The 57671-nt window shown below is 57.5% G+C and carries 55 protein-coding genes (1 of these 55 only partly in view); 23 read left to right on the forward strand and 32 right to left on the reverse strand.

What is annotated here, in order from left to right; all coding sequences use genetic code 11:
- The 3 genes in view from ABFT80_RS20435 to ABFT80_RS20445 are tightly spaced (at most 38 nt apart) and all read right to left on the reverse strand, a layout consistent with a single transcriptional unit that may run on beyond the window.
- Positions 1–587 carry the 5' portion of a cyclase family protein gene (locus ABFT80_RS20435; protein ID WP_347973792.1) on the reverse strand. Its footprint begins 85 nt before the window's first position, so only the first 587 of its 672 coding nucleotides appear in the window; it begins with the start codon at positions 585–587; the stop codon falls past the left edge of the window.
- 16 nt (positions 588–603) lie between these two features.
- Positions 604–1608, reverse strand: a complete 1005-nt coding sequence (locus tag ABFT80_RS20440) for a TRAP transporter substrate-binding protein (RefSeq protein ID WP_347973793.1) — start codon at positions 1606–1608, stop codon at positions 604–606.
- Between the two features lie 38 nt (positions 1609–1646).
- The gene (locus ABFT80_RS20445; protein ID WP_347973794.1) at positions 1647–3038 is read right to left on the reverse strand and encodes an NAD(P)H-dependent oxidoreductase; all 1392 of its coding nucleotides are present in this window, start codon (positions 3036–3038) and stop codon (positions 1647–1649) included.
- A 277-nt stretch (positions 3039–3315) separates the two neighbouring features.
- Between ABFT80_RS20445 and ABFT80_RS20450 the strand changes: the two genes are divergently transcribed.
- Positions 3316–4026, forward strand: a complete 711-nt coding sequence (locus ABFT80_RS20450) for a GntR family transcriptional regulator (RefSeq protein WP_347973795.1) — start codon at positions 3316–3318, stop codon at positions 4024–4026.
- Positions 4027–4232: 206 nt separating this feature from the next.
- Here ABFT80_RS20450 and ABFT80_RS20455 read toward each other — a convergent pair whose 3' ends face one another.
- The 5 genes from ABFT80_RS20455 to ABFT80_RS20475 form a co-directional block, all read right to left on the reverse strand.
- Positions 4233–5285 (reverse strand): L-idonate 5-dehydrogenase, encoded by a 1053-nt coding sequence (locus tag ABFT80_RS20455; protein WP_347973863.1) that lies wholly within the window; start codon positions 5283–5285, stop codon positions 4233–4235.
- Between the two features lie 9 nt (positions 5286–5294).
- Positions 5295–6575 carry a TRAP transporter large permease gene (locus tag ABFT80_RS20460; protein ID WP_347973796.1) on the reverse strand — a complete coding sequence of 427 codons (1281 nt, stop codon included), beginning with the start codon at positions 6573–6575 and terminating at the stop codon, positions 5295–5297.
- A gap of 4 nt (positions 6576–6579) precedes the next feature.
- Entirely contained in the window at positions 6580–7077 is a 498-nt protein-coding gene (locus ABFT80_RS20465) for a TRAP transporter small permease (RefSeq protein WP_347973797.1), read from the reverse strand.
- Positions 7078–7151: 74 nt separating this feature from the next.
- On the reverse strand, positions 7152–8129 hold the full coding sequence (locus tag ABFT80_RS20470; protein WP_347973798.1) for a TRAP transporter substrate-binding protein: 978 nt from the start codon (positions 8127–8129) through the stop codon (positions 7152–7154).
- Positions 8130–8173: 44 nt separating this feature from the next.
- A complete protein-coding gene (locus ABFT80_RS20475) occupies positions 8174–8872 on the reverse strand; it encodes a GntR family transcriptional regulator (protein ID WP_347973799.1) in 699 nt (232 codons plus the stop codon).
- 133 nt (positions 8873–9005) lie between these two features.
- Between ABFT80_RS20475 and uxuA the strand changes: the two genes are divergently transcribed.
- From uxuA to ABFT80_RS20495, 4 genes are all read left to right on the forward strand, one after another.
- Positions 9006–10220 carry a mannonate dehydratase gene (gene uxuA / locus ABFT80_RS20480; protein ID WP_347973800.1) on the forward strand — a complete coding sequence of 405 codons (1215 nt, stop codon included), beginning with the start codon at positions 9006–9008 and terminating at the stop codon, positions 10218–10220.
- Positions 10220–11668 carry a mannitol dehydrogenase family protein gene (locus tag ABFT80_RS20485; protein ID WP_455189974.1) on the forward strand — a complete coding sequence of 483 codons (1449 nt, stop codon included), beginning with the start codon at positions 10220–10222 and terminating at the stop codon, positions 11666–11668. Before uxuA ends, ABFT80_RS20485 begins: the two co-directional genes overlap by 1 nt.
- A gap of 317 nt (positions 11669–11985) precedes the next feature.
- On the forward strand, positions 11986–12354 hold the full coding sequence (locus ABFT80_RS20490) for a LysR substrate-binding domain-containing protein (protein WP_347973864.1): 369 nt from the start codon (positions 11986–11988) through the stop codon (positions 12352–12354).
- A gap of 8 nt (positions 12355–12362) precedes the next feature.
- On the forward strand, positions 12363–12665 hold the full coding sequence (locus ABFT80_RS20495) for a hypothetical protein (RefSeq protein WP_347973802.1): 303 nt from the start codon (positions 12363–12365) through the stop codon (positions 12663–12665).
- Between the two features lie 101 nt (positions 12666–12766).
- On the opposite strand, the gene ABFT80_RS20500 is transcribed toward ABFT80_RS20495, so the two are convergent.
- Positions 12767–13771 carry a LacI family DNA-binding transcriptional regulator gene (locus tag ABFT80_RS20500; RefSeq protein WP_347973803.1) on the reverse strand — a complete coding sequence of 335 codons (1005 nt, stop codon included), beginning with the start codon at positions 13769–13771 and terminating at the stop codon, positions 12767–12769.
- Positions 13772–13963: 192 nt separating this feature from the next.
- Here ABFT80_RS20500 and ABFT80_RS20505 point away from each other — a divergent pair, with 192 nt between their 5' ends.
- The 4 genes from ABFT80_RS20505 (at position 13964) to ABFT80_RS20520 (ending at position 19211) form a co-directional block, all read left to right on the forward strand.
- Positions 13964–14992: an ABC transporter substrate-binding protein gene (locus ABFT80_RS20505; protein ID WP_347973804.1), complete on the forward strand. Its 1029-nt coding sequence runs from the start codon at positions 13964–13966 to the stop codon at positions 14990–14992.
- Positions 14993–15086: 94 nt separating this feature from the next.
- A complete protein-coding gene (locus ABFT80_RS20510) occupies positions 15087–17303 on the forward strand; it encodes an ABC transporter permease (protein ID WP_347973805.1) in 2217 nt (738 codons plus the stop codon).
- Positions 17300–18358, forward strand: coding sequence for an ABC transporter ATP-binding protein (locus ABFT80_RS20515; protein WP_347973806.1), 1059 nt, complete (start codon positions 17300–17302; stop codon positions 18356–18358). Before ABFT80_RS20510 ends, ABFT80_RS20515 begins: the two co-directional genes overlap by 4 nt.
- A gap of 31 nt (positions 18359–18389) precedes the next feature.
- Positions 18390–19211 (forward strand): inositol monophosphatase family protein, encoded by an 822-nt coding sequence (locus ABFT80_RS20520; protein WP_347973807.1) that lies wholly within the window; start codon positions 18390–18392, stop codon positions 19209–19211.
- A 32-nt stretch (positions 19212–19243) separates the two neighbouring features.
- Here the strand turns inward: ABFT80_RS20520 and ABFT80_RS20525 are convergent, their stop codons facing one another.
- Positions 19244–20170: a LysR family transcriptional regulator gene (locus ABFT80_RS20525; RefSeq protein WP_347973808.1), complete on the reverse strand. Its 927-nt coding sequence runs from the start codon at positions 20168–20170 to the stop codon at positions 19244–19246.
- Between the two features lie 154 nt (positions 20171–20324).
- On the opposite strand from ABFT80_RS20525, the gene ABFT80_RS20530 reads away from it, so the two are divergent.
- From ABFT80_RS20530 to ABFT80_RS20540, 3 genes are all read left to right on the forward strand, one after another.
- Positions 20325–21146 (forward strand): alpha/beta hydrolase, encoded by an 822-nt coding sequence (locus ABFT80_RS20530; RefSeq protein WP_347973809.1) that lies wholly within the window; start codon positions 20325–20327, stop codon positions 21144–21146.
- A 33-nt stretch (positions 21147–21179) separates the two neighbouring features.
- Positions 21180–22370, forward strand: coding sequence for an efflux RND transporter periplasmic adaptor subunit (locus tag ABFT80_RS20535; RefSeq protein WP_347973810.1), 1191 nt, complete (start codon positions 21180–21182; stop codon positions 22368–22370).
- 128 nt (positions 22371–22498) lie between these two features.
- Positions 22499–25699: an efflux RND transporter permease subunit gene (locus tag ABFT80_RS20540; RefSeq protein ID WP_347973811.1), complete on the forward strand. Its 3201-nt coding sequence runs from the start codon at positions 22499–22501 to the stop codon at positions 25697–25699.
- 297 nt (positions 25700–25996) lie between these two features.
- Here ABFT80_RS20540 and ABFT80_RS20545 read toward each other — a convergent pair whose 3' ends face one another.
- From ABFT80_RS20545 to ABFT80_RS20565, 5 genes are all read right to left on the reverse strand, one after another.
- Positions 25997–26404, reverse strand: a complete 408-nt coding sequence (locus ABFT80_RS20545) for a YbaN family protein (protein ID WP_347973812.1) — start codon at positions 26402–26404, stop codon at positions 25997–25999.
- Positions 26405–26435: 31 nt separating this feature from the next.
- On the reverse strand, positions 26436–27038 hold the full coding sequence (locus ABFT80_RS20550; protein ID WP_347973813.1) for a biliverdin-producing heme oxygenase: 603 nt from the start codon (positions 27036–27038) through the stop codon (positions 26436–26438).
- 195 nt (positions 27039–27233) lie between these two features.
- The gene (locus tag ABFT80_RS20555) at positions 27234–28274 is read right to left on the reverse strand and encodes an NAD(P)-dependent alcohol dehydrogenase (protein WP_347973814.1); all 1041 of its coding nucleotides are present in this window, start codon (positions 28272–28274) and stop codon (positions 27234–27236) included.
- 223 nt (positions 28275–28497) lie between these two features.
- Complete coding sequence (locus tag ABFT80_RS20560) at positions 28498–29595, reverse strand: alpha/beta hydrolase (RefSeq protein WP_347973815.1); 1098 nt, start codon at positions 29593–29595, stop codon at positions 28498–28500.
- 34 nt (positions 29596–29629) lie between these two features.
- Positions 29630–30814 (reverse strand): MFS transporter, encoded by a 1185-nt coding sequence (locus ABFT80_RS20565; protein ID WP_347973816.1) that lies wholly within the window; start codon positions 30812–30814, stop codon positions 29630–29632.
- Between the two features lie 132 nt (positions 30815–30946).
- On the opposite strand from ABFT80_RS20565, the gene ABFT80_RS20570 reads away from it, so the two are divergent.
- A complete protein-coding gene (locus tag ABFT80_RS20570; RefSeq protein WP_347973817.1) occupies positions 30947–31843 on the forward strand; it encodes a LysR family transcriptional regulator in 897 nt (298 codons plus the stop codon).
- Positions 31844–31968: 125 nt separating this feature from the next.
- Here ABFT80_RS20570 and ABFT80_RS20575 read toward each other — a convergent pair whose 3' ends face one another.
- The 4 genes from ABFT80_RS20575 to dctP form a co-directional block, all read right to left on the reverse strand.
- Complete coding sequence (locus ABFT80_RS20575) at positions 31969–32400, reverse strand: type II 3-dehydroquinate dehydratase (protein ID WP_347973818.1); 432 nt, start codon at positions 32398–32400, stop codon at positions 31969–31971.
- Positions 32401–32418: 18 nt separating this feature from the next.
- Positions 32419–33720: a TRAP transporter large permease gene (locus tag ABFT80_RS20580; protein ID WP_347973819.1), complete on the reverse strand. Its 1302-nt coding sequence runs from the start codon at positions 33718–33720 to the stop codon at positions 32419–32421.
- Positions 33717–34226: a TRAP transporter small permease gene (locus ABFT80_RS20585; RefSeq protein ID WP_347973820.1), complete on the reverse strand. Its 510-nt coding sequence runs from the start codon at positions 34224–34226 to the stop codon at positions 33717–33719. Before ABFT80_RS20585 ends, ABFT80_RS20580 begins: the two co-directional genes overlap by 4 nt.
- Positions 34227–34301: 75 nt before the next feature.
- Entirely contained in the window at positions 34302–35288 is a 987-nt protein-coding gene (gene dctP / locus ABFT80_RS20590; protein ID WP_347973821.1) for a TRAP transporter substrate-binding protein DctP, read from the reverse strand.
- A gap of 185 nt (positions 35289–35473) precedes the next feature.
- Here dctP and ABFT80_RS20595 point away from each other — a divergent pair, with 185 nt between their 5' ends.
- From ABFT80_RS20595 to ABFT80_RS20605, 3 genes are all read left to right on the forward strand, one after another.
- Positions 35474–36148 (forward strand): GntR family transcriptional regulator, encoded by a 675-nt coding sequence (locus ABFT80_RS20595; RefSeq protein WP_347973822.1) that lies wholly within the window; start codon positions 35474–35476, stop codon positions 36146–36148.
- A 28-nt stretch (positions 36149–36176) separates the two neighbouring features.
- Complete coding sequence (locus ABFT80_RS20600; RefSeq protein ID WP_347973823.1) at positions 36177–36866, forward strand: GntR family transcriptional regulator; 690 nt, start codon at positions 36177–36179, stop codon at positions 36864–36866.
- Between the two features lie 89 nt (positions 36867–36955).
- Positions 36956–37831, forward strand: a complete 876-nt coding sequence (locus tag ABFT80_RS20605; protein WP_347973824.1) for a shikimate dehydrogenase family protein — start codon at positions 36956–36958, stop codon at positions 37829–37831.
- Positions 37832–37913: 82 nt separating this feature from the next.
- Here the strand turns inward: ABFT80_RS20605 and ABFT80_RS20610 are convergent, their stop codons facing one another.
- The 13 genes from ABFT80_RS20610 to ABFT80_RS20670 all read right to left on the reverse strand — a co-directional run bounded on the left by ABFT80_RS20610 (position 37914) and on the right by ABFT80_RS20670 (position 51817).
- The gene (locus ABFT80_RS20610; protein WP_347973825.1) at positions 37914–39272 is read right to left on the reverse strand and encodes a cytochrome c; all 1359 of its coding nucleotides are present in this window, start codon (positions 39270–39272) and stop codon (positions 37914–37916) included.
- A gap of 11 nt (positions 39273–39283) precedes the next feature.
- The gene (locus tag ABFT80_RS20615; protein ID WP_347973826.1) at positions 39284–41053 is read right to left on the reverse strand and encodes a GMC family oxidoreductase; all 1770 of its coding nucleotides are present in this window, start codon (positions 41051–41053) and stop codon (positions 39284–39286) included.
- 2 nt (positions 41054–41055) lie between these two features.
- The gene (locus tag ABFT80_RS20620; protein ID WP_347973827.1) at positions 41056–41757 is read right to left on the reverse strand and encodes a gluconate 2-dehydrogenase subunit 3 family protein; all 702 of its coding nucleotides are present in this window, start codon (positions 41755–41757) and stop codon (positions 41056–41058) included.
- Between the two features lie 242 nt (positions 41758–41999).
- Complete coding sequence (locus ABFT80_RS20625) at positions 42000–42746, reverse strand: TSUP family transporter (RefSeq protein ID WP_347973828.1); 747 nt, start codon at positions 42744–42746, stop codon at positions 42000–42002.
- Positions 42743–43912, reverse strand: a complete 1170-nt coding sequence (locus tag ABFT80_RS20630) for a mandelate racemase/muconate lactonizing enzyme family protein (RefSeq protein ID WP_347973829.1) — start codon at positions 43910–43912, stop codon at positions 42743–42745. Before ABFT80_RS20630 ends, ABFT80_RS20625 begins: the two co-directional genes overlap by 4 nt.
- 2 nt (positions 43913–43914) lie before the next feature.
- Positions 43915–44649 carry an SDR family NAD(P)-dependent oxidoreductase gene (locus tag ABFT80_RS20635; protein WP_347973830.1) on the reverse strand — a complete coding sequence of 245 codons (735 nt, stop codon included), beginning with the start codon at positions 44647–44649 and terminating at the stop codon, positions 43915–43917.
- Positions 44646–45722: a tagatose 1,6-diphosphate aldolase gene (locus ABFT80_RS20640; protein WP_347973831.1), complete on the reverse strand. Its 1077-nt coding sequence runs from the start codon at positions 45720–45722 to the stop codon at positions 44646–44648. The genes ABFT80_RS20635 and ABFT80_RS20640 overlap by 4 nt, the downstream gene beginning before the upstream one ends.
- Before the next feature lie 11 nt (positions 45723–45733).
- Entirely contained in the window at positions 45734–46645 is a 912-nt protein-coding gene (locus tag ABFT80_RS20645) for a sugar kinase (protein WP_347973832.1), read from the reverse strand.
- Positions 46642–47733, reverse strand: a complete 1092-nt coding sequence (locus tag ABFT80_RS20650; RefSeq protein ID WP_347973833.1) for an ABC transporter ATP-binding protein — start codon at positions 47731–47733, stop codon at positions 46642–46644. Before ABFT80_RS20650 ends, ABFT80_RS20645 begins: the two co-directional genes overlap by 4 nt.
- A 4-nt stretch (positions 47734–47737) precedes the next feature.
- The gene (locus tag ABFT80_RS20655) at positions 47738–48736 is read right to left on the reverse strand and encodes an alcohol dehydrogenase catalytic domain-containing protein (protein ID WP_347973834.1); all 999 of its coding nucleotides are present in this window, start codon (positions 48734–48736) and stop codon (positions 47738–47740) included.
- 4 nt (positions 48737–48740) lie between these two features.
- On the reverse strand, positions 48741–49568 hold the full coding sequence (locus tag ABFT80_RS20660) for a carbohydrate ABC transporter permease (protein ID WP_347973835.1): 828 nt from the start codon (positions 49566–49568) through the stop codon (positions 48741–48743).
- A 10-nt stretch (positions 49569–49578) separates the two neighbouring features.
- Positions 49579–50454 (reverse strand): carbohydrate ABC transporter permease, encoded by an 876-nt coding sequence (locus ABFT80_RS20665; protein WP_347973836.1) that lies wholly within the window; start codon positions 50452–50454, stop codon positions 49579–49581.
- A gap of 70 nt (positions 50455–50524) precedes the next feature.
- On the reverse strand, positions 50525–51817 hold the full coding sequence (locus tag ABFT80_RS20670) for an ABC transporter substrate-binding protein (RefSeq protein WP_347973837.1): 1293 nt from the start codon (positions 51815–51817) through the stop codon (positions 50525–50527).
- Positions 51818–52027: 210 nt separating this feature from the next.
- Here ABFT80_RS20670 and ABFT80_RS20675 point away from each other — a divergent pair, with 210 nt between their 5' ends.
- The 7 genes from ABFT80_RS20675 (at position 52028) to ABFT80_RS20705 (ending at position 57517) form a co-directional block, all read left to right on the forward strand.
- Entirely contained in the window at positions 52028–53059 is a 1032-nt protein-coding gene (locus ABFT80_RS20675) for a LacI family DNA-binding transcriptional regulator (protein ID WP_347973838.1), read from the forward strand.
- Between the two features lie 299 nt (positions 53060–53358).
- On the forward strand, positions 53359–53697 hold the full coding sequence (locus tag ABFT80_RS20680) for an ArsR/SmtB family transcription factor (protein WP_347973839.1): 339 nt from the start codon (positions 53359–53361) through the stop codon (positions 53695–53697).
- A 7-nt stretch (positions 53698–53704) separates the two neighbouring features.
- Positions 53705–54130 (forward strand): arsenate reductase (glutaredoxin), encoded by a 426-nt coding sequence (gene arsC, locus ABFT80_RS20685; protein WP_347973840.1) that lies wholly within the window; start codon positions 53705–53707, stop codon positions 54128–54130.
- Between the two features lie 32 nt (positions 54131–54162).
- Positions 54163–55233: an ACR3 family arsenite efflux transporter gene (arsB, locus tag ABFT80_RS20690; protein ID WP_347973841.1), complete on the forward strand. Its 1071-nt coding sequence runs from the start codon at positions 54163–54165 to the stop codon at positions 55231–55233.
- A gap of 11 nt (positions 55234–55244) precedes the next feature.
- A complete protein-coding gene (gene arsH / locus ABFT80_RS20695; RefSeq protein ID WP_347973842.1) occupies positions 55245–55997 on the forward strand; it encodes an arsenical resistance protein ArsH in 753 nt (250 codons plus the stop codon).
- Between the two features lie 48 nt (positions 55998–56045).
- Positions 56046–57203, forward strand: a complete 1158-nt coding sequence (locus tag ABFT80_RS20700) for an MFS transporter (protein ID WP_347973843.1) — start codon at positions 56046–56048, stop codon at positions 57201–57203.
- A gap of 80 nt (positions 57204–57283) precedes the next feature.
- The gene (locus ABFT80_RS20705; RefSeq protein WP_347973844.1) at positions 57284–57517 is read left to right on the forward strand and encodes a hypothetical protein; all 234 of its coding nucleotides are present in this window, start codon (positions 57284–57286) and stop codon (positions 57515–57517) included.
- Positions 57518–57671 lie beyond the last annotated feature (154 nt).

Genomic DNA, 57671 nt, shown 5'->3' on the forward strand with positions numbered 1-57671 from the left:
GGTCGCTTCTCGCGCAAAGCAACGGTGTTGACGACATATTCGATCAGCGTGACGCCTGCGCGCAAAAGGATGTCATGCGTCACATGCTCCTCATCGGGAACGCGTATATTGTCCAGTAGAAGCCGGATCGGATAATCCTGCGGGAAGTCCACGGCGAGCGCCTTGGGCTTGAGTTCAAGAAGCCACTGCGCCGCCTCGCGTGTCAGCCAAGGCGCCTCGGTCCAGAACAGTCTTGTCTGATAATCACGCTTCAGATCCCACTGCGTCGCCAGCAGCAGAATGTCGCCTTCTTCGCCGCCGGGGTCGGCTGCAGCAAGGGTGGCAGGCTCGATCGCCGTATTGGCCTCTACAGCCGACAGGTCGAAGACGCGGCAGCGGCCGACGACCTGTTCAAGCGGTGTCGCCTCGATAGTGGGCGCACCATCGATGAAATGAGCTTGCGCATCGACATGCGTGAAGCCGTGGCAGGTGATGGCCAACCGCGTTACGCGAAACTGGTCTCCGGCGGACTTGTCGCCCTTGACCGCTATCTCTGGCTGCCATCGGAAATGCCCGCTCACAGGCATGCTCAGATCAACGATGCGCATAGTCTCTATTCCCTTGTCAGTCAGCCAGTGCGGCGATGCGCTCAGGCAGTTCCGGACCGAACCTGGCGGCGAAGTCCTCGCGAACCGTGTCCGCCACGATAGCGCGGAACGCCTCGCGATCTGGGTTCTCCACCGTCTCCATGCCCTCCTGTTTCAGCGTCTCCAGGCTGGTCACTTCACGCTCGGCATTCATCTCGCGCTGTCTCTTGGCAGCTTCCTTGGCCGTTTCCAGAAGAGTATTGCCAAGCTCTTCGCCCAAGGCCTCAAACTTGGCTTGGTTCATCACCAGCGGCGACGTCGTAAAAGCATGCTGTGTCAGCGAAAGATAGCGCTGAACCTCGAAGAATTTCGAGTTCAAAATCAGCGTCGTCGGGTTTTCCTGCCCGTCGATTGAGCGCATTTCCAGCGCCGTGAAAAGCTCGGTAAAGGCCATCGGCGTCGGTGCTGCACCGAGCAGTTCGAAAGCCTTGATGTGCGCCGGATTGGGCGTCGTGCGGATTTTCAAACCATGCAGATCCGCAGGCGTCGTCACCGGGCGACGGCTGTTAGTGACGTTGCGCCAGCCGGTTTCCCAGGTTGCCAATGCAATCAGGCCTGCATCGGAGAAGCCTGCGCGCAACTCGTCTCCGATGGCACCGTCAAGGACCGCCGCGACATGATCACGATCCTTGAAAATAAAGGGCAGGTCGAGAACGTTCAATTGCGGAACCAGCCCCGTGAAGAAGGGATTTCCCGTAACCATCATGTCGAGCGTGCCTGCACGCACCGCGTTAATCATGGTAGAATCGCTGCCGAGAATACCGTTTGGAAACAACTGAACGCCAAGCGCGCCGCCGGTCCGTTCCTTCAGGGCTTCGTTCATCCACAGGCCGACATCCTGCCAGCTATCCGTATCGGGGTGGGGATGGGCGAGACGCAATGTCTGCGCAGCGCTCGCCCGCGCCAGATGAGGCATGCCGAGCATTGTCGCAGCCGTACCAGCTCCAGCAAGAAGACTACGTCGAGTAAGGTTCAATTTCATGGTTCCTCCCATGTCGGTTCGTGTGAGGTGTTGATGGATTATCTGCTTGCGAAGAAATGTGCATCCTGAAGACGGCGCAGTTTCATAAGCTCGCTGTTTTCAGGAATTTCGAGATCGGCCATCCTGATCGGCTCACCCTGCTTGACCGAACGCGACAGACGCTTGTTCGAGGCAAGGTAGAAGGGTGCCGGCGCTTCCGGCACAAGCGGACCGGCTGGCAGCATCATCGATGAAACGCCCTCGATCGAATGGTGATGGCCACCCATAGCAAGGGTAGTACCCGCAACCAGATCGACATCGGCAACCGCCACAAGATCGACATGGTGGGAAGGCTCGATCGACCCGGTGGAAACATTGTTCATCCCGGCCGCCAGAATGCTGGTTGCAGCTTCGAGGCCGAGAAGATGGCGCGGGATATAGACCATCGCGGCGTTGCCGTCGCGGCTTACCACATGCCCCTTCTCTTCAAGCATCTTCCAGGTCGGGCGATCTTCGCAGCGCACCACCACAAAAACTCCACCGGCAAAGCTGATGCCGCCGGGATCGCGCAGGCAGTGAAACACCTCAAGCTTGCGCTGACCGGAAAGGATTCCGCCCTCTGAGACCTCGCATAGAATGGTCGGGACTTCGTCGATACGGGCGATCGGCGCATGAAGCTGCGGACGATCGGGCGCGAAGCGGACCGCGTTGGCAACGACCGAAAGCTCGCACAAATCCGGCACCGCACGCTGCGGCAGGGCGGATGCTGCCCGCGAGCGCGCCTCGGCTACCAGCGAACTGTCACGCCCGTCCAGATGCGAATATTCGCCGAACTCCGGTGCCGAAACAGTGCTGCCATTGCTCGTCAGCGTTCCGGCGGACGCATCGAAGATGAAATCGTATTCGCTCGACTTGCCCGCCGCGATGATCTCGAAACCAAGTGTCTCGGCCCAACTTATCAATCCGATCAGCAGACTCGGCTGATCGCCGTCGACAGGCGTGACGACCTTGCCGCGCGATCTGGCCATAACGGCAAGTCCGGGACCAACGACGCTGTCGACTTCCTTTGAAACCAGAGCGAGATGCCTCCCGGCTTCGATTGCCAGCCGCGCATGCCGCGCTCCAGCCTCCGGGTGTCCGGTGGCCTCCACGACGACATCTACGGGCAGACCGGCAACATGCTCGAATGCACCGGCGGCGATGAAGGCACCTTCGTTCCAAGCCTTTTGCGCTTCTTCGGGGCTCTCGCAGACGCGAATGTCTTCGCGGGTGATACCGACGGCCAGCATGGCCTGTACTGCCGTTTGCGCATCGACATCGACGGCAACGCGGGCGCGCATGAGAGGCACCCGCAAACCCTGCGCGAGAAAGCTCCGTCCGAAGCCGCCCGTTCCGATAATGCAGGTCTCGATGAGACGGTCGCTGGCATTGAAGTATGCGTGATAATTCATCGAGAAATTTCTTCGTCTTCCTGAAAATCGTCCTATGCCGCGAACGGCCTCGAATTTAACCCCGGATCGAGTGAGACGGTAGTATCCGTCCTGCGCCTCCCTCTCTCCCCTGTATGCGCGACCTCACTGCATGCAATCGCAGCCTCAGCGTGAACTCGGGCAGCATGTTTTGGCGCAGTTGTCGCGTATCGGGGCCTCCTGAGAGCGCTATTGCATGCAATACAGGCAGGCTGTCAATGGGCTTGTGCCTTTTTCGTAGCCTCGCTAGGATGTTTGCATGCAATATTCCACAGAATTGACCGATCGCTTGGAACCAGAGGCGGCGTGGCCGCGCGGAAGACGCTCGACCTTCGTGGCCCAGCGCGTTCGCGACATGATCGTCGCAGGCGACATAGAAGCAGGGACAAGGATCAATGAGCGCGTGCTGACCGAGCAGCTCGGCGTTTCAAGGACTCCGCTGCGCGAGGCATTCAAGATCCTTGAGGGAGAAGGCCTTGTCAGCATCGAGCCGAACCGGGGCGCAACTGTTGTCGGCATTTCGCCGGAAGAGGTGGAGGCGGCCATCGAGGTGCTGATCGGGCTGGAGAGCCTGGCGGCCCCGCGCGCCTGCGAACGGGCAACACCGCAGATGATCACCGAGATCGAGCAATTGCATGCAGAAATGGTCGAGGCCTATCGGCGCGGCGCGCTTATGGAATATTTCCATATCAACCAGACCATTCACCAGAAGATCGTCGATTGCGCCCACAACGCCACGCTGTCACGCATCTATGCCGCCGAAAGCGCGCGCATCCGCAGATATCGCTACGCCGGCAATCGCCGGTCCGAACGCTGGGCGCGCGCGGTCTTCGAACATGAGCAGATCCTCGACGCGCTCAGACAGCGCGAGGGAGCGTTGCTGCGCGAAGTGCTCCGTGCCCACCATCTGAACGGATGGAGCGTGACGCGAAATGTGCTGGAAGGCCAAATGTCGAAGGCCAACGACTAACAACGGCTTCCGCGCCTCTAAAGTGCCTGCGAAGAGCTTGGATGCAACAGTCGATAAGGTGACGCATTTCGATGGCCAGAGCGGGTATTGCTACCAGAATATTCTCACGCGCAACAGAAAATGCGTGAGCCGCAACCGCACCGCATCCTCGCTGACCATCCCGCCGTGCTGTCTACGAGATCCAGATAGGTTGGATCCCGATGTCGTCAAAAAGTAAGTTGCATTTTGATGGTTTGCGTCCGGTCACCCGCTATTTGGAAGGCCGACTGCGCATCGGCAAGATCTTTGCTACCGGTGATGATCGGGCGCACATCAATCCGGCGCTGATCGATGAGCTTTGCCGCCGTCGCATATTCTCCGACAAAGCGATGCGACCCGACAAAGGCAATTTCTTTTCCGACAATCAGATTGAGCGGTACCGGTACATCGCCACTAACCCCGACGGCTACAAGCGTGCCCGTTGGCCGTGTCGCGGCAATTGCCGACCTTATAGCCGGGGCAGCCGCTGAGCATTCGAAGGTCACATCAAATGTTCCCTTGTCCGCCTCGTATCGCGCTAACCGCTCCGGCTCGGTACGCGTGTTGATCGTCTCGTCTGCTCCGAGTTGCCGCGCAACGGCGAGCGGCATGTCCTGCAAGTCGGTAACGACGATATGGCCTGCGCCGGCATGGCGCAGCGCCGCAACCGTCAACGCGCCGATCGGACCGGCGCCTGTCACGAGCACTGTTTTTCCAGCCAGATTGCCAGCAGAGGCACCTGCACGGTTCAGCGCATGAAGACAAACGGCAAGAGGCTCCGCGCATGCCGCTTCACCCAATGTGACCTCATCGTTTTCGAGCCGCACGCACTGATATGCATTGACGATCATCAAGTCGCGAAACCCGCCTTGCTCATGAGGAAAGCGTAATGCCGAGCCGAAAAAGCGCATCGTCAGGCAATGTTGCTGCAACCCCTGAAGGCAATAGCGGCAATGATTGCAAGGCCTGCTGGGATTGACGGCGACGCGATCGCCAACGCTCAACCCATCGACCCCCGATCCGGTAGCACAGACCGTACCGGCCACTTCATGACCCAGGATGATCGGCTCCTTGACGCGGATCGGGCCAAAGCCTCCATCCTGATAGTAGTGCAGGTCGGACCCGCAGATGCCGCCTGCCCCCATCGCCACGAGAACCTCGCCGTGACCTGGCTCGGCCACCTCGATTTCGTCAACGCGTATGTCACCCTTGCCATGTAATCGGCAAACGCGTGTCGTCATGCTCATTGCTTAGTCCCCCATCAACGTCGTGGGGAGCCATGTTGCAAACGGCGCGTAGTAGGAAACCATCAACAATACGATGATGTTGGAGATCAGGAACGGCACGATCGCCTTGATGACAGGCATCAGCGGGATACGCGCGATGTTGGCGGCAACGAACAAGCACACGCCGACTGGCGGTGTCGTCAGGCCGATCATCAGGTTCAGCACCGCGAAGGTTGCAAAGTGCAACGGATCGATGCCGACACTTACCGCCAGCGTCAACAGTGGCACGAACAGGATGATGAGGGCCGCGATTGTTTCCATGAACATGCCGACGATAAGCAGCAGGATGTTGATGAGGATGATGACAACGTATTTGTTGTCGGTAATCGAAAGCACAGCAGCTACGAGCATTTGCGGGATACGTTCGGCAGCAAGGATCGAGCCGAACACGTTGGCGAAGCCGACGAGTGCCAGGATGCCCGCCGACGAGATCGCGCTGTCGACGATGATCTTTGGTACCTTCCACATCGGCAGTTCACGGTAGACGAAGGCGCCGACGAGGAAGGCATAGATGCTGGCCACGATTGCAGTTTCAGTCGGAGTGGCGATGCCGGTCAGCAGCCCGCCGATGACGAGAGCAATCATTGCGAGCGCCCAGAATGCAGCAAAGAAAGCCGCAAAGAGTTCGCGAAAGCCCTGCCATGCCTGACGGGGATAATTGCGGCGCACCGCCAGAATGTAGCAGGTGATGCCCATGCCAAGACCCATCAGGATGCCAGGCACCGCACCCGCAAGGAACAACTGCCCCACGGAAATGCCGGACAGGGCACCGACGATGATCATTGGAACGCTCGGCGGAAGCATCGGACCCACCGTGGACGATGCAGCCGTGATGGCAGCCGAGAAATCGGCAGGGTAGCCGGACTTCTTCATGCCGGGGATCATCACGCCGCCAGTTGCGGCCACATCGGCGACGGCCGTACCGGACACGCCACCGAACATCATCGAGTCAGCAACATTGGCCATGGCGAGGCCGCCACGCATCCAGCCGACCAGCGCATTGGCCAGCCGGATGATGCGCTCGGTGACGCCGCCATAGTTCATCAAATTGCCGGCCAGGATAAAGCCGGGAATGCACAGAAGGACGAATACGTCCATTCCGGCATACATGCGCTGCGGAATGATGACGACCGGCAGGCCGGCCGCGACGATGTAGGCCAGTGAGGCCAGACCCAGGCAGACCGCGACCGGCACACCCAGTGCAAGCGTTCCGAAGAACGTGGCAAGAAGCAGGAAGAGTTCCATGGTGTCAGATTTCCTCTGGGCGTTGAGGACGCCCGTCATCTGCGCCTGCGAGCATTCCGATCACGCGCAAAAGAGCGAACAAAAACAGGAGAATTGCGAGAAACAGCACGCTGGCGTGGATGTAATCCATCGTCCACCGCAGGCTGGGTGCCCGCTGGAACGTGCCGATCTTGGTGAATTTCCAGGCGGGGAAGATCATGACGAGGCCGAGCAATGCCGTGGCAACCGCGGAAAACAACCGCATCCACCATGCCGCTGCCTCCGAAACGGTTTCCTGAAGCATGTCGACGTTGACGAGCTCGCCATTGATCAGGGAGAGACCGATGCCGAAGGCGGTCATGTAAAGGAGCAGATAGCGGGAGAGCTCTTCCGTCCAGACGTAGGAGGGAAGATCGAGCGTCCGGGTGGTTATCTGGAGCGTCACAACAGCGATCAGGATAAAAAACGACAGGCCGACGGCAACCCGACTGGCAACAGTGAAAAGCCTGGTAAACAAAGCCAAAGAATGCATCACATCCGAACCCTCTGGCGGAGACGACGCAACACGAACTGCGTCGTCTCCGCATTCAATTGCTGTTAGCGCTTGAACAAATCTTCCACGATTGGCCGAATGCTCTCGTCAACGCTGTTAATGACGGCATCGCGGGCGGCATCGGCAAAGGCCTGCTGATCCACCTCGACGAACGTCATGCGTTTGGCTTCGAGATCGGCACGGATCGCCTGCTCATCCTTCAAGAATTGCTCGCGCTCGAACTCCTGCGCGCGGCGCCCGGCTTCCAGCACATGCCCTTGGTCTTCTTCGGAGAGCTGGCCCCAGATCTGTTCGGCGATGGTGAGATAAATCCACGAACGCACATGTTCAGTGACGTTCACATGGGTCTGGACTTCGTTGAACGATGCCGACTGGATAAGCGCCAGCGGGTTCTCCTGACCTGCGATCGTTCCATTCTGGAGCGATGTAAAGACTTCAGAGAAAGCCATCGGAGTCGGCTGCGCGCCAAGTGCTGTCCACACATCGACGAACAGCGGAACATTCGGGACGCGCATACGCATGCGCTCGAGCTCGGCGGGCGTTTTGACTTCCTTGTTGGCCGTCAGGTTCCGCGGTCCGCGCGCGAAATAGGCAATCGGGCGCACCTGAGCGCGTTCCACGATCTCAGCCTCGACCTGCTTGCCGATGTCGCCGCTGGCGACTGCATCCATGTCTTCCAGTGAAGTGTAGCCGTAGGGAATGGCGAGCAGAGCCGCCATCGGCGCCCAATTTTGCAGGCTCTCGCCGGTGATAGTCATCTCGACCGTGCCAAGCTGCATGCCGTTGATCAGGTCTATTTCGCGGCCCAGCGAATCGTTCGGAAAGACTTCAACGACAATACGGCCATCGGTCAGCGCCGATAGCTCTTCACCGAATTTCAGCGAGGCCTTGTGCCAGGAGTTCTGCTCATTGGCGAGATGGCCGAGCTTGAGCTTCAGCTCCTGCGCCATAGCGCTGGTCGAAAGCAAAGCGGCTACGGCAAACCCTGCTGCGATTTTCTTTATTGTGGAATTCAGTTTCATATCGATCCTCCCAATGGACTGTAGATTTCTGATGTTTGGATTGGTCAGCGCGCAGCGCCAAAAAGATCCGGCCGGGCTTTTGCGACCTCCGGAAGAGATTTCAAAATTTCACGAAGATGGGTACGCATTGCCTGTTCGGCGGCGGCGGCATCGCCTCTCACAACTGCGGCGACGATGGCTTCGTGCTGCGCGATCAATACGCGGATGTGAAGCTTTTCGACGCTAAGATAGCGCACGCGGTCCATCTGCGCCTTGACGTCTTCGATGACTCGCCAGGCATAAGATTTGCCGGCGGCATCTGCGAGCGTGCGGTGAAAATGCTCATCCAGCTTTACGAAGCCATCGGAATCGTCCTCAGCAACGCGCTTTTGAGCCTCAATCTGTCCGAGAAGCTCCTTGTGCACCGACTGATCGGCACTCTCCGCGACGATCTTTATGACGTCCGCCTCGATGGCTTCGCGGACGAAACGCGCATCCATGACCGCGTCTGTCGAAATCCGCGTTATCATTGTGCCGCGCTGCGGGCGGATTTGAACCAGACCGGCCTCTGCAAGCTTGATGAAGGCCTCACGAACAGGCTGACGGGACACATCGTAGCTGCGTGCGACTTCGGTTTCGGAAATCAGTTCGCCGGGCAGGAGTTCGGTGCGAACGATGCGTTCGCGCAAGAGTCGATAAAGCTGGGGAGCGATTGCTGTCCCAGAGTCAATGTCATCAACAAATGCAATGGCGGACTTTGCCACGCCCTTACCTCCCCAAAATCGAAAATGCTTATCCTCCATACTTCCATACTAGTCAACTCTTGTGTATGCATCGCCTTACATTCATGGCACCGATGGCTCGTTACGAGTCATGCCCTGGGAGCAAAGAAGACAAATGCGACAGACATGGCGATGGTTCGGCCCGCGCGATCTTACTTCGATCGACGACATGCGACAGGCAGGCGTGGAGGGTGCAGTCAGCGCGCTCCATCATATTTCAACCGGAACTGTCTGGACCGAGTTGGAAATCGCCAAGCGTCAGGATGAAATCGCACGCATGAAAGACGGCTCGCCTTCCGGCATTGCTTGGGAGGTGGTGGAAAGCCTGCCTGTTTCCGAAGACATCAAGAAACAAAAGGGCGAGTGGCGCCAGCACATTGCCAACTATAAGGAAAGCCTTGGCAATCTGGCCGCGCGCGGACTTGAGACGATCTGCTACAATTTCATGCCGGTCCTCGACTGGACGCGCACCGACCTTGCCTATCGCGTACCGCATGGCGGCACCTGTATGCGTTTCGATCTTATCGATTTCGCCGCTTTCGATATTCATATTCTGAAACGCTCCGGAGCGGCTGAACAATTTGGCTCAGAAATTACTGAGGCCGCGGCCGAGCGCTTTGCGACAATGACCGACGAGCGCAAGCGCGAACTCGCCTCGAACGTCACGGCCGGCCTGCCCGGCTCTGCCGAAAGCATGTCGACCGACGATGTGCTGCGTCATATCGCAGAATATGACGCAATCGATACTGCAAGGCTGCGCGCCAACTTCATCGCATTTCTTGAGGAGGTAACGCCGGTCGCCGAGAAACTCGGCATGCGCTTGTGCTGTCATCCGGACGATCCGCCCTTCCCGCTTCTGGGCCTTCCGCGGATCATGTCGACCAGCGATGATTATCGGAAGATCTTGGATGCGGTCGACAGTCCAGCCAGTGGCATGACTCTCTGCTCAGGTTCACTGGGCGCGCGGCCTGACAACGACCTACCGGCCATCATGCGCGAATTCGCTCCGCGCGTGCATTTTCTGCATTTGCGCAATGTGACGCTGGAAACGCCGGGCATGCCGTCCTCATTCCATGAAGCTGAACATCTAGGTGGCGACACCGATATGGTCGCCCTGATTGCCGAGATCGTAAAGGAAGAAGCGCGCCGCAAGAAAGAAGGTCGTGCCGATCACCAGATCCCGATGCGCCCCGATCACGGGCAGGACATCATAGACGACATCGGCCGCAAGGGTCAGCCCGGTTATCCGACAATTGGACGTCTGAAGGGCCTTGCTGAATTGCGCGGCATCATGACTGCTCTCACACATCCGGGCGTAGCGCTTAAATAATGAGAGAGCGGCTGTCGGCAAAGGCGGAAGGCTTGATGGCCTACCGCCCTGAAGATCACGGCACCGGGATCGTGCATATCGGTGTCGGCGCCTTCCACAAGGCCCATCAGGCTGTCTACACGGACACCGCCATTGCGGCCAAAGGCGGCGATTGGCGTATCCTTGGCGTCAGCCTGCGCAGCACCGAAGTCGCCGCCACTCTCAATCCGCAAGGTGGCCGCTACACGCTTGTCACACGGGATGAGAAAGGCGACCACGCTCGCATAATCGGCAGCATTGCCAAGGTGATCGTCGCGCCGCATTCGCATGAAGCCGTCATTGCAGCGATTGCAGACTCTTCCACGAAAATCGTCACCCTGACGGTCACCGAAAAAGCCTACGGAATCGATCGCGCCAGCGGCGGGCTGGACGTCGAACATCCAGCAATAGCGCATGATCTTACCGATCCCGACGCACCTACAGGCGTCGTGGGGTTTCTCGTTGCCGGGCTTAAACGGCGCATGGAAACGGCTGGCGGTGCGCTGACCATATTGTGTTGCGACAACCTTCCCGAAAACGGCAAGATCGTTTCTCAGCTTGTTTTGGATTTTTCCAGGCGAACTGATGCTTTGCCGGAAGAGTGGATTTCACAGAATGTGCGTTTCCCCTCCTCGATGGTCGATCGCATAACACCTGCCAGTACTCCACGTACTTTCGCGGATGCCGAAAGTCTCACTGGCTATAGCGACAATGCAGCCGTCGAGACGGAACCATTCACGCAATGGGTTATCGAAGACGATTTTACCGCCGGGCGACCCGCATGGGAGGCAGGCGGGGCATTGTTCGTAAAAGACGTCACACCCTATGAGAAAATGAAGCTGCGGCTCTTGAACGGCACGCATTCTCTTCTCGCCTATGCGGGGTTTCTCGCCGGTCACGAAACGATCAGCGAGGCTGTTTGTGATGCATCGCTGGCGAGGCTTGCAGAAAGACAGATGATAGCGGCGGCCAACACGCTGCCACCCATTCCCGGTATAGACCGCTATCGCGCCGAGTTGCTTGAACGGTTTTCAAACAAAGCAATACGGCATCTGACATATCAGATCGCCATGGATGGCACTGAAAAGCTGCCCCAGCGCATTCTGGCACCTCTGGCCGAGACCGTCGTAAATGGCGGCGACACCCGACCCTTCTGCTTCGCCATCGCGGCGTGGATGCGTTATTGCCTCGGTGTCACCGACAATGGAAACGTCTACAATTTGCGTGATCCACGGCAGGACATCATCGCCGCGCATGTCGCATCATGCGGACGCGATGCGGATCGTCTTTATGACAAACTCTCGGAAATTGCTGGCTTGCTGCCAGGCGAACCGGGCTCAAATCAAAATGTCAGAAGCAAGGTGATCGCGGATCTGCAATTGATGCTTGATAAAGGCATGGTGCAGGCGATCCGGACGCTCGCCAAATAAGAAAATTGTCGAGCTTATCCAGTAGATAACCTGGCAGGTCAGGCTACACAGGCCAATAATGTGCTCTCCTGTGCCGGGCCGCTATCGTGTGCGCGCTTCAACGCGGCTGCAATGAACCCATTTGTGAGACTCTTTAGAGACGGTGCAGCTTCGGCCTTGCCAGAGGCCGTTAACCCTGAAGCGCCATGCCGGGCCAACATGACATATCGGCCTTGAGATACCGCAGGAACAGTCTGGTCAGCTCTGACCAGACTGTGAATTGATATTTCAGATGATCGAGGCTCACACCGCCAGCAACGGCTGAGACTTCACCGAAGCTGTCCTGCCGCGCGATGGCGACGCTGCGAACCCAGTATCCCCATGTCGATTTCACCCTGATCTCCGGGGACAATTACCGGATCACCAACGAACTGCTTGCCAAGGATGCCGATGTCGTCATGGCCTACGATGTCAGCGAACATGTCCGGGCCGATGTCGTGCATACGGTCATGGAACCGATCGGCATCATTACGACCCCCGGCCATCCCCTGACCGCACACTCCGTTCTTTCCCTTACCGATTGCATGCCGTACCCGTTGATCGCGCCGGGCAATGACTGGCTCGTGCATATTGGCCTCAAGGCGTTGTTTCAGGGAACAAACCCGCTCGGCAGCGCGTCGCCTATGCGGAAAGGCCGGGCATATTGAAGGCTCTCGTGCAGCCTGGCCTGGGGATTGCGTTCCTCTCCTCGCCGGGCGTCGAACGTGAAGTGAGTGAAGGAAAACTCGCATGGACGCCGCTCGCCAACGGCATCATGAAGCCGGCAAAGGTCAGCCTGCTCGTACCACGCGGCCGCGCGTTGCCCAGCTACCAGACGGCATTCGTCGAGATACTGAAGAGCGAATTCATCGACTACGAGCGGGTGAACACCCGCATCATCTCCAGGGACGGATCGCGCAACCCCCACACGGCCAAGAACGCGTCCTCGCCGTCAAGCGTTTCCTCCGCAACGCGATGAAGCCTGTTCTATCTGTCGTGTATCGGATTTCGCCGCCGCCTTCGACGGCTAGCATACCACCCGTCGGTTCCAATCTGGTTGTGGCGCGGGCCGGGGCGTATTCACCCGCATCTGATTGTTGAGCGCCAAACGGGCTGGGCATGAAGCTGTATCGTTGAACTCAAGTTGGCTTCTGAGGAAGGTAGCTCGAGCCAGAGGACCGCCTCGTCCGCTATTTTTGCTATTGGCTGAGCAAAAGTGGTGAGTTGATAAGATGACCACGAGGCTTGTTCTATGTCGTCAAAGCCTGCGATGCAGAGTTCTTCCGGAATGCGGATAGAGAATTGGTGTCTGGCTGCGTCCATAAAGCCGCAGGCGATCAAATCTGTAGCGCAAAATACGCCGTCGGGCCGGATAGGGCGCGTCAAAAGGCGCTGAGCCAGTATTCTCCCGCTCTCATATCCAGTCGTACCAAGGCGTTCCACGCTGACCTCAATGCCCATGGCCTTTGCCGCTGCAACGAAGCCTTTCTCGCGCGCCATCAGGCTTGGCGTTCCTGCTCCGGAATTTGCGAAAGCGAGATTCTTGCATCCAGCACGAACAAAAGCCGTCACCACAAGGCTGGCTGCATTCTCGTCGTCCAGGTTGATCTTGAACGGACCTTCCTGTTCATCGTCTCTGTTTATGAGAACAAGGCGTTGCCCGCTTTTCAGGCAGAGCTGAGTGATCGATTTATCAGGCATCCCAGATAGGATTATTGAAGCATCAGCGCGATAACGGATAGCCTGCTTCAAGGCAGCATCAACGCTTTCATCTGACCTATCTGTGTTGATGAGCATCGCCACCTTTCCAGCAGCCTGCAATCGTTGCGTCAAAGCGCTGACCAGATTCGATCGATACGGCGTACCCACGTCCGATACGACGAGGCAAACTATACCCGTTTCGTTGCGCATAAGCCCGCGAGCCAGATGGTTTACGTGATAGCCGAGGTCTTCCGCTGCCTTCAGCACCTTCCGCCTGGTCTCGGGTGACACGCTTGCACCATTCGTAAAGGTGCGGGACACCGCTGAGCGAGAAACGCCTGCGCGTTCTGCGACTTCTTTGGCGCTAACGAACAGTTTTTCCATTTTTATGCAGGCTCACTTCATTGGCGTGAAACGTTTGCACTAGATTGCAAAGATGCGCAAGGTCACCCGCAAGCTACGTTTGTGGGATTAGATTTCTAAAACAGGTTGACACTCAAACATTGCTAATGCAGCATTTGCACACGCTTGCAATGGCGTATCGATGTGGAGGTGTCGATCAAACGGGAGGAAGTCATGGGTTCTGTTAGACGGGTTGCTGCACTCATTGCTGCAGGTGTTTCTCTGGGTGCGGTTTCGGCTCAAGCGGCGGGAAACCTGAATCTGATTTGTTCAGCAGATGTCGTTATCTGTGAGCAAATGAAGGCATCTTTCGAGAGCGCGAATGATATCTCGGTCAACATGGTGCGTCTGTCCTCTGGCGAGACCTACGCAAAAATCAGAGCTGAAGCTCGCAATCCTAAAACAGATCTATGGTGGGCAGGAACGGGCGATCCGCATTTGCAGGCAGCGTCAGAAGGGCTGACCGTTGAGTACAAATCGCCGCTGCTCGATCAACTTCAGGATTGGGCCCTGAAGCAAGCCGAGAGCGCCAATTATCGTACTGTGGGCGTTTACGCGGGAGCGCTCGGCTGGGGGTACAATACCGATGTTCTCCAGAAGAAGAACATCAAGGAACCCAAGTGCTGGGCTGACTTGCTCGATCCGATGTTGAAGGGCGAAATTCAAATCGCGAACCCCAACTCCTCGGGCACTGCCTATACCGCGCTTGCCTCTCTTACCCAGATCATGGGTGAGGATGAGGCGTTTGATTACCTCAAGAAGTTGAACGCCAATATTTCGCAATACACCAAATCCGGTTCGGCGCCTGTAAAAGCCGCCGCGCGCGGTGAGGCAGGCGTAGGCATCGTCTTCATGCATGACGCTGTTTCCATGGTGGTCGAAGGCTTTCCGATCAAATCCGTCGCTCCTTGTGAAGGCACTGGTTATGAAATCGGCTCTATGTCGATCGTGAAAGGCGCGCGGAATCTGGACAATGCCAAGAACTTCTATGACTGGGCGCTAAGTGCCGAAGTCCAGTCGCACATGAAGGACGCAAAGTCATTCCAGCTACCTTCGAACAAGAACGCCGAAGTTCCAAAAGAGGCGCCGAAATTCGAAGACATCAAACTGATAGATTACGATTTCAAAACCTATGGCAATCCCGCAAAACGCAAGGAACTGCTGGAGCGATGGGACCGGGAAATTGGCGCTAACGCCAACTGATCCACGATCTCATTTGGAGCACCGGCAGCGTTAAAACCGCTGTCGCGTGCACAACCACTCCAAAGCGCCAAGGCGTGCGAAGCGGGGACTGGGTATGAAATCACGCAATCGCAGGCTCGATATTGTGCTGTTTTTGGGGTTGGCAGCACTCACCCTGCTGCCCTGGTACAGGATAGAAGCCGGTTTCTACGGATTTTCCTGGCTATCAGACTTTCCCAATGATCCATCGGTCGCACCTGGCATCCTTCAGGCCTTTCTTCATGGACACCAATGGCTCGGCTTCATTGCGGTTCTGCTAGGTGCCGCAATTGGCGCGCGTTTCGTTGCAGATCCAATGCGACGAGGATCACTGCTTGTCTGGATCGGCGCGATCGGAATCGTGTTTCTGTTCGTACAAGGATTGGCAATCGGTTTTTCCGGCTGGACCTGGATTGTAACTGAAACGCTTTTCGGAGCATTGGCAGACGGCCAGCCTTCGATGGGCGCCGGCGCCGTATTAATGGCTTTGGTGTTTTCTCTCCTATTCTCATTCGGTCTTGCAGAACGCGGCGCGATGAAAGGGGATGCTTTCGTTGTAAGTTCGATCGCTCTGCTTATTTTACTGGTCGCTATTTTCGTCTTTTATCCCGTCGCCAGTATGCTGATCGGCGCATTCCAGGATTTCGACGGCTCTTTCAATCCTGATGGCTTCACACGCAACATCGTCGATCCTTCGATATGGAGCTTAGGTTGCGTCACCGGCGGTGGGCGTTGCGGTGTGGCGCTCAGAACTCTTTGGCTAGCCGTCATGACGGCGGGAGCCTCGACTATTCTGGGGCTCGCATTCGCGCTGATGGCGACCAGAACGGGGTTTCGTTACAAAAAAGGCCTGAGGCTGCTTACCATCCTGCCGATCATCACGCCGCCTTTCGTGATTGGCCTTGCATTAACCCTCCTGTTCGGACGCTCAGGCTTTGCCACTCAAGGGATTTCATACCTTTTTGGTGTTGAGCCGGGTCGCTGGCTTTATGGGCTGACTGGTATTTGGATCGCGCAGGTTCTTTCTTTTACGCCGATCTCGTTTCTTATCCTGATCGGTGTGGTGGAAGGCATCAGCCCTTCGATGGAAGAAGCATCGCAAACGCTGCGGGCCGACCGCTGGCGTACGTTCTGGAACGTTTCACTGCCGTTGATGAAGCCTGGGCTTGCGAATGCTTTCCTTATCGGTTTTATCGAAAGCATGGCCGATTTCGGCAATCCGCTGGTGCTTGGCGGCAGTCACGGCGTTTTATCGACGGAAATCTTCTTCGCTGTTGTCGGGTCACAAAACGACCCATCCAGAGCAGCCGTCCTGGCGATAATTCTTCTGTGCTTCACGCTTTCGGCTTTTCTCGCGCAAAGGCTGTGGCTTTCCGGAAAGAACTTCGCGACCGTCACAGGAAAAGGGGATTCCGGCGCCAACATCGCCCTGCCTCGATCCTTGTCGATTGGCGTATACATGCTGGTTATCCCGTGGGCGATTTTCACTCTGGTCGTCTACGCCATGATACTTGTCGGCGGCTTCGTAAAGACTTGGGGTCTGGACAACTCCTTGACCCTCGATCACTACGCCCGCGCGTTTTCGATCGCTATTCGCGATGGAACGATCGCCTGGACCGGTGTTGCGTGGAACTCGTTCTGGACGACAATGGAAATTGCATTGATATCCGCGCCGCTCACCGCAGCGGTCGGACTTCTGACGGCATACATTATCGTTCGACAAAAATTCGCCGGGCGTTCAGTGTTCGAATTCGCTTTGATGATGAGTTTCGCCATTCCGGGCACGGTCATCGGCATCAGCTACATAATGGCATTCAATCTGCCACCGCTGGAGATGACCGGAACTGCGTTGATCCTGATCGCTTGCTTCGTGTTCCGTAACATGCCGGTGGGCGTCCGTGGCGGAATTGCCGCCATGAGTCAACTCGACCAAAGCCTTGACGAAGCTTCGCTGACATTACGCGCAAACAGCTTCCGGACTATCCGGAAGGTCATTCTTCCGCTGTTGCGCCCCGCCATAACGGCCGCATTGGTCTATTCGTTCGTCCGGGCAATCACCTCCATCAGTGCGGTGATTTTTCTGGTCAGCGCCCAGTACAACATGGCCACGGCGTATATTGTCGGGCTTGTCGAGAATGGCGAGTACGGCGTGGCCATCGCTTACTCGTCGGCGCTGATCGTTGTGATGATCATCATCATAACGGGGTTCCAATTCATCGTAGGTGAACGACGTCTGCGCCGAGAGAACCGGATCGCCGTTACAGCGCCCCTGCAGAAGGAGAGGCTTGCTTGATTACGGAAAAAGGTTCTGTTGTCTTCCAGAACGTTCGCAAGGACTTCGGCGCATTTATAGCGATCCACGATCTATCCCTGACGATCGAGCCTGGAACCCTGGTTACATTGCTGGGGCCATCTGGTTGCGGAAAAACGACCACGTTGCGCATGCTGGCTGGGCTGGAGCATCCGACGTCAGGCAAAATCCTGATTGGCGGCGAGGATGCCACGATGCTGCCGGCGAATGAGCGCGACGTGTCGATGGTGTTTCAGTCATACGCCTTGTTCCCTCACATGACTGTCGGCGAAAACGTCGCCTATGGGCTCGAATCGTCAGGCTTCAAACGCAAAGAAGCCCGTGAGAAAGCTGAAGGAGCACTTGAACTGGTTGGTCTGGGAGGAATGAGCGTGCGCCTTCCTGCAGAGCTTTCCGGCGGTCAGCAGCAGAGGGTCGCTGTTGCACGCGCCTTGGTTCTCGAACCGCAGGTTCTGCTTTTAGATGAACCGCTTTCGAATCTTGATGCCCGGCTTCGCCGACGGGTGCGCACGGAAATTCGAGAACTTCAGCAGCGTCTCGGTTTCACTGCAGTTTATGTAACCCATGATCAAGATGAAGCATTGGCGGTTTCAGACCGGATCATTGTCATGAAGGATGGTGTGATCGCTCAGCAAGGCAAGCCTAGAGAGCTTTATGAAACGCCAGTGTCGGCGTTCATAGCCGACTTCATGGGCGAGGCTAATGTGGTGGATTGCCAGATCGTGGCGATGGAAAACGGCGTCGCCACGATCCGGATAGATGACCTTACCCATAGCCTCCCCGGGCGTGAAGCATCCTTAGGTTCCGCGAAGCTTGCGGTCAGGCCAAATGCAATCGCGCTCAAAGAGGAGTCAGACGCCGCTTTCGGTGGCCGGATCGCACATGCGGCATATCTTGGAGATCACGTCGAGTACGAAGTCGAGACAAGTAGCGGCAGGTTGTTTGTTATCGACCCGGCTGTGGAGCGGCCTTTATCTCCCGGTACCCATGTATCGATCGGTTTCAAGGAACGGGGCATCGCGGTTATCCGCGAGTGATCTTTTCTAATCCTAAATGAGGAAGTACCTAATGACATCAAATGTCATACCCGATTTATCTGCGCGCCTGGCATTTGCGGAAGAACTCGCGAAAGAAGCTGGAAAAATTGCCCTCGATTACTTCAATCGACGCGAAATGCTCATTGTTGAAACGAAAGGCGATCTTCAAGATGTCGTATCCGTAGCCGACAGGGAGGTGGAACTTCTGATCCGCAGGCGGTTTGCAGAGACATTTCCAGACGATGGCGTGCTTGGGGAAGAGTTTGGGCTAAATACCGGCAGCTCCGGCTTTACATGGGTGATCGACCCGATCGATGGTACCAGCCCCTTCGTGAATGGTATGCCGAGCTGGTGTGTATCTATTGCGCTTCTACACGACAGCCAGCCGGTTATTGGCGTGATTTCTGCACCCTGCAATGGCGAACTTTACGCGGCAGGTCTTGGGCTTGGCGCTCGACTGAACGGCAAGAAATTGGTGCTTGATGGTTCTCGTACAATTCGCAATGCCGTGACCGGCATTGGTGCGAACCATCATGTGAAGCCTGCCGATATGGCAAAAACGGTTGAGAGGCTTCTCGAAGAGGGTGGCAACTTTATTCGCAACGGGTCCGGAGCACTTATGCTTGCATATGTTTCCGCGGGACGGTTGGTCGGATATTATGAGCCTTATATGCACGCTTGGGATTGTCTCGCAGGCTATTGTCTAGTCAGTGAGGCCGGGGGATGGTTCCTTCCATTCCCGGTAGATGGAGACAGGCTTACCAAAGGTGCACCCGTGCTCGCAGCCGCTCCCGGCGCCGTTGAAGATCTCATGCGGATTGCAGGACTATCTATTCGTCAACGGATGATTTGATCTTTCATGGCCGCATGCTTGTGAGCACACCGTCATGTGCCACTTCCGGAATTCACATTGAGCTGTGTATGCGCCAGCAGCCGCACGACCCAGTCGACGAACACCCTTACCTTGTTGCTCAGGTGCTGGTTCGGTGGATAGACGATGTAAAGCGGTATCGGCTCGGAGTTCCACTCTGGCAGCACCTGAATTAGCTGACCATTTGCGAGCGCGTCGATCGCCATGAAATGCGCGAGCGGCGCGATGCCAAGTCCGGAAATCGCTGCCGCGAGATAGCTTCGTGCGTCGTTTACCGAAACGATGTAGCGGCCGTTAACTTCCACTTTTTCGCCCTGCCTTTCAAATTCGAACGGCATGGTCCGGTTGGTCTGCGCAAGAAAGTAGTTCACGCAGTGATGCGTGTCTTCGAGTTCCAAGGGATGCTGCGGCGCGCCGAACGCTTCAATGTAGCCTGGTGCGGCGCAAGTGATGACGTCAATCTCGGCGACGCGACGTGCAGTAAGAGACTGGTCCACCGGCACACCGCCTCGCAGAGCACAATCCACATTCTCCGCCAGATAGTCGACCGTTCGGTCACCAACCCCAAGATCGATGTGAATGTCGGGATATTTCTCGTGGAAATCGTTCAAAGCCGGAATGACGAGCAGATCTGCGAAGGCACCGGCCATCTCGACACGAAGCCGCCCGCTCGGGTTGGTGCGTGAGTGGGAAAGGCTGCCGTCCAGTTCGTCAATTTCGGTGACGATCCGTATTGCCCGCTCGTAGTAGAGGGCTCCGTCGGTAGTTACTATCACACGGCGCGTGGTGCGGTTCAGAAGCTTGGTCTGGAGATGCGCTTCCAGATTCTGGATGAGATTGGTCAACGTGGCTTTGGGTATACTCAGTGCCGCGGATGCCCGCGTAAAATTGCCTGTCTCCACCACGCGTATAAAGGCACGCATAGCCGAAAGCTGATCCATAGGATTTTCCCGTGCTGCATTGCAAGATTATTCGAAATTTCGAACAGTGATGTCAGTTTTACCATACTTATCCTGATAGAGTGAATAACGATATAGGTATGTAGAACCTGGGGCCAATTCTAAGCGAACTGGCTTTGGGCATGGGATCGAGACGATGACGGTTGAAATAAAGGATATGACGCTCGATAAGGTGGCCGGTGGCTCCGTGTCGGTGCGCGTCTATCAGGGAGCGGAATACGCCAAGGGCGCACCCGTGCTGCTTTATTTTCACGGCGGCGCGTTTCTCGAAACCGCTCCTCAGCATTGCCCCCTCGCCCAATGTCTGGCTGAGACTGGCGCTATCGTTGTCATGCCGGACTACAACGCTCCGCTCGGCGGCGTTTTCCCGAAGCCGTTGGAAGTCGGCTTCTCGATCTTTTCCTATCTTGCAAAGAAGCGGACCGGACTCGGTGACCGCAAATCGCAGCTTATCATCGGCGGCGAGGAGGCAGGCGGAAACGTCGCGGCTGGCGTCGCGCTCAAAGCGCGTGACCACTTTGCAAACGAGTTGGACGGACAAGTCCTGCTCTCACCGCTGCTCGACCCATTTATGGGCACTGCCTCTTTTCAGAAAGCCGAAGCGATCGGCATGCGCGAACGCTGGGCCGATGGCTGGAGCCACTATCTGAGTGGTGGAGTTTGCCACCCCTATGCGGCGCCCTCCCTATGCTCGCGACTTACAGGCATGGCGCCTGCACTTCTCATCTCGGCAGAAGACGATCCGCTTCTTGATGAGACACTGGTTTATGCTGACCGCTTGAAAGAAGCGGCCGTGAACGTGCAACAGCATATCCTCCCTGCCGGGGTCGGCTGGCCATCAATTCACAGCGGAAAATCAAGTCTTGCGGGGTGTTGGCAAGACAGTGTGAGACACGAGTTTTCAAGCTTCACCAGAGGCATAAGCATTCACTCATTTGAATTGAAGACAAAGCAATAGAACGCGGCCCGAAGGGCCACGAGGAGAAGATCAATGATATTGAAGAACAAACGCTGGGCCCTTGTGGGCGCCGGGCTGGGACTGGCTGTGTTCGTTTCCGCCACCGCCGTGTTTTTTGAGTTGCCAGGCAGAGTAGCTGTAGCCGAAGCCAATGCGTCGGCCGAGATCGCAGCCGTGCCCGTGACCGTCACCGTGGTCAAGCAACAAGATGTCGTGACGTGGCAGGAGTTTTCCGGCCGGCTGGAAGCTATCGACCGCGTGCAGATCCGCTCGCGCGTCGCCGGTGCCATAGAGTCCGTGAACTTCCGGGAGGGAGCGCTTGTTAAGGCGGGAGACCTGCTGTTCACGATCGATCAGGAACCGTATAAAGTCGCGGTGACACAAGCGCAGGGGCAGGTTTCGGCAGCCGAAGCAAGAGTGAAGCTCGCTACGACCGAGCTTGAGCGCGGCGAACGTCTCGCCAAGAGCAACAGCATATCGCAAAGCGACGTCGATACGCGCCAGAACGCGCTGGCGGAAGCCCGCGCCGCACTGAAGACGGCTGAGGCCACCCTCCGCGCCGCCACGCTGGAGCTTGGCTACACCGAAGTCCGCGCGCCTGTTTCCGGTCGCGTCGGCAGGGTGGAAATCACGACGGGCAACCTCGTCGCCGCTGGCTCGACCTCGCCAGCACTGGCGACGCTCGTCTCGGTCGATCCGATCTATGCCGGCTTCAATGTAAGCGAGGAAACGGTCGCCAAGGCACTTGCCGGGTTGCCCGTTTCCGACGGCGCACTCCAGCCGATCGAGCAAATCCCGGTCGAAGTCGGCACGCTCGCTGACGAAGGCACGCCGATCCGCGGCAAGCTCCAGCTCATCGGCAACGAGGTTGATGCGGCAAGTGGCACCATCAATGTGCGCGCCGTCTTTGACAATCCAGGCGGCAGGCTGATCCCCGGCCAGTTCGTGCGCATCCGCATGGGCGAGCCGCGTGCCGAAAACAAAATCCTCGTCAACGAGAAGGCGATCGGCACGGACCAGGACAAGAAGTTCGTCTTCGTCGTCGAAAACGGCAACAAGGTAGCCTACCGGCCGGTCGTGCTCGGCAGCCTTTCCGGAAATGAACGCATCGTCGAGAGCGGTCTAAATGCCGGAGACCAGATCGTCGTCAATGGTTTGCAGCGCATCCGCGCGGGCGCCGTCGTCGATCCCCAGGTGCAGGAAGCTGTCGCGGCCGTAAAGTAAGCAGCAAGACGCGGGGCGCCTCGGCGCCCTGCCCCGCATTTGCAGAATAATTTGAGGTCCACCGGCCGAGGGCAAGCCCGCCGGAAGGAATCGCTCGTCCCGTTTTCATCCCGGAGAGGGTGCAGAAAATGAACATTTCCAGATTCTTTATCGATCGCCCCGTCTTTGCAGCGGTGCTGTCGATCCTTATCGTGGTCGCGGGCCTGATCGGCATGCGTTCCCTGCCGATTTCCGAATATCCGGACGTCGTGCCACCATCGATTGTCGTGCGCGCCGTCTATCCGGGTGCCAACCCCGTTGTCATCTCCGAAACGGTTGCAACACCGCTCGAAGAGCAGATCAACGGCGTCGAGGACATGCTCTACATGAACAGTCAGGCGACGTCGGACGGCGTGCTGACACTGACTGTCACCTTCAAGCTCGGCACCGACCCCGACAAGGCACAGCAGCTCGTGCAGAACCGTGTCTCGCAGGCAGAACCCCGCTTGCCGCAGGAAGTGCGCGCGCTCGGTGTCACAACAGTCAAGAGTTCGCCAGACTTCATCATGGTGGTGAACCTCGTTTCGACAACGGACCGCTATGACATCACCTATCTGCGCAACTACGCGACCCTCAATGTCAAAGACCGCCTGGCCCGCATCGAGGGCGTTGGCCAGGTGCAGGTTTTTGGCGCGGGCGACTATGCGATGCGAGTGTGGATCGACCCGCAAAAGGCAGCCGAGCATGCGCTTGCTGCCAGCGACATCACCAATGCGATCCGTGAGCAGAATGTGCAGGCCGCAGCCGGCATAATTGGCGCTTCGCCGACGCCGCTCGACGTCAACCTCCAGCTAAACGTCAACGCGCAGGGGCGCCTGCATACGCCGGAGGAATTTGGCAACATCATCGTCAAAACTGGCGCGGAGGGCCAAATCACGCGCCTTCGGGACGTCGCGCGCATCGAGATGGGCGCGGCCGAGTATACGCTGCGCTCGCTTCTCGACGGCGAGCCGGCTGTCGCAATCGCAGTGCTCCAGGCCCCAGGCTCCAACGCCATCGAGATCGCCGACAACGTACGCGCGACAATGGACCAGTTGCAGATCGCCATGCCCGACGGCGTGAAATACGAGATCGTCTACGACACAACGGAATTCGTCCGCGCCTCAATCGACAAAGTCGTTGATACGCTGCTCGAAGCCATCGCGCTGGTCGTTCTCGTCGTCATCATCTTCCTGCAGACCTGGCGGGCCTCGATCATCCCGCTGCTGGCCGTGCCGGTATCCATCATTGGCACCTTCGCCGTGATGTATGCCTTCGGCTTCTCGATCAACGCACTCACCCTGTTCGGTCTGGTGTTGGCGATCGGCATCGTCGTCGACGACGCGATCGTCGTCGTCGAAAATGTCGAACGCAACATCGAAAACGGCCTCAACCCGCGAGAAGCGACATATCGAGCAATGCGCGAAGTCTCCGGCCCGATCATCGCCATTGCGCTGGTGCTCGTTGCCGTCTTCGTGCCGCTCGCCTTCATCAGCGGCCTTTCCGGTCAGTTCTACCGCCAGTTCGCGCTGACCATCGCCATCTCGACAGTCATCTCGGCCATCAATTCACTAACGCTTTCTCCTGCACTTGCCGCCCTTCTGCTGAAGGATCACCATGCGCCAAAAGACTGGCTGACGCGCATCATGGACCGTCTCTTCGGCTGGTTCTTCCGCGGCTTCAACCGGTTTTTTGGTGCGGCTTCGAGCGGTTATGGCCGTAGCGTCGGCGGGCTCGTCTCGCGCAAATCGATCGTCATGCTTATCTATCTCGTGCTGGTCGGCGCCACCTATGGGGTGTTCAACGCCGTACCGGGCGGCTTCGTGCCGGCGCAGGACAAGCAATATCTCATCGGCTTTGCCCAGCTTCCGGACGGTGCCACGCTGGACCGCACGGAAGAGGTGATCAAGAAGATGAGCGAGATCGCGCTGGCACAGCCGGGCGTCTCCCATGCCATCGCCTTCCCGGGCCTGTCGATCAACGGTTTCACCATCGGCTCCAACTCAGGCATCGTCTTTGCCACGCTGGACAGTTTTGAGGAACGCACGACGCCTGAACTCTCCGGCGGGGCGATCGCCATGCAACTGAACCAGAAGTTCGCGGGCATCCAGGACGCCTTTATCGCCATGTTCCCGCCGCCGCCGGTCAACGGCCTGGGCACCACGGGCGGCTTCAAGCTGCAAATCGAGGACCGCGCTGGCCTCGGCTATGAAACGCTTGACGAGGCAACCAAAGCCTTCCTCGCGAAAGCCTATCAAACGCCGGAACTGGCGGGCCTATTTTCCAGCTTCCAGATCAACGTCCCGCAGCTCTATGCCGATCTTGACCGCTCCAAAGCGCAGCAACTCGGCGTGCGGGTGACGGACGTATTCGAAACTTTGCAGATCTACCTCGGCTCGCTCTACGTCAACGACTTCAACGCGTTCGGGCGCACCTACAGCGTGCGCGTGCAGGCCGACTCTGCCTTCCGCGCCAAGCCGGAAGACATCGGCCAGCTCAAGGTGCGCTCGCAATCGGGCGAGATGATCCCGCTTGCCGCGCTGCTGAAGGTCGACGCCACGACGGGGCCGGAGCGCACCACACGCTACAATGGCTTCCTCGCTGCCGACATCAATGGTGCGCCAGCTCCGGGCTTCTCCTCCGGTCAGGCGGAAGCGGCTATCGAAAAGATCGCAGCCGAAACTTTGCCCGCAGGGATCGATTTCGAATGGACGGACCTGACCTACCAACAAATTCTAGCCGGCAATTCCAGCATCATCGTTTTTCCGCTCGCCCTACTGCTCGTTTATCTCGTGCTGGCCGCGCAGTATGAAAGCCTGACCCTGCCCATCGCAATCATTATGATCGTACCGATGGGCGTGCTCGCGGCTTTGGCCGGGGTCTGGTACACCGGCGGAGACAACAACGTCTTCACCCAGATCGGCCTAGTGGTGCTGGTGGGTCTATCGGCGAAGAACGCCATCCTCATCGTCGAGTTCGCGCGCGAACTCGAATTCGAGGGGCGTAACCCGGTTCAGGCCGCGATCGAGGCAAGTCGCCTGCGCCTGCGCCCGATCCTCATGACTTCCATGGCGTTCATCATGGGTGTTGTGCCGCTGGTGCTGTCGACGGGCGCAGGTGCCGAAATGCGCGCCGCCATGGGCCTTGCCGTATTTTCCGGCATGATCGGCGTGACCTTCTTCGGCATCTTCATGACGCCGGTATTCTACGTGCTGCTGCGCAAGCTTGCAGGCAACCGGCCGCTCATACATCACGGCAAGCCCGCTCTCGAAGAAGCCCGGCCCGACAGCCTGCAGGTCTCGCAGCTGTAACTTCGAGAAGAGTATGGAATAGATAATGGCTGAGCACTGCTCAGCCATTCTCCCGCAATTATCGCAATAACTTGATGAACTGGCTGAACCCCCCGTCGCGCCTTACGCGAAGATTTCCGCAAGTTCCTTCACGTCTGCGCCTTCCTTGATGTAAACCTTGAATGCGCCAGGCCTCCTCGTTGCCCTCAATGGGATACCGCGACAGTAAGAGACGACACGACGATTACGGCTGGAGTGGCCGGAGGAAATCGCCCGACGGCGGTGAGCGGTCTGCCAACCACTCCTTATCAGCGCTTCCTAGTGTTCAGGTCGCGTAATAATGTAGATCGCGCATGCCGCCATCAAGCCTGCAACGATTATGGCCAACATCAGTCCGGGCTGTGCGCCAAACCAAAACAGAACGTAGCCGAAGCTTATACCCGTGCAGGCCATAAGCTTTGCCCGGCGCGGTATTGCACCACGCAGACGCCAGTTTTCGATAACAGGACCGAAGCGAGGATGATTGAGCATCCACGCTTCCAGTCGTGGCGAGGAGCGCCCGAAACACCATGCCGCGAGGATCAGGAAAATCGTTGTCGGCATGATCGGCAGCACGGCGCCGATGATGCCGAGAGCCAGCATGACAAAGCCCAGCGCCAGAAAACCTGCCCGTCTCGTTTTGGTGAGAGCCGCCCCTTTCGGGGTACGACGTGGTGGTGAATTCATCCGTGCTGTAGAACAGTCCGAGGTTCTTCGCTCATCCAAGCATCTCCTTAACCAGGCCATGAACGCGCCGGAAGGCAGCTTCGGCACCTGCTACGACGCGATCTTCTTCAGCCTCGCTCAACTCCAGCATATCAAGTGCTGCAGTGAATGTCCGCCAGTGAAGACCGCGCCCCTCCGGTGCTCCAGCCAAATGGCGCGCGCCGAATTCCTCGGACAAGCCGAGCTTGGCTGCTTCCTTCAAAAGGAAAGCCGCTCCCAAATTCGAACCTTCCGCTACATAAAGCCAGCCGAGCGCAACAGGTATGTCGGCCTCTTCGTCAAACCCCGGCGGGGTGGCGCTTGTCGGCGAGGCCAGGCCGAGATCGACAAGGTCTTGCTCGATCAGGTCCAGACGCCGGCGACCGGCAAGATCGGGCAATAGAGTATCGAGAGCGGTGTTGGAATAGAGAGCGTCTATGTCTCGGTGAAACTGGTGCTGTACCTTGACGAACAATCCATACTTTTCCCGGCTTTCGAACGGTTTTCCGGCCATGATCGACTTGTCGAGGCGATCATGTGTCTCATTGGTTCTCGCCTTGAGCCGTTTTGCCCGGCCAATCATTGGCGGGGTTTCGATATCAATTATTTCGTTCATCTCGTGTCAGTTCTCTCGATGAATAGGCCTTGTGGGAAGAAACGGTCTCTCGCCTGGCTATAGATTTCTACCACACCATGTGTTCGGTCGCGCCACACGCACAACGGCACCATCCTCGCGTACACAATGTAGATTTAACACGCAACATCAATGATTTAGAACGAATCTAGAAACTGTTATGAGCTATCGTCACCATCAAAGCGACGCATTGTCGATGACGAAGCGGTACTTCACGTCACCCTTTAACATCCTCTCATATGCCTCGTTCACCTGATCAGCCTTGATCATTTCGATATCCGCCACGATGCCATGTTCGGCGCAGAAATCGAGCATTTCCTGTGTCTCGGCAATACCGCCGATCATAGATCCCGCGATCGAGCGTCGTTTCATGATCAGATTGAAAACTTCAGGCGATGGATGCGGTGAAGCTGGAGCCCCGACAAGCGTCATCGTGCCATCGCGCTTCAGCAGAACCAAGAAGGCATCAAGATCGTGAGGTGCCGCGACAGTATTGATAATCAGATCGAAGCTTTGGGCGTGTGACGCCATTTCATCCGCGTTGCGGGATACCACGACTTCATCGGCACCGAGCGCCTTGGCTTCCGCGCGTTTGGACTCCGAAGTGGTGAACGCCACAACATAAGCACCCATAGCGTGGGCCAGTTTGATGCCCATGTGCCCGAGGCCACCGATACCGACAATACCGACTTTTTTACCCGGACCAGCATTCCAGTGGCGTAGCGGCGAGTATGTGGTGATCCCTGCGCAGAGCAGAGGCGCAACGGCGGCCAACTGACCCACGCTGTGTTTCACGCGAAGAACGTAACGCTCGTCCACAACGACGTTCTGCGCATACCCACCCAGCGTATGGCCGGGTGCGTCTGTCGTCGGGAAATTATAGGTCCCAATCATATGGTCGCAGTAATTTTCCAATCCATCGTCACACTGGTAGCAGTGCCGGCAGCTGTCGACGATGCAGCCAACACCGACCAGATCTCCTTCCTTGAAACTGTTAACGGCGCTTCCAACGGCTGATACGCGTCCGACGATCTCATGCCCCGGAACGCACGGATAAACGGTACCCGCCCACTCGCCCCTCGCTTGATGGAGGTCAGAATGGCATACGCCGCAGTAGGCAATATCTATTTTGACATCCTGAGGTCCAGGTTGCCGACGTGTGATTTCAAGGCGCTCGAGTGGCTTGTCTGAAGCCAGATTTCCAAATGCTATGGTCATGATTGTCTCTTTTGTTAGGGAAAGACGGTAACGCGAAGGGGATGTTCACCGCGAACGCGCGCAGCCTCAAGCTTTGCCGTAAAATCCTGATTGGCAAATTTTAATCCGACCTACGAAGTTCATTTTTTCGCGAGCTAACACGCTTTTCGAATGCGCCAGCGATATGACGGCAATATACCCTCCACAGGAAAGAGGCGGCGTGCCGCCTCTTTCCTTGGCGTCATTACGCAGAGAGATGCTCGCCAAAGAAGGCGTTCAAACGGTCGAAAGGAATAAGATCGACGCGGTCATAGAGATCGACGTGGCCAGCACCTTCAACCCATACCAGCTCCTTCGGTTCGGCCGCCAACTTGAAAGCCGCCTCGCTGAACTCGCGCGAATGCGAGACATCGCCTGAGATGAACATCATGGGGCGTGGGGAAATCGTTTCGATGTCGTTGAACGGATAGAAGTTCATGAACTTCACATTGCTGGTCAGTGTCGGATGGGTGGTTCGCTCTGGCGACTGACCTTCAGGCGTAAACTGCCCGCGCGGCGTGCGATAAAAATCAAAGAACTCGTCGCCGATAGCGTTGCCCGTCAACTCATGCGGCGAACCGCTGGTGAGAAGCACATCTCCCCCTTCGAATTCGACATATCGCTGCTCGGCTGCCTGAGCGATGATCTGCTTGCGTTGCTCGACGGTCTGCGATCGATTGAGAGCGTCCCGGTTGGCGGCACCCATGTCATACATACTAACCGTTGCGATTGCCTTCATGCGCGGGTCGATCTTTGCCGCACTGATCGCAAAGCTACCGCTGCCGCAGATTCCGATCGCGCCAATGCGATTGCGGTCAACGAATGCCCGCGTTCCAAGAAAATCGACGCCGGCACTGAAAGCCTCGGCGTAGTGATCCGGGGAAACGAGGCTTGAAGGTGCGCCTTCGCTCTCTCCCCAGAACGGCAGGTCTATCGACATGGTCACAAAGCCCTGCTCCGCCATCTTCGTCGCGTAGAGATTGGCGCTCTGTTCCTTCACCGCCCCCATAGGATGGCTGACGACGAGCGCCGGGTGACGAGAATTGCGGTCGAGACTCTTCGGTGTGTATAGATTTCCCGCGACGTTCATCTGGAACTGGTTCCGGAATGTCACTTTCTCGATATCTACCTGATCGCTAACGTAGAAATTATCTGCACCATTCGACAAATCCTGAGCTTGAGCAAAGGAAATGCCACCGAGCGATAGCGCGCCTACCGTGGCCGCGCCTGTCAGCAGCATCATTTGGCGGCGATCAATTTCGGTGGACAGGCTATCGGCATTAGAATTTCGATTCTTAGTCATGAGTCTTCCTTTCGATTGCATTTTCAGGGGGTGATTATTCGGGTTTCAGCATGCGCTGACCGTTACCGATGAGAACGACCGCCGCGACGGCAAGAGCCACGCTTCCGGCGAAAGTCGCATTGATAGAAATGCCATCGAGAAGCAGACCACCGACCACTGCGCCCAGAAGGATCGATGTCTGGATCGCTGCGACCATGAGGCTGCCGGCGGCTTCGGGAGCGTCGTCGGCGTTTTGTGACATCCACGTCATCCAGATCACCGACATTGCGGTGTTCATTGCGCCCCAAATGGCGAGGAAAGCGCCTGTCACGATCACTGAGCCGCTAAGGAACAGGAGTGCGAGCGTGCAAGCACCCATAAGCATGGCGGGTAATTTGAGAAGTGGGGCGATACGATCGCCGACAACGCGGCCTGCGGCCCATGTGCCGACAAAGCCGCCGCAGCCAAGGACGAGAAGCAGAATCGACAATGTGGTCACATCGGCATGCGTTATCTGCTCCAAATATGGACGCAGATAGGTAAACATGGTGAAAGCCGAGCCCCAGGAAAGCATTGAGGCAATGAGCCCCAAGAGGAAATAGGGTCGCTTCAACAAACCGAACATCGACCGGAAATCCTGCCGCTGCCTCGCAGGCAGAGAAGGCAAAGCGACCAGATGCCAGACGAGGTTAATGGCAACGATTGGGACGAGTGCCCAAAACACCTCGCGCCATCCGAACATGCCGCCGAGATAGCTTCCGATCGGGGCGGCGAAAGCCGCCGCAATTGCCTGACCACCATACATGATAGACAACGCGCGCGGGACATCGGCTTTCGGAACAAGCTGCATGATGACGGCGGTGGCGAGTGCCCAGAAGCTGCCGATGCAGATACCGAGCAGGGCACGCCCAACCATCAGGATTGTGAAACTCGGGGCTGCTGCAACAAGTACCAGGGATACAAGCATCAGCGCCGTCATTGAGATGAGGACGGTTTTGCGATTTACCCTTCCGGCTGCGGTTGTGATAAGCAAGCTCGCAGCAATGGCAAACAGGCCACTGATCGAAATCGCCTGTCCGGTTTGCCCTTCCGTGGCGTGAAGGCCTTCGGCCATCGGCGTCAGGAGGCTGACCGGCATGAATTCCGAGGCAATCAACATCGCGACGCAGAGCGCCATTGAAAGGACTGCGCCCCATGCGGCGGTCGGTTGGTCTTTTATATCGGGGAAGGTCGCAACCATAATATCTGCCTCACTCGTGCAACGCACTGGTCGGACATAGATAGAAGCTATTCGTTCTTTCGATTAGGCGCTCAAATCGGCATAGACTAATCGATCGGGTCGATTAATCTGGCGTCGGCGTCAGGAGGGCGTATGGCTAAAACAGATTTTAACCAGCTAACTTGGTTTCGGGTGGTTGCCGAAGAGCGCAGCTTCACAAGGGCTGCGGCAAAGCTGGGCGTCGCACAATCGACACTCAGCCACACCATCAAGCAACTCGAAACCCGCATGGGCATAAGGCTTTTGGCGCGCACGACGCGAAATGTCGCGACGACAGTTGCGGGTGAACGCCTGCTTCAGACGATCACGCCGCGCATGGCCGAAATCGAGAACGAGATCGCCGCACTTATGGAGTTTCGCGAGAAGCCATCAGGCACCATCCGATTGACGCTATCGGATCATGCACTGGCGAGTGTGGTCTGGCCGAAACTGAAACCGGCTCTCGTCGCTTATCCAGATATCAAGGTCGAGCTGATCCTCGACAGCACTTTTCGCAACATTGTCGAGGAAGGATTTGACGCTGGCGTTCGGCTGGGTGAAAGCGTCGAAAAAGACATGATCGCGGTCAGGATCGGCCCTGACTGGCGGCTGGTTGCTGTAGCCTCGCCACACTATCTAGCCAAGCACGATGCTCCAAAGCATCCAGACGAACTTATCGGCCACGTCTGCATCAATATGCGCCATGAAACCGCTGGCGGACTTTATGCTTGGGAGTTCGAAAAAGATGGCCAGGCGCTCCGTGTTCGGGTCGACGGACAACTGACCTTCAACAATTCCTATGCGATGATCGACGCGGCGGTCTGCGGGTATGGTATCGCATACGTTCCGGAAAGCATCGTGGAACGGCAACTTGCCGAAGGCGAACTCATCCTGGTGCTGGACGACTGGTCGCCCTTGTTTGACGGCTACTTTCTTTATTTCCCAAGCCGTCGTCAGAATCTCCCGGCGTTCAAGGTCATAGTCGACGCGCTTCGTTATAGGATTAGTTGATTGATAGCCGCCCCACAGTATCTCAGCACCGTGACGGCTCCCCTCAGTATCAGTGAGAACAGTTTAACCTTGGACGGGATATCAATATGTTGCCCGCGCGGCCGTTGTTATCAGTTAGCTCAATCTTATATCATTTCTCCCATCGCGCGAACGGCTGTTGAATAACCGCGCGGTCCCAGACCGGCAATCACGGCTGTCGCTACTTTGGAGACCAGCGAATTGTGATAGATCGCCTCACGGCGATGCACGTTCGAAATATGCAGTTCGATGATTGAACCGTTGAACATCTTCAGCGCATCTAAAATCGCAATCGAAGTAAATGTGAAGGCGGCAGGATTGATGATGATGCCGGCGGCTTCATTCTCGATTGCCTCATGGATCCATTCGATCAACTCGTACTCGCGATTGGATTGATGGAATACGACGTGCACGTCACCGGCAGCCGTACGACACATCTCTTCCACTTCCGCTAAAGTCGTAGATCCGTAAATATGCGGCTCGCGTTTGCCCAAACGGTTCAGATTTGGCCCATTCAGAACATAAATCGTCTTTGTCATTTCAGATTTCCGTCAAAGTCAGCCCGTGTACCCGAAGTAGCGCGGGACAAAGAGAACGAGGGATGGGAACAGAGTGATCAGCATCAATGCGCCGATCAGCCCTAGAAGGAACGGCAATATATCACGCAGGATCGCACCCATCGGAGCACCTGAAACACGCTTCACCACGAACAGAAGCAGCCCGTAAGGTGGCGTCACCAGACCGATCATGACGTTGAACACCACCACGACACCGAAGTGGATGATGTCGATTCCCAGCGCATTGGCCGTCGGGATCAGTACGGGCACGATAATCAGAATGATCGTCGTGCCTTCAAGCACCGCGCCAAGCAAAAGAAGCAGAAGGTTGACCAGCAAGAGGAACGTCAGCGGCGTCAGATCGAAACTCAACAGGAAGCTGCTGATCGAGTTGGGAATGTTCTCGATGGTGACGATGTAGTTGAACACAAGTGCTGCAGCGATCAGCATGCCGATGGATGTCGTCGTGCGTGCAGCAGAAACCAGCGAGCTGTAGAATTCACGCAGCCCCACATCGCGGTAGATCACCATCGAAATGAAGAGTGCGTAACCTGCGGCGACCGCGGCGGCCTCTGTCGGCGTCATCACACCGCCGCGCAACCCGACGATCAGAACAACGGGCAGCAGCAAAGCTGGCAAGGCCCTGAACGTAATGCCCGGCAAATAGCGGAGCGGTACGGGAGCTTCGGTGGGGAAATTCTGACGGCGTGCACTCCAGCCGACGATGATCATCTGGCTGAGCGAAATCAGCAGCCCCGGCAGAATTCCGGCGAGGAACAGAAAGCCTATCGACGCATTCGACACCAGCGCGAAAATGACCATGGGAATGGAAGGCGGCAGGATCGGAGCCACCACAGCCGTCACCGCAGTCAGCGCGGCAGCAAAACTCGGCGTATATTTCCCGTCCTGCGTCATCATTTTCATCATCATCTTGCCCATGCCGGCGGCATCGGCGATGGCCGATCCGGACATGCCGGCGAAAAGAAGACTTTGCAGAACGTTGACCTGTGCGAGACCACCCCGGAAGCGCCCGACCAGCGCATTGGCGAAGCTGAGAAGACGCGTGGTCATCGAACCGGAATTCATCAGTTCCGCTGCAAGAATGAAGAGCGGAACCGCCAGCATCGTATAGCTGGTGTACATGCTGTTCAGAAGTTGCTCGGCAGCCGTTCCCATATCCAGACCAGCCAGCCAGAGATAGAAGATCGACGCCAGGATCATCGAATGGCCGACAGGCAAACCGAAAAGCGCCAGTCCGATCAAAAGAGCGATACAGGCCGTAAAAGGATCAACGAGATTCATACGGCAGGCCCAATCGTGTCATCGGCCTTGCGGCTCGATCGTTCGATCAGCGCGTGCCACAATATCCACAAATAACGGCACGTGACCGCCACGGAAAACAGAATGTAGATGGAGAAAAGCAGGTCGAAGCGAATCTTGAGATAAGCCGTCGACTGGATTTTCATGAAGCTGACATAGCTCCAGGCTGCAGGTAGCGAGTAAAGGTAGAGGCCGATCAACACCAGCGCGGTTATGATAACCATGACCCGCCGCACACCTCTGCTGACCGACGCGTAAAGGAGATCGAAACGGATCTCCTCATCTTCCCGCGCAACGAAAGCCGCGCCCCAGAGCACCATCCAGAGCCACATGATCACAGTCAGTTCGGAAGACCAGCCCGTAGGCAAATTCAGAAAATAACGGAAAACGACCTGGAGCAGGAAGGCAAAGAACATCACCGCAAGCATCAAAGCCTGAATGTTCTCTGCCCTTCGCCTAAGCCACTCTCCCACACCGGACAGACGCATCTCGAGCTTCCTCAACGACCAGAAAGACTAGAAGGATGCAGCTCATTCCCGAGCTGCATCCGGCTAATATAAAGTTCAGAGGGCGTTGATCTTTTCGAGCAAACCTTCAGGCCAGGATTCGGCCATGCTGGAATCCAGATAGAATTTCTGGGCATGAGTGCGGAAGGCCTCAAGATCGGGCTCGTAGATGTCCAGCCCCTGACCGCGGAACTCCTCGATCAGAGCAGCTTCGTTGCTGACATGCTGCTCGTTGCTCCATGCGATTGCGGTGTCGGCAGCGCCCTGGAGGCGTTGTTGCTGCTCCGGTGTCAGCTTCTCCCAGGTAAGGGAGGAAATCGTCAGCACGTCGAAGCCGACCAGATGCGACGTCTGAACGATCTGCTTCATTACCTCGTAGAATTTCATGTTCTGCACATTTGGCAGCGGGTTGTCCTGACCGTCGATGGCGCCCGTCTGAAGTGCCGTATAGGTTTCGGCATACGCAACCGGGGTCGGGTTTGCGCCCAGCGATTGCCCGAGGAATTGCCATGCGTCGCCACCCGGCATGCGTAGACGGATTCCTGCGAGATCGGCAGGCGTACTAATCTTCTTGTCCGTTCGCAGACCGACATGACGGGCTCCGAAATAGGTCGGCCCCAGAACGCGGATCTTCAGCTTCTCTTCTGCCAGCTGCTTCATTTTTTCACCCTCTTCGCTCTGGAAGAATGTGACGAGGTGATTTGCATCGCGGAAAAGATAGGCGGACGTCAAAATCGACCATTCGGGAAGTTGCTCAGCAATATCCTGAGGAGCGATGTTGCCCATCTCGAGATTGCCGCGCTGCAATGCAACCAGTTCGGTTCCCTGACGGAAAAGCGAAGCACCATAATATCCCTGATATTTGAAATCTTCGCCAAGTTCGTCCGAGAAGCGCTTCATCATTTCGGCGCGAATGTCCTGCTGCGAGAAAACAGCGGAGAAGCGAAGTGTTTCCTGGGCCTGTGCAATCGATGGCAAGCCGGTCATCATCATAAGAGCCGCGCCCGCGGCCAATAGCATTCGGCGTGTAGAAACAATCGTCATGAATTCCTCCCTAAGTGAACCGGACGGCCCCTCCGCCGTCATTCTGGTCAATTTTTTACACAAGGGAAAACGACGATCAATAGGTAAATTCAAAATCATCATAGATTTTTCATTACATCATTTCTATCGGAGCTTGCCGCAGTCCTTTTGGATCAGCTAAGAACGCTGAAACCGGAACCCTGATCGTGCAAGATCCGACCTCATTTCCAGCGACTGTGGGAGAAACTGCTTACGAGCGGATTCGCCTGGATATCATTTTCGGCAGATTACAGCCGGGCGCACGCCTAAAGCTTGATCAGATAAAGACGGTTTATAATGTCAGTGTCAGCACGCTGCGCGAGATTCTTTATCGTCTATGCGCGGAAAGTCTTGTCCTTGCAGAAGGACAGCGCGGCTTCACTGTAGCGCCGGTATCGCAGAAAAATTTTCGCGAAGTAGCGGGGATGCGCGAGTTTCTCGAAACCCATGCGCTGGAAGAATCTTTCCGCCGAGGCGACGTGGAGTGGGAGGCAGGGGTGGTCGCTGCTCACCACCGGCTGTCCCGGCTGGAAACCCAAATGCTGTCAGGCAACCGCTCCGAACCCGAAGTGTGGAAGCGCTACGATTGGGAGTTCCACCGCGCTCTGATCGCGGCTTGCGGATCGACCGCGCTGCTGGCAACCCATGCCAGAATATTCGATCAGTATCTGCGCTACCAAATCATCGCCGTGATTTTTCGAGGCGAGCAAGCGGCAAACGAACATCGCGAACTGCTGCAGCTCGCGCTCTCACGCGATCACGTAAAGGCGGGACAAATTCTCAAACGTCATATCCACGCCTGCGTCGAACACACCGTTGAAAACGGCTTATTGCCAAAATGACATCTGTTCTCAGAGATTTGCTAGTCCCATGACATCAGAAAATGAAAACGGCATTGATAGCCGCAACCAGCTATCCATCAGCGAAGATGCTTATCGCCGGATACGATCCGACATCATTTTCGGACGCCTACGCCCGAGCCAGAAGCTGAAGCTGGAAGGACTTCGCGATGGGTACGGAGCCAGTATCAGCACTCTGCGCGAGATATTAAACCGGCTGGCTTCCGAGGGGCTTGTCGTCGCCGAAGGACAGCGCGGTTTCGAAGTCGCGCCCGTTTCCGTAGAAAACCTGAAGGAAATCGCTGCATTGCGACTTCTCCTGGAAACCCATGCGCTCGAGCAATCTTTTGCGGCGGGCGGGGTCGATTGGGAAGGCGATGTCGTTGCAAGCCATCACAAGCTGGCCACGCTGGAACGGCGTATGGCCAATGGGGACATGTCCCAAACCGAGCTTTGGAAACGATATGACTGGGAATTTCACCAGTCTTTGATTTCCGCATGCGGCTCGGCAGTCCTGATGGAAACCCACGCAGCGATTTTCGATAAATATCTCCGATACCAGATGATTGCACTGTCATTTCGCGGCGATATCGCCGCGAGCGAGCATCGCAGCCTGCTCGAAGCGGCGCTGAAGCGCGATTCCACCACGGCACGCGACGTATTGGAGCGCCACGTAAGCGGCGGTCTCGAACACGCTCTATCGACGGGAACGATCTTGTAAAACATAGGATCGGCAAAATCTCCGATAAAATTGGAATCGGCATTTAAATTTCAATTGGTCCCATGTATCTTGCGCCCAAGATATTCTGCATGGAGACCGACGTGATCAGACTAGGATTGATAGGTGACAACATCAGGCAGTCAAAATCGCCGCTTTTGCATCGTTTGTCCGGCCAGCTTACCGATCTCGACGTAACATATGAATCCTTGATCCCGGCTGATCAAAAGCAGGGATTCGACGATTTGTTTGACTGGTGCGCCAGTTCGGGTTTCCGTGGGATCAATGTGACCTTCCCCTACAAGGAGCGCGTGGTATCGCGCCTGAATATCGAATGTCCTACGATTCTGGCGCTCGGTGCCTGCAATACGGTGATTTTCGACGAGGGCCGTCCGAAAGGCTACAACACCGATTATTCCGGCTTTTGCGCAGCGTTCCGCCAGGCTTTTCCTGATACGCTGCCCGGACACGTCGCAATGGCGGGCGCGGGCGGCGTCGGTAAGGCAGTTGCGTTCGGGCTGGCCGATCTGGGGGCCCAGAGTATCGCTTTGTTCGATCCTTCTGTCGAGCGCGCTCAGGCGCTGGCAGATGCCTTAGCAGCCTTCGCTCCACAGATAGAAGTCAGGTTGGCATCCGACATCAAAAGCGCCTGCGCTTTCGCGCAAGGCCTGGTCAATTCCACTCCGCTCGGCATGGATGGTTATCCCGGCAGCGCCTTCCCGCCCCATCTACTAGCGGGTAAGCAATGGGTCTTCGACGCGGTTTATACACCGGTCGAAACTCGGTTTCTAAAAGAAGCCAGAGAGGCCGGCGTCGCGATCCTGTCAGGTTATGAGCTGTTCTTTCATCAAGGCATCGACGCGTTTAGGCTATTCACTGGGCGAGAGGTCGATCAAAGTGCCTTGCGCAGTCAACTGCGAACCTTGGCCAACAGCCCGGAACAGATGGACTGGCTTTCTCAGCCGTAGTTGCCAATCCGTTTCCCGATGTTTTCACCATTTCGGGCGCTATCAGAACTCAGCGGACCGCATCCTCAGTCTCGTGACATCATTAGTGGCCTTGCTGATCCTGTTTGCGAACGGCCTGAACATCGTCTGCTGATACAGCGTTGGCCTTGTTGCCCCAAGCCGAACGCACAAACGTTGCCAGTTCAGCTATTTCTTCATCCGTCAAACGGTCGGCATAGCCCTGCATCACCAGGCGCATTGGACGCTTCGCGGTCGATGGCACTTCGGCACCGTGCAGGATAATCGAGATCAGCGGCTTCACCTCAGAACCCGTGACGAGATCATTGCCGCCCAGTTCCGGGAAAATACCCGGCGCGCCCTTGCCCGTCACGAAATGGCAGGCAGAACAATTGTCCAGATAAAGACGCGCGCCAAGTGGCATGTCCGGAGAAGCCTCGGTCAGCATAGAAGCTGTTTTTTCACCGTCGGCACCTGCCGGAGCAACCGGCAAAGCAGTAGAAACCTTCTCGGCGAAGCTTTGCGGAACTTCGACCGTCGCACCATCAACACCCTTGAGGAATGCCGCAATCGCCAGATTGTCGGTATCCGTCAGATGCTGAAGTGAATGCTCCACGACAAGTCCCATTTCGCCGTTTGCAGTCGAATGGGCGTTACGACCCGTCGCAAGATAAGAAGCCATTTCCTCGACAGACCATTTCTGACCCGCCGATTGCGGTCCGCGCAAAGCCGGAGCATTCCAGCCATCGACAACACCACCGGTGAGGAAATTCTTATCGCCAGCTTCAATACCGCTCTGGGCCATCAACGCGTTACGCGGACTATGGCAAGCAGCGCAGTGTCCCGGTCCTTCGACCAGATATTGGCCGCGATCCTGCACTTCGTTGTTATCCGCAGGCGTGAAGCCAGCCTTGTGATTAAGAGCAAGCCAGTTCCACGCACGGATGCCAAAGCGCATATTGAACGGGAAGCCCAATTCGGTCTGCTGTATCTCGTTCTTTACAGGCTCCACTTCGTTCATGAAGTAGTCGTAAAGCGCGCGCACATCCTCTTCGGTCAGCTTACGATAGTTTTCATAAGGCATTGCCGGATAGAGATGAGCACCATCGGCACGGATGCCATCGTAAAGCGCTGCACGGAACTGATCGAGCGTCCAGTTGCCAATACCCGTTTCCTTGTCCGGGGTGATATTGGTGGTCCAGATGGTGCCCATCGGGCTTGCAATGGCGCGGCCGCCAGCAAATGACTTGCCGCCTTCCGCCGTGTGACAGGCCATGCAGTCGGATGCATACATTGCATATTCACCCTGCCCTTTGGCCGGCTTCCAATCCGAAGCAAGTTGCTCCGTGGGCTTAGTCAACTGGACTGGCAAAAACACAAAGGCGAGAAGTGCGATGATCCCGACAATCGCCAGAATTCCAATAATGCGAATAAAAGTTTTCATCACTGCTCTCCTCAAACCAGCGGACGCGGATTGGAAAGGTACTGCGTACGGATCGCATGTGCGGTCCAGTAGGCAAGCCCGCCGAGGAGGCCGGTCGGATTGTATTGGGTGTTCTGCACAAAATTACCGGCACCGGTCATGAACACATTGTGCTTGTCCCAAGCCTGGGAATAACGGTTCACCACGCCTTCATTCGGGTTTTCCGACATGCTGTGGCCACCGGTATTATGTGTCGTCTGATAGGGGCGCACGTCATACTGTGCTCCTTCCGATTTGAACGACGACTGCATCAAATCCGGGTTCAGGGTCTTGGCAAGTTCTTCTGCCTTGCCCTTCATAAACTGGGTCATCCGAATATCATTCGGATTCCAGTTGAAGGTCATGCGCATGAGCGGACGACCATGCCGGTCCTTATAGGTGGGGTCGAGATCGAGGTGATTGGTTTTATAGGCCATGACAGAACCGTGGGTTCCGATGGACATTGAATGGCCGTACCATTCCGCGATCGCCTTCTTCCAACCAGATCCCCAGCCCGGCGTTCCCGAGGGCAAGATCATGCTGCGGATCGGCTGACCGTTCGATTGGCCAGAACGCCAATAAGCGCCGCCGATAAAACCTTCACGGCCAAAGTCGATCTGGTTGATACCAAAGTCGTCGATGCACATGCCATTCGCACCAGTACCGATGAACGGATTGAACTCTTCATCCTTGAAGAAGAGCGTCACGCCGCCATTCATCTGGTAGGCATAATTCCGTCCCGTGACACCTTCGCCCGTCGCCGGATCGTAAACCTGCCCGATGCCCGAAAGCAGGGCGAGATGTACGTTGTTGAGCTGGTAAGATGCCAGAATGACTATATCTGCCGGTTGGAACACCTGCTCCTGCGTCGCTTCATCAAAATAGGTGACGCCGGTTGCTGTCTTGCCATCGGATGCCATCTCGACGCGCAGAACTTCCGCTTCCGTACGGTAGGAGAAATTCGGCATGCGCTTCAAGGCATCGAGGATCGTCGTCTGCGGTGAGGATTTCGAATATTGAAAGCAGCCGAAACGTTCGCAGAAACCGCAATGGTTGCACGGTCCCATCTGCATGCCATATTCGTTTACATAGGCTGTCGAAGCGATGCCGCCCGGTGACGGGAATGGATGATAACCCATGGCTTTCGCAGCGTCGGCGAATTTCCTGCCATCCCAAGTCGTGGGCATTGGCGGCATAGGATAGTCGCCCGACCGCCATCCTTCAAAAGGATTACCGCCTTCAACGATCTCGCCTTTGATATTGCCGGCCTTACCGGAAATACCCGCGACGCGTTCAAAACGGTCGAAGAATGGTTCCATTTCGTCATAAGTGACCGGATAATCACCCAAAAGCATATCTTCGGGGATGATCTGCTCGCCCCAGCGTTCGCGCACATAAGAACGCAGATTCAGTTCTTGTACCTGCGGGCGCCAGTTCAGACCGTTCCAGTGCGTGCCGGCACCGCCAACACCGTTGCCCGGCAGGAAAGAGCCGAAGCTGCGGTAAGGTAGTGCGCTCTCGCTTTCGTTTCGACGAACCGTAAGTGTCTGCTGGCTGGCGCGCTGCATCATTTTCAGCCGCACGCCGTATTTCAGCTCGTCGATCATGTTTGGATATTTGAAATCGGGAACAGTGTTCTGATCGCGGCCACGTTCAAGGGCGACGATATCCAGCCCTTCCTGTGCAAGTTCCATAGCGAGAATCGCACCGGTCCAGCCAAGGCCAACGATGACGACGTCTTTTTTCTTTTCCTGACGCGCCATTTCTATGCCCTCTCGCCCTTGATCGAGACAGGACCCAGCGGATAGCGAATATTGTATCGCTCGACCCATTCCTTGTAGCTGCCGCGCGCGCCGGGGAAGCCAATATAGCTCCACGACTGCATGCCGTGATTGCCGCCATACATCGGATCGGCAAAATAGCCTTCCTTGGTGTTTTGCAGCAGAATACCGAAGAAATCCCGCAATTCAGGTTGCAGGCCAACTTCACCTTTTTGAAGAGCGGTCAGGGCTTCATCCTGTTGTTCGCCAGAGAGCGCAGAAAATGCCGCGCCATATTTCTGCTCGCACCAGCCGTTGAAAGTCGGAATCCCCTGGCGGTAAATCTGAGCCGGGTTAAGGGGTGTCTGCCAGCCGCGAGTCGGGTCCGCGGACGGCTCATGTGGACCGACCATGTACCAGTCATCTGCCCGCCCATAATCGCCAGCAAGCTGAAGGTCGATAAAAACGGGAACGCGGGTTTCGATGGCACCGGGGCCATCACCTTCAGAAGGAATCAGTCTCGCAGTTGCTGCAAGGATGAACAGCCACTCAACATCATTAAAATACTGACGTTCGTATTCTTCGAGGGCAGGAGGAGGCGTCGCCGGTTGGGCCTGAGCTGAAGCAGCTAATCCTGAAAGCGCAACGCTTGCAGCGGAGGCCTTCAAAAAACTGCGACGGCTTGGATATCCGGGAAGGTCGGTCATTGTCGTTTCCTGCCTTTTAGGGTGGGTAAGACTGATTGTCCGCCTCAGCAAATCCACATCATATGGATCAACGAGACATACACGTCGGATACACGTCCAATTTCAATATTTCAAATATCTTGTGCCTCGTTCGGGCAGTCCACCAATCAGTAGCGACAAACGGTTGGTCCAAAGTGCCGGGAACGGCTCGGCGCGCCGTCGGCCGGGCTTGTCCTTCGGAAAGGTGGAGCTTTCCATATGGCTTAGCCCGGAACAATTAGTGAAAGACCGGACAATAGCAGCAGAATGAAAGCTATTCTCCGCAGGTTTGATGGCGTCAGCGGCGGTGGCCAGCGTCTTGCCAGATAGGTGGCGCAAAGCACGGCGGGCAGACCGGCAATCGCCCAGACAAGCGCATGGTTCTCCCAGCCGCCACTCGCACCGACGACACAGAGCCTGAATAAAGAATTGATCGCAAAGATCGCGACCAGTGTCTCTCGGATGGCACTATGCGCGAGCGGCTGGCGATAAAAATGAAAGACCAATGGCGGTCCAGCCGTTGAGAAGAGTCCTCCCATCAATCCGCCCAGTCCGCCAAAGAAAATGAACCCCGCCGGTCGAGAGAGGCGGTCGAGCGGCGATGGCCTTCGAATAAGTTGGAAGCTCGATACGATGATAACCAGTCCCAGCACCAAACTGAGCACGGAAAGCGACGTCGACGCCAGCAGTTCCAGCGCCACGTAGCCAGCAACGATCATCGGAACCGCACCGGCCAGCGCCCAGAAAAATGGCCGCATCGCGACATTGCGCCAGCCTTGTGCCAACACCATGAAGGCGTTCGCGAGCGTCAAGAGGCTGATGACGATCGCGGCCTCCGGCAAGGGCATCAGGTTCATCAATACGACCGCCCCCATAAGCAGAAGGCCAAAGGCAAAGCCGGTCAAGGTCTGGACATAGGCTGCCACGAAACACAGAAGAGCGAAGACGACAATGGCAGCGGTCGGGATCATGCCCGTTCGCCGGCAACCAGCGTCAACACCTCATAGGATCGAAGCCGGTCAAGGTCAGGTACGACACCGAGACCGTGTCCTTCTGGTAAGGCTGCCAGCCCGTTTTCGATAAGGGGCCAGCATGGCACGATGGCATCTCGGAGCGGATTTGAATTGACGTCGATTTCCAGCAATCCGTCCCCTCCCGCCGCCGCGAGGATATGGGCGGACGCGACGAGCCCGATCCCCGCGCCGAGAAAATGCGGGCAATAGCGCCGGCCGGCGCGCAGCGCGGCTCCGGCTACTGCAAAGCATCCGCTCGGCCCACCCCATTTTGCCACGTCGGGCTGGATCACGGACAGATGACCAGCGGCGATAGCTGCGTCGAATGTACCAAGCCCAATCATATTCTCACCACCCGCAAGCGGCGTCGTGGTCAGCCGCGCAAGATCCGACCAGATCGCCGGATCTGCATCCACCCGGACCGGCTCCTCCATCCAGCCGAGACCAAGGTCCTCGATCGCCATGAGGAATGTGCGTGCCGCTTCGGGTGCAAAACCCTGGTTGGCGTCGGCATGGAGCGTCTCTCCCGATTTGAGGCTTTCGGCAAGGCTGCGGGTGAGAGCGAGGTCGCGGTCAAAGTCGAAGCCCACCTTCACCTTGAAGTCACGATAACCGGCCGCACGCGCCTGTGCGATAACCCTATCAGCATCTACAATATGGATGCCGCTGGCATATGCCCGTACGGCCTTGCCTGCACCGGGGGAAAGCGCCTTGGCGAGCGGTAGACGCTGCCGACGGGCGACAATATCCCAGTAGGCCATGTCGAACCCAGCGATAATTTGTGCATAGGGGCCAGCCTCGCCCGTCTGAAGGACGATGATTTCCGTACTCGCGGTAAGATCTCTCCAGAGCTTCGTGGGTGCTGGCAGCGGCTTGCCGATAATGCGAGGCGCGATGTCGGAGATGAAAAGACGCGCCCGGTGCTCCGCGCCGCATGCCGGCCAGTTACACCAGATTTCGCCCCAGCCGACGATGCCGTCCTCGTCCTCCAGACGAACCAGCACCGTCGGCCGGTCGTTCATCGTGCCAAAAGATGTGGAGATGGGCTGTTCGAGCGGAACGCGAAAGACATATGCTTCTACGGCTCTGATCGTCACCGGCGAAAAGGCTTGTACGACGCTCATCCTCAACCTGCCAGGAAACCGCCGTCGACGGCGTAGACGCTGCCGGTCGCGTAGCGCGAAGCCGGCATCGTAAGAAAAACGACAGCGCCAGCCACTTCATCTGGATTTCCCCAGCGCTTCAGTGCCGTGCGCGCTGCGATCCTGTCACGGTGCAGGACGTCCTTGCGGCCTTCGGCATTGATCGCTGTCTCGATATAACCGGGTGCGACTGCATTCACCCGAATGCCCTCTTCGGCCCAGGCGAGGGCCAGAGCTTTTGTCAGCATCACCACGCCACCCTTGCTGGCGCAATAGGCTGGAAGACGCGGCAGCGCTGCGAAGGCGTTCATTGAGGCTATGTTGACGATCGAGCCTCCGCTTGCCGCGAGATGCGGCCGGAAAGCCATCGAGGTTCGGAATGTGCCGGTAAGGTTGACGTCGAGCACTCGCTGGAAGGTCGCGATCGTGAACTCCTCGTCCCGGGCCAGAATGCCGGCACAGTTGACGAGCGCATCGACGCGCTCGAAACGAGCAGCGAAGGAATTGACCGCCTCATCCGACGTCACGTCCAGCAAATCGAGTGCCACATCTGGATGCGTTGATAGATATGAACGGTCGAGGGAGGCTTGATCGTGCCCGGTCGCCGTGACCCGGGCACCACGCGCGCGGAAGAGCGAAGCGATCGCCGCGCCAATGTCTCCCGCGCCGCCGATGACGACGGCATGGAAGCCCGTTGGGAAGGAAAAGGGATCACTCATAGCATTCCTTCAGTCGTGGTTCGCCTCAGGCGGCCACCGTAGCCGCTGGCGAAATCACCTTCGTTGCGGATGGCCTGAAAGGCTGGCGCAGGCGCAGACCAGCGCGGGGCCTGCGCCGCTGTCAGCGCGCTCAGATTCTTCAGCACCGTGAGGCCTTCCTCGGACAAGGCCTGGCCAACGGCCGCCGTGTCAGGGAAATGAGAACGAATGGCGTTCAGCCAGATCGTGCGCCCGGCGAGGAACCCGCTGGCGCCTGCCGCATAGGCATACTCGAGCACACGCTCGAATTTTTCCGGAGCCGCGCCGCCTGATAGGAGCACCCAGGGAATGCCCGCTTCCGTGCAAATCTTGCCAATTGCGTCGAACTCGCGCTGTGCAGCAAAAGCGGCATCGCTGCCATCACGCGGAGGCAGACTGTTTGCCGCCAGCGGGCTTTCGAGCTTCAAAAGGTCGACGCCATATTCGGGTTTGGCGAATTCACGCACGCTTTCAATGACAAGTTCCGGCAGCTTCGTCGGCGACTCGACATAGTCGGCCGTGTGTCCAGCCGTACCGAGGAAGGGGAACACGAGCAGTTCGAGCACATATGCAATGTCGTGGCGACGGCAATCCTCGCCGATCTTGCGCACGAATTCTTTCTGGTGCTCGAGAACCTCCGCCGATGCGTCGGGGCGGTACCATGCAAGCACCTTGACTGCATCACCACCGAGACGGCGGATTTTCTCGACACTCCAGTCGGTGATGACCTTGGACTTGCGGCCACCCTCGGTTTCCTCCGTGCGGTGATCTTCCAGCGTGACGATCAGCCCGCATTCCGGCGGCAGCACATCGATGGCTGCAGGAATGGCATAGTTTGGATCGAACAGCATGGAGCTGCAATGAGGAGCAAGGTTCTCGACCAGAAGGCGCTTTGCGGTGATCACGTCGGAGAAGGCGACTTGCGACTTGTCGATGCCGCGCGCCGCTGCGAGCGCTTCGAAAAGCGGCGGTCGCTGGTCGAGCGCCACCATGCAGAAATGACCGTCCTTATCGGCGAGACGGGCGAGACCACGGGTTTTACCAAGTGTGAGCATGATGTTTCCTTTCAGGATGACTTCAAATCGGCAAGGGAGGGAATGGCGGCGCGACCGCCCGGTCGTGTGCATTTCAAGGCGGCTACGGAATTGGCAAAGGCGAGCGCTTCGGCAATGTCGAGGTTTGCGCCGATCGCAAAGGCATACGCGCCGTGGAAGACGTCTCCGGCGGCTGTAGTATCAACGGCGCGGACAGGTGCCGCCTGCATGTCGTGCCTGCCGGAACCGTCCTGCCAGATGAGTCCGTCGCCACCGCAGGTGACAGCAACCATTCGGCAACCGAAGCTTGCCGCTCGTGCCAGCGCCGCTTCAGCGTTCTCTCCAGCGAACCCACGCAAGCCAGGCTCGGAAAAGATGGCGTGGTCGGTCAGCGGAAGCAGGCGCTCGAAAATCTCGCTGTCGGCGATGTCGCCGTCCAGAACCGTCGGAATGCCGCGCCGGCGCGCCTCGGTGAAAAGCGCCTCGGCGCCTTCGGGCCAGCGCGGATCCGCCAGAACGCAATCGGCAGACAAATCGGTAAGCGGCAACCAGGCGGGATCGGCCGGGTAATGGCCGCGGAAATTGACGATCTGGCGCTCGCCGCGGGCATCGACGATGACGCCTGAGACAGACGATGCCCCGCCTTCGAAGCGGCGGAACTGACTTGTATCAACGCCTTCGGCAGTAAAATCCTCCGCCATGATGCGCCCTGCCTCGTCGTCACCTGCCCTGCCCCAGAAAGAAACTGTGCCGCCGAGCCTTGCGACCGTCACCGCGGCATTCGCCGCCATGCCGCCCGGTTCGGTAAGGTGCTCGCCCGCGCGGATCTTCTCGCTGCCGCCGGAAAATGGCCTTTCCACCCGCCAGATACGATCAAGCGCGGAAAGTCCGAGGCAGATAACCGTCGGCGCTGCATTCTCCGGTGTTACCGGCGGGCGGATCATCGGATCGCCTTTCCGTCCATCGTATCGAAGAGATGCGCCTTGCCAGGCTGCGTCACGAGCACCAGCTTGTCGCCAACCTTCGGCCGAAGCTCCGGGTTGACGCGGGCAATGGTCCGTACGCCCGCGAGGTCGAAATGCGTGAGCGTATCGGAGCCGAGCGGCTCGACCAGATCGATCGTGACGGGTAGCGCACCGGCCTGGCCATCGTTGGTCGCACCATCGGCGGGAGCGAAATGCTCCGGCCGGACACCGAGCACCGCCTCTGTCCTCTCGCCAAGCGCTGATTTCAACGTGTCCGGCACGGGAGCGGCAAGATGCGGCGCACCTTCGAAGACAAAGCCCTCGCCCAAGCGTCGGATACTGAAGAAGTTCATTGCCGGCGAGCCGATGAAGCCCGCGACGAACTGGTTCGCAGGCGTTTCGTAGACCTCTTCGGGCCGGCCGAATTGCTGGATTTCGCCGCTCTTCAAGACGACAATGCGATCCGCCATGGTCATTGCCTCCACTTGATCGTGGGTGACGAAGACCATCGTCGTCTTCAGTTCCTGGGACAGCGCCTTGATCTCGGTGCGTACCTGCGCGCGCAACTTGGCGTCGAGGTTGGAGAGCGGTTCATCGAACAGGAATACCTTCGGATCGCGGACGATCGCACGGCCCATGGCGACGCGCTGGCGCTGACCACCGGAAAGCGCCTTCGGTTTGCGCTCCAGAAAGGCTTCGATATGCAGGAGGCCGGCTGCCCGGCGCACGCGCTGGTCGATCTCGGATTTGGTCATACCGCGCAGTTCGAGCGCGAAGGCCATATTGTCATAGACGGTCATGTGCGGATAGAGCGCGTAATCCTGAAAGACCATGGCAATGTCGCGCTTGGCGGCTGGAACGTTGTTGACCCTTGTCTCGCCGATAAGGAGCTCGCCCGAGGTGGACGGTTCGAGACCGGCGATGATGCGCAGAAGCGTGGACTTGCCGCAGCCCGATGGGCCGACGAAGACGACGAATTCTTCGTCGGCGATCTCCAGATCGAGGCCGGGGATGATGGTGAGTTCGCCGAACTTCTTGGCGATGTTCCTGATGCTGATCGAGGCCATGATGTCACCTAAAGGAAAGGACGGGCTTGATGAGCTTGCCTTCGGCGAAGCGGGCGAAATTCTCTGGCAGCTCGTCGAGGCCGAAGGCCGCGTCAACGAGCTGCCGATAACGTTCCTTGTTGGCGCGCAGCAGCTCGACATTCGGCCCGAAATCACCAATCGGAAAATAGAAGGTGCGGATCATGTAGAAGTCCTTGCGACGGAAAATCTTGCCTTCCTCGATGGTCCAGGGAGCGGCATTCTCTCCCACCAGCATCAACGCCCCGCGCGGCAGCACCAGCTCGATCCCGAGATTGCGGGCTGCATGGGCGCCGGAGCATTCGAAGATCAGCTTGAAACGCTTGTCGCGCGCGCCGACCGGATGCTCTTTCGCGCCGAAGGAGACGGCAATCGCGAGGCGCTCCTCGTTTGGATCGCTGACATGTATGTCCTCATAGCCGAGGCTCGACAGTGCGAGCACGACACCGAGCCCCACCGGACCGGCACCTGTCACAAGGACCGATACAGACCGTTCAGGAGGAACAAGTGGCATGGCAAAGCGGACGGCATGAGCCGACGTCCCGATCGTGTCCAGAAGCAGCGGCGCAAGGTCGTCCTCGATATCATCCGGCACGGGCAACAGGCAGTTTTCGGGCACCGGCACATATTCAGCGTAGCCGCCTGGCCGGTTCCAGCCGATCAGGCTCGATACTTCGAGGCACATCTGCGTGTCGCCCGCGGCACAGGCATCGCAATGACCGCAATGCACCGGGATATAGACTGCGCAGCGCTGTCCGTGACGCGGATGGCCCGGCTGTTCGACCACGCCGAATATTTCGTGACCGGCAGTGAATTCCGCGCCCTTATACCAGAGCTTGAAATCCGAGCCGCATAGAGCGGTGCGTAGCACCTTTACCAGCACCTCCCCTTTTTTGACGGATGGCAGGTTTTGCGTCTCGATGGTAATCCTGCGGTCGCCGTGAAACACGGAAGCGCGCATGCGGGCATCTTGTTTGTCTGTCATCTGGTCATCCCTTGACGGCACCGAGGGTCAGCCCCGCAACGAGCCAACGCTGGACGAGGATCGCAAGCGCGAGCGGCGGTAGCGCGATGAGCGTGGCAGCCGCCATCAGCGAGCCCCACTGGGTCGAGCCTTCGCCGACGAAGTTAAAGGCGGCGGCAATCAGCGTCTTCGTGTCGGAATTCGACAGGATCAGCGAAAAGAGAAAGAAGTTCCACGAGAAGACGAAGGCGAGGATCGACGCGACAGCGATACCGGAGCCGACAAGCGGCATGGCGATCCGCCAGAGAATGCGGGTCACCGAGCAGCCATCCATCTGCGCTGCTTCAAAGACGCTGCGTGGAATGTTGTCGAAAAAAGGCAGCAGCACCCAGATGACGATCGGCATGGTGATGACCGCATGGCTGAGGATCAGCGCGGTATACGAGCCGATGAGCCCGACCTCGCGGAACATGATGTACCAGGGCAGCAGGAAAAGCGTCCCGGGCGCCATGCGGGCAGCGAGCGTCAGAATGGCCGGCCAGGTGACGCGCGACCAGGAGACGGCGAAGGCGGCCGGAATGCCGAAGGCAAGTCCAAGCAGCGTCGAGCCAATGGTCACGATAAAGCTGTTGACCGCATAAGAGAGGAACGGCGTCGTCTCCCACAGCGTGATGTAGTTTTCGAAGGTCGGCTGGAAGACCAGCGTCGGCGGATAGGCCGTCACCTCGAAGGACGGCTTGAAGGAAGAAAGCACCATCCAGACGGTCGGGGCCAAAATGAGAATGCCGGCGATCGTCAGTTGGAACGTGTTCAACCAGTGCAGCCAGCGGCCTGAACTTGAATGATCGTTCATCGTCGTCTCCTTACCAGGCGACCGCAGCGCGCAGGCGATTGAGCACGAGCACCGCAGCGAGCACGATGGCCGAAAGCGTGATCATGAGCGCGCTGGCATAGCCGATATTGAAGAACTCGAAGCCCACCCGGAAACCGTAGATATTGAGCGTGTTCGAGGCGTTGCCCGGCCCTCCCTGGGTGGTGATGTAAATAATATCGAAGAAGCGCAGCAGGTCGACGCTCCGCAGCACAGCCGCCGTAACGATGGTCGGAAGCAGCAGCGGCAGGGTGATGCGGCGGAAAATACGGAACGGCGACGCACCGTCGATCTGGGCAGCTTCATAGACGCTGGGCGGCAGGGATTGCAGCCCGCCGAGCACGATAAGCGCGACATAGGGCGCCCACTGCCAAGTATCGATCAAAGCGATGGTCGGAATGACCCAGACCGGTGAAGCCAGCCATTCAGAGGCAGGAAGGCCAAGTGACTCAAGGATGTAGTTTGCCGCGCCGAGCGAGGGATCGAGGATGACGAGCCACATCATGCCAGCGACCACCGGCGGCATCATGAACGGCGAGATCAGCAGTGAGCGCAGGAAACCCGACAGACGCCTGGAATGAAAGAGAAGCATGGCGAGGTATATGCCGGCGATGAGCTGCAGGACCATCGACAGGAAGTAGAGCGCGAAGGTGACGTAGAGCCCGTTCCAGAACTCGCCGTCGGCCACGAGCGCCGAATAATTCGCAACGCCCGCAAAACTCGCCGTGCCTGTCGACGAAAATGAATGGAAGCCGAGCCAGATCGTGTAGACCACCGGGAAGGCGATCATCGCGACGGTGAAGATGACCGCCGGTGCGGACAGGGCAGCAAGCTGCCGTCCTTGGCTATTGGTCGAGCCTGGAGTCATTATCCTGTCTTTCCAGCGAGCAATTTCGTCGGATACGGGCCTGTTCGAAGCAGCGCCCGCAAGAGATGCATTACTTGCGCGCGATCAGGCCATCGAGCGCACGGTCGGCAGCGGCACACGCCTCTTCGACCGGTCGCTGCCCGAGAAGCACGTCCTGCACGGCTTGGCCGATATAGTCGCGTGATTCCGGGTTGGCGACGATCGGGTAACCGACCTCGGACGATCCGTCCGATGCGAGCACGCCAAGTGCCGCCTGCCAGCTAGCGCGCACAGGCGCCTCCGCGATCCATGCCTTGTATTCCTCATCCGATGCGACGGAAGAGCGAGGCGAGGCAACACCCTGGAGCGCCAGGCGCTTCTGCATTTCCGGGCTCGAAGCCCACTGCACGAAGTACCAGGCCGCATCCTTTTTGGCGCTACGGCTGGAAATCGCCAGGCCCCAGCCTATTGCCGTCGGGATGGTACCCGCCTCACCGGCCGGCAGCGGAACGACGTCCGTATCTTTCAGGCGTTCGCCGCCTTCCATAATCGTGCGCAACTCATTGGAGGATTCGAAGGCCATGGCTGCACGACCGCTGCGATAAAGCGCAGAAATCTGATAGAAACTGTAGTTTGCCGCACCCGGAGGCCCGTATTCGCGCATCAGGTCGCCATAATAGGAGATCGCCTTCTGGCCCGCCGGAGAGCAGAGCGCCGACCTGCCATCGACTATATAGGTGCCGCCCATATTGTGCAGGACGTTGCTGAACGTGTAGGCGATTGCAGGCTTCAGACCACGTGAGGCAAAGGGCGTGACGCCAGCGTCACATTCCTTGATCTTCTCAGCAGCGGTACGCACATCGTCGAGCGAGGCTGGCTTGGCAAGGCCGCACTTTTCGAAAATATCGGTGCGGTAATAGAGCAGCGGCCCTTCCAGGTTGAGCGGAACACTGGTCAGTTTTCCATCGAAAGACGCCGCCTTGACGAGAGCCGGACTGATACCGGCAAAATCATACTCTGGAGCAACCGCGCCCTGTGTATAGGCCGAGAGATCGGCATACCAGCCAGAGGCTGCAAATTGCTGCCCTTCGCGCGAGGCAAGGGTCATGAACACGTCGATCTCGTCGCTGCCCGAATTAAGCACCGTAACGAGACGCTGGCGCATCTGCTGCTCCTGATAGGAGTCAACTTTCAGGTTGATGCCGGTAAGCGCCGTGAACTCGTCCTTGTAAGACAGCACTGCCTGAGACCAGGGATTGTTGTTCGCAAGAAATGAAACTGTTTCACCCTCATGCGTCTTCCAGTCGAAGGCAGAGGCTTGGGTCGCCGCCCCGGCCAGGAGCAATGACAGAGCTACGACATGGATTGAACGGCGTTTCGGCATATCTTCCTCCCAGAAGCCGCCTCTCGGCGGCGGATCATGCACTTCTCCCAAGTGCAACCGTAATGTAACCGGTTACATATTATGCTTCAAACAAAGCTGTCAACACTCGAAAGACAAGAAAGGAATAGCGAGATATAACGATAATTCCATTTGACATCGGCCAATAGATCGTCACAAACGAATGTAACGTTACATGCTTCGGGCGATCGCATGACCAAGGAAAAAACAGGCATCAGGGCGGTCGCAAAACTTTCCGGCGTCTCGACGGCAACGGTTTCACGCGCACTCAACAACCCGCACAGCGTCAGCGAAGATTTGCGCTCCCGGATTCAGCGGGTGATCGACGAGACAGGCTACGTGCCGCACGGCATGGCGCGGGCATTGTCCAGCAACAGGACCCGAACGATCGGAGCAATCATCCCGACCATCGACAATGCCATGTTCGCCCGCGGGATCGAGTCGCTGCAGAAGTTCCTCTCCTCCCGCGGCTACATGCTAATTCTTTCGACAAACGGTTATGATATCGACGTGGAACTGGAGCAGGCGCGCAACCTGATCAGCCGCGGCGTCGATGGGCTGATTCTGCGTGGCGACTGCCATCATCAGGCACTTCGTGACCTGCTGGCGACCCGTGACGTACCGTTTATCAATGTCGGCATCTACAATCCGAACCAGCCGCATCCAAGCATCGGCGTCGACAACGAGGCGGCCGCGCACCGCGCCATGATGCACCTCATCGAGATCGGCCATCGCCGCATCGGCGTGGTCAGCGCGCTCCAGCGCAACAACGACCGCGCCAGCGCGCGAATAAGAGGGTTTCGGCGTGCGCTCGCCGAGCACGGTCTCAACTTGCCGGAAGCATGGCACGTCGAAGTGCGCTACACGCTCGATGATGCTCGAGAGGCCGCACGGCAAATTCTCACCGGCCAGAATGTTCCGACGGCCATCGCCTGCGGCAACGACGTACTCGCCTATGGCGTAATGCTTGAAGCGGAACGAAGGGGTCTGACAGTCCCGTCCGATCTCTCCGTCGTCGGCTTCGACGATCTGGAATGGAGCCGCCACCTGCGGCCCGCATTGACGACGCTGCATGTCCCAACGGACCTGACCTGGAAAGGTGCGGGTGAATACATCCTCGCCCGCCTCGACGGTCATAGAGTCCCCACCCACTACGAGGTGGACTATGCGCTCGTCGTACGAGAATCTACTGCACCACCATCACCGAACAAGGCCGCCCCATAGCCTTAGCTCTCTTCACGCGGTTGAGGGCAAGGGATCCGGGTTACGTTGCAACGCTCTGAATGCCGCGCTGTGGAAAGGCGAGCCTTTCACATTTGGAGACTCAAATGCTCAGGGCCACCAGTTCGATCAGTCAGTGATCCTGTTTTGCGTGCACTGATACCTCGCTCGGTTACCAGCCTTACTACCGAGATCGCCACCAAGACCCGCTGACCCAACAGCGGGCACTCCCTCTTATGGTCTTGTCAAAATGGAAAGGTTCGTTTATATATTTCAATATCTATTGAATAATTGAGATATTTATGAACGAGCAACAAGCCCTGAATGCCTTCGCCGCCCTTTCCCAGGAAACGCGGCTGCGTATCGTGCGGTTGCTCGTCACCGCCGGGCCCGAAGGTTTGCCTGCAGGAACGATCGGCGAAGCTATGGAAGCATCATCATCCCGCCTTTCGTTCCATCTTAGCCACCTCGAAAACGCTGGTCTGATCGCCTCGCGGCGCGAAGGACGCTCGATCATCTACACTGCGACCTATCCGGTGCTGTCGGGACTCGTCGAATTTCTGATGCGTGATTGTTGCCAAGGTCATCCCGAAGTGTGTCAGCCAGCCTTTGCTGCGCTGTCGTGCTGCGAACCAGCGTGAGGGCAGCATGGACGTCATCATTTATCACAATCCAGATTGCGGCACTTCGCGCAACGCCCTCGGACTGATCCGGAACGCGGGCATCGAACCCCATGTTGTCGAGTATCTCAAAACCCCTCCATCTCGCACAATGCTGATTGACCTCATCGCCCGTATGGGGATCACGCCGCGCGCGCTATTGCGCGAAAAGGGAACGCCCTATGCGGAATTGGGCTTGGCCGTTTCCGGCCTTAGCGACCAGACCTTGATTGACGCAATGATGCAGCGCCCCATCCTCATCAATCGGCCGATCGTGGTTACGCCTGCTGGAGTGCGTCTATGTCGCCCATCTGAGGATGTTCTTGACCTACTGCCGCCACAACGTGGCGAGTTTTTCAAAGAGGATGGTGAGCGCGTCATAGACCAAAACGGCCGCCGGGTAGCGTCAGCCTGATCCCCCGCACTCATTTGTATCGGAGAACTTCAATGGCTTCCTTCGAGCCAGCATCACGCCTGTCGTTTCTCGATCGTTATCTCACGGTCTGGATATTCGCCGCCATGGCGCTGGGCATGGTCCTTGGTACGGTGTTCACCTATCTGCCGCAGGCGCTCAACGCCATGTCGATCGGAACGACCAATATTCCCATCGCCTTCGGCCTCATCCTCATGATGTATCCACCGCTCGCCAAGGTGAAATACGAAGAGCTGCGTCAGGTCTTTTCCGACAAGCGGGTGCTTATCCTTTCCCTGATCCAGAATTGGGTGATCGGTCCCACACTGATGTTCATACTCGCCGTCATCTTCCTGCGCGATTATCCGGAATACATGACCGGCCTGATCCTCATCGGTTTGGCCCGCTGCATTGCCATGGTGCTGGTCTGGAACCAGCTCGCGCGTGGCGACAATCAGTATGTGGCGGGCCTCGTCGCATTCAATTCCATCTTCCAGATCATTTTTTTTTCGACCTATGCGTGGCTGTTCCTCACGGTCCTGCCTTCGCTATTCGGCCTCGAGAGCAGCATTGTCGATGTAGGCTTCTGGACGATTACCGAAGCCGTGCTGATCTATCTCGGCATCCCGTTTCTTGCCGGATTCGTGACCAGGCGCACCCTGATCGCCCGCAAAGGCGAAGAATGGTATGAGAGCGAGTTTCTACCTCGCATTAGCCCCATCACACTGGCTGCCCTGCTGTTCACGATCACGGCCATGTTCAGCCTCAAGGGCGGAGATGTTGTGCGCTTACCATTCGACGCCGTGATGATCGCGATCCCGTTGGCCATCTACTTCGTGGTGCAATTCGTCATCAGTTTTGCCATGGGCAAACTTATCGAAGCCGACTATCCCCGCACGACCGCGATCGCCTTTACCGCCGCCGGAAACAATTTCGAACTGGCCATTGCGGTTGCCATTGCAGCTTTCGGGCTGGCTTCACCGGTTGCCTTCGCGGCCGTCATCGGCCCATTGGTCGAAGTGCCGGTGCTAATCTTACTCGTTCATGTCGCGTTGCGTCTTGGCCGCCGCTGGTTTCCAGATTCCGCACCAGCCGCATCCCGATAGAAAGCCACAACATGCCTTTGCGAACGCTTCTTGACCCCGATCACCTTCCAGCCCTCGATCCCCGGTTTGCCATTGATCGGCCGGGCCTTGGCTTAGGGTCGGCTGATCACCCGCCGCGCATCCTTTTGCTTTATGGGTCGCTCCGGCCCCGATCTTTCTCCCGATTGGCAACGGAAGAAGCTGCCCGCCTCCTGAAATTCTTTGGCGCGGAAACCCGCATATTCGATCCGCGCGATCTTCCTTTTCCCGATCAGGTGATAAAGGACGATCACCCGACCGTCCATGAACTACGTGAACACGCGCTTTGGTCGGAAGGGATGGTCTGGTGTTCGCCGGAACGCCACGGCCAGATAACCGGCTTAATGAAGGCGCAGGTCGATCATCTACCTCTCAGCATAGGCAGCGTCAGGCCGACGCAGGGTCGCACGCTGGCCGTCATGCAGGTTTCGGGCGGATCGCAGAGCTTTAATGCCGTGAACACATTGCGGCTTCTCGGCCGATGGATGCGCATGTTCACAATCCCCAACCAGTCGAGCATCGCCAAAGCCTATCAGGAGTTTGACGAAAAAGATCGTATGAAGCCGTCGAGTTATTATGACCGGATCGTGGACGTGATGGAGGAACTGGTGCGGTTCACTATGCTGACACGCCCCCACGCAAACCAACTCGTCGATCGCTATTCGGAACGCAAGGCGGCCGCGCTAAAGCTTGATCCGACCACCGACAAATTCGCCATGACTCATCCGCATAAGCAACCTGCATAGTCGATGGCTCCCGCGAACCGACTGAGCGTCCACGCTCTCGGCGTGGTCATGATTTTTACCTGGGGCAGCACATACTATCTGATAGCAGTGCTAACTGCGCCGATCGTTGCCGATACGGGATGGCCGCTGGAATGGGTGGTCGGTTCTCTTTCGCTTGGCCTTTTGGTAGCGGGCATTGCTGCACCGAAAGTCGGCGACACGATTTCGCAACGAGGCGGTCAGCCCGTCCTCGCTTCGAGCTGCGTTGTCAGTGCTATCGCGCTTTCGATGATCGCAGCAGCGCCAAATCTCGCAATCTTTATGACAGGATGGGCCGTGCTCGGCATCGGCATGGCGGCGGGCCTTTACGACGCGGCGTTCTCGACCCTCGGCGGTATATACGGCAACAAGGCACGCCCCTCGATCACAACACTGACTTTGTGGGGCGGATTCGCCAGCACGGTTAGCTGGCCGCTCTCCGCCGCTCTGGTAGGCGCTGTCGGCTGGCGAGGAACATGCCTGGCCTATGCTGCGATTCTCATTGTGCTCTGCCTACCCTTGATTCTTGCATTTGTGCCCAAGGTGAAAAGGGAAGTGGGCGGTGCTGATTTGGTGACAGACCGCCCGCTAATTCTCTCATCTCGAGAAAAGATTATGTTCTGGCTATTTGCGGCAATCCAGGTGATCGCCGGACTGTTCGTGACCATCATGTCCGTGCATCTGCTCACGCTGTTGCAGGCTCGTGGTGTCTCCCTTGCCGAAGCCGTAGGACTGGGCGCGCTGATCGGACCGGCCCAAGTCGGGGCGCGCATTCTCGAAATGCTTGGTCGGGGCCGGCACCATCCGCTCTGGACACTCACAGCTTCCGTCGTGCTTGGCGCCACCGGCCTCATCATGCTCGCGGCTGGATTGCCGATTATCGGAATTGCTCTGATCCTTTATGGCGCTGGAAACGGCATATTTTCAATCGCTCGCGGCGCCCTGCCGCTCACCTTATTTGGCCCAGATCGATACCCGTCCGTTCTGGGACGGCTCGCCCGTCCGGGTTTGATCGCCCAAGCTGCAGCTCCTCTGATAGGCGCGATAATAATTTCCAAAGTAGGTTATGACGCTCTGCTTCAAATCATAGCCGCGCTGGCGACGCTAAACGTTGTTATCGCGTGCGTGCTTTGGCAGGTCGTCCGAAAGCGTGACAACTCTCGAGGCAACGCAGTGCGTGGCTGCTGATGGGCATCTGCAGCCACGCAGTAGGTCAAATCGCCAATTTGTGGTAGCCGGTCAGTTTTACTAGCAAAGGAGTACAAACCGTGAGCGAGCCGACCGTGACCGAGGCGACCGACATCATTTATGCATCGCTCCAATCGGACAATGCTGACATCGACGAACATATAGCGACCCTCAGGCTGGCACTGGCCAGGGAGGGTGCCAAAGAAGCAGTTTTCGACCCAACCAAGCTGGCACAAAACAACCGTTCGGGACGCAAGCTGATGCAGGCATATTTTCGGCAGCGCGGCGTGAGCGTGAAGTTCTCAGCCCAGTAGGGGCAGAGGGTTCGAACGTTTTGCCGCAAACCCACTAGTGCCGGTGCCGGCATACTAGCGCCGTCGGTACTGGCGAAGCGGAACTGCCAACCGCACTGACGTTGCATTACGTCAGTGCGGTGAGATGCAAACCAACTTCCGTCTGCGTCGGGGC

This window comes from Foliimonas ilicis (assembly GCF_039939195.1).
Lineage (GTDB): Bacteria > Pseudomonadota > Alphaproteobacteria > Rhizobiales > Rhizobiaceae > Foliimonas > Foliimonas ilicis.

Bases quoted from the DNA above. Each gene is read 5' to 3' on its own strand.
- ABFT80_RS20440 (WP_347973793.1), bottom strand. From the start codon at position 1,608: ATGAAATTGAACCTTACTCGACGTAGTCTTCTTGCTGGAGCTGGTACG.
- ABFT80_RS20445 (WP_347973794.1), bottom strand. From the start codon at position 3,038: ATGAATTATCACGCATACTTCAATGCCAGCGACCGTCTCATCGAGACC.
- ABFT80_RS20450 (WP_347973795.1), top strand. From the start codon at position 3,316: ATGCAATATTCCACAGAATTGACCGATCGCTTGGAACCAGAGGCGGCG.
- ABFT80_RS20455 (WP_347973863.1), bottom strand. From the start codon at position 5,285: ATGACGACACGCGTTTGCCGATTACATGGCAAGGGTGACATACGCGTT.
- ABFT80_RS20460 (WP_347973796.1), bottom strand. From the start codon at position 6,575: ATGGAACTCTTCCTGCTTCTTGCCACGTTCTTCGGAACGCTTGCACTG.
- ABFT80_RS20470 (WP_347973798.1), bottom strand. From the start codon at position 8,129: ATGAAACTGAATTCCACAATAAAGAAAATCGCAGCAGGGTTTGCCGTA.
- uxuA (WP_347973800.1), top strand. From the start codon at position 9,006: ATGCGACAGACATGGCGATGGTTCGGCCCGCGCGATCTTACTTCGATC.
- ABFT80_RS20485 (WP_455189974.1), top strand. From the start codon at position 10,220: ATGAGAGAGCGGCTGTCGGCAAAGGCGGAAGGCTTGATGGCCTACCGC.
- ABFT80_RS20500 (WP_347973803.1), bottom strand. From the start codon at position 13,771: ATGGAAAAACTGTTCGTTAGCGCCAAAGAAGTCGCAGAACGCGCAGGC.
- ABFT80_RS20505 (WP_347973804.1), top strand. From the start codon at position 13,964: ATGGGTTCTGTTAGACGGGTTGCTGCACTCATTGCTGCAGGTGTTTCT.
- ABFT80_RS20510 (WP_347973805.1), top strand. From the start codon at position 15,087: ATGAAATCACGCAATCGCAGGCTCGATATTGTGCTGTTTTTGGGGTTG.
- ABFT80_RS20520 (WP_347973807.1), top strand. From the start codon at position 18,390: ATGACATCAAATGTCATACCCGATTTATCTGCGCGCCTGGCATTTGCG.
- ABFT80_RS20525 (WP_347973808.1), bottom strand. From the start codon at position 20,170: ATGGATCAGCTTTCGGCTATGCGTGCCTTTATACGCGTGGTGGAGACA.
- ABFT80_RS20530 (WP_347973809.1), top strand. From the start codon at position 20,325: ATGACGGTTGAAATAAAGGATATGACGCTCGATAAGGTGGCCGGTGGC.
- ABFT80_RS20535 (WP_347973810.1), top strand. From the start codon at position 21,180: ATGATATTGAAGAACAAACGCTGGGCCCTTGTGGGCGCCGGGCTGGGA.
- ABFT80_RS20540 (WP_347973811.1), top strand. From the start codon at position 22,499: ATGAACATTTCCAGATTCTTTATCGATCGCCCCGTCTTTGCAGCGGTG.
- ABFT80_RS20545 (WP_347973812.1), bottom strand. From the start codon at position 26,404: ATGAATTCACCACCACGTCGTACCCCGAAAGGGGCGGCTCTCACCAAA.
- ABFT80_RS20550 (WP_347973813.1), bottom strand. From the start codon at position 27,038: ATGAACGAAATAATTGATATCGAAACCCCGCCAATGATTGGCCGGGCA.
- ABFT80_RS20555 (WP_347973814.1), bottom strand. From the start codon at position 28,274: ATGACCATAGCATTTGGAAATCTGGCTTCAGACAAGCCACTCGAGCGC.
- ABFT80_RS20560 (WP_347973815.1), bottom strand. From the start codon at position 29,595: ATGACTAAGAATCGAAATTCTAATGCCGATAGCCTGTCCACCGAAATT.
- ABFT80_RS20565 (WP_347973816.1), bottom strand. From the start codon at position 30,814: ATGGTTGCGACCTTCCCCGATATAAAAGACCAACCGACCGCCGCATGG.
- ABFT80_RS20570 (WP_347973817.1), top strand. From the start codon at position 30,947: ATGGCTAAAACAGATTTTAACCAGCTAACTTGGTTTCGGGTGGTTGCC.
- ABFT80_RS20575 (WP_347973818.1), bottom strand. From the start codon at position 32,400: ATGACAAAGACGATTTATGTTCTGAATGGGCCAAATCTGAACCGTTTG.
- ABFT80_RS20580 (WP_347973819.1), bottom strand. From the start codon at position 33,720: ATGAATCTCGTTGATCCTTTTACGGCCTGTATCGCTCTTTTGATCGGA.
- ABFT80_RS20585 (WP_347973820.1), bottom strand. From the start codon at position 34,226: ATGCGTCTGTCCGGTGTGGGAGAGTGGCTTAGGCGAAGGGCAGAGAAC.
- dctP (WP_347973821.1), bottom strand. From the start codon at position 35,288: ATGACGATTGTTTCTACACGCCGAATGCTATTGGCCGCGGGCGCGGCT.
- ABFT80_RS20600 (WP_347973823.1), top strand. From the start codon at position 36,177: ATGACATCAGAAAATGAAAACGGCATTGATAGCCGCAACCAGCTATCC.
- ABFT80_RS20605 (WP_347973824.1), top strand. From the start codon at position 36,956: ATGGAGACCGACGTGATCAGACTAGGATTGATAGGTGACAACATCAGG.
- ABFT80_RS20610 (WP_347973825.1), bottom strand. From the start codon at position 39,272: ATGAAAACTTTTATTCGCATTATTGGAATTCTGGCGATTGTCGGGATC.
- ABFT80_RS20615 (WP_347973826.1), bottom strand. From the start codon at position 41,053: ATGGCGCGTCAGGAAAAGAAAAAAGACGTCGTCATCGTTGGCCTTGGC.
- ABFT80_RS20620 (WP_347973827.1), bottom strand. From the start codon at position 41,757: ATGACCGACCTTCCCGGATATCCAAGCCGTCGCAGTTTTTTGAAGGCC.
- ABFT80_RS20625 (WP_347973828.1), bottom strand. From the start codon at position 42,746: ATGATCCCGACCGCTGCCATTGTCGTCTTCGCTCTTCTGTGTTTCGTG.
- ABFT80_RS20630 (WP_347973829.1), bottom strand. From the start codon at position 43,912: ATGAGCGTCGTACAAGCCTTTTCGCCGGTGACGATCAGAGCCGTAGAA.
- ABFT80_RS20635 (WP_347973830.1), bottom strand. From the start codon at position 44,649: ATGAGTGATCCCTTTTCCTTCCCAACGGGCTTCCATGCCGTCGTCATC.
- ABFT80_RS20640 (WP_347973831.1), bottom strand. From the start codon at position 45,722: ATGCTCACACTTGGTAAAACCCGTGGTCTCGCCCGTCTCGCCGATAAG.
- ABFT80_RS20645 (WP_347973832.1), bottom strand. From the start codon at position 46,645: ATGATCCGCCCGCCGGTAACACCGGAGAATGCAGCGCCGACGGTTATC.
- ABFT80_RS20650 (WP_347973833.1), bottom strand. From the start codon at position 47,733: ATGGCCTCGATCAGCATCAGGAACATCGCCAAGAAGTTCGGCGAACTC.
- ABFT80_RS20655 (WP_347973834.1), bottom strand. From the start codon at position 48,736: ATGACAGACAAACAAGATGCCCGCATGCGCGCTTCCGTGTTTCACGGC.
- ABFT80_RS20660 (WP_347973835.1), bottom strand. From the start codon at position 49,568: ATGAACGATCATTCAAGTTCAGGCCGCTGGCTGCACTGGTTGAACACG.
- ABFT80_RS20665 (WP_347973836.1), bottom strand. From the start codon at position 50,454: ATGACTCCAGGCTCGACCAATAGCCAAGGACGGCAGCTTGCTGCCCTG.
- ABFT80_RS20670 (WP_347973837.1), bottom strand. From the start codon at position 51,817: ATGCCGAAACGCCGTTCAATCCATGTCGTAGCTCTGTCATTGCTCCTG.
- ABFT80_RS20675 (WP_347973838.1), top strand. From the start codon at position 52,028: ATGACCAAGGAAAAAACAGGCATCAGGGCGGTCGCAAAACTTTCCGGC.
- ABFT80_RS20680 (WP_347973839.1), top strand. From the start codon at position 53,359: ATGAACGAGCAACAAGCCCTGAATGCCTTCGCCGCCCTTTCCCAGGAA.
- arsC (WP_347973840.1), top strand. From the start codon at position 53,705: ATGGACGTCATCATTTATCACAATCCAGATTGCGGCACTTCGCGCAAC.
- arsB (WP_347973841.1), top strand. From the start codon at position 54,163: ATGGCTTCCTTCGAGCCAGCATCACGCCTGTCGTTTCTCGATCGTTAT.
- arsH (WP_347973842.1), top strand. From the start codon at position 55,245: ATGCCTTTGCGAACGCTTCTTGACCCCGATCACCTTCCAGCCCTCGAT.
- ABFT80_RS20700 (WP_347973843.1), top strand. From the start codon at position 56,046: ATGATTTTTACCTGGGGCAGCACATACTATCTGATAGCAGTGCTAACT.